55 protein-coding genes and 1 riboswitch (1 of these 56 only partly in view) are annotated in these 54,291 nt (G+C 72.5%); of the genes, 43 read left to right on the plus strand and 12 right to left on the minus strand.

Annotated features, from left to right (window positions below):
- The 3 genes from metK to AC5L30_RS09325 all read left to right on the plus strand — a co-directional run.
- Nucleotides 1-729, plus strand: the 3' portion of a protein-coding gene (metK, locus tag AC5L30_RS09315; RefSeq protein ID WP_354945685.1) for a methionine adenosyltransferase. 465 nt of this gene lie to the left of the window's left edge; the window shows 729 of its 1,194 coding nt (coding positions 466-1,194); its start codon lies off the left edge, out of view; the stop codon is at nucleotides 727-729.
- On the plus strand, nucleotides 726-2,699 hold the full coding sequence (locus tag AC5L30_RS09320; RefSeq protein ID WP_494866575.1) for a primosomal protein N': 1,974 nt from the start codon (nucleotides 726-728) through the stop codon (nucleotides 2,697-2,699). Before metK ends, AC5L30_RS09320 begins: the two co-directional genes overlap by 4 nt.
- A 256-nt stretch (nucleotides 2,700-2,955) precedes the next feature.
- Nucleotides 2,956-3,939, plus strand: coding sequence for an AAA family ATPase (locus AC5L30_RS09325; protein WP_494866487.1), 984 nt, complete (start codon nucleotides 2,956-2,958; stop codon nucleotides 3,937-3,939).
- Nucleotides 3,940-4,019: 80 nt separating this feature from the next.
- On the opposite strand, the gene AC5L30_RS09330 is transcribed toward AC5L30_RS09325, so the two are convergent.
- Nucleotides 4,020-5,300: a chymotrypsin family serine protease gene (locus AC5L30_RS09330; protein ID WP_494866488.1), complete on the minus strand. Its 1,281-nt coding sequence runs from the start codon at nucleotides 5,298-5,300 to the stop codon at nucleotides 4,020-4,022.
- A gap of 238 nt (nucleotides 5,301-5,538) precedes the next feature.
- Between AC5L30_RS09330 and AC5L30_RS09335 the strand changes: the two genes are divergently transcribed.
- The 4 genes from AC5L30_RS09335 (at nucleotide 5,539) to AC5L30_RS09350 (ending at nucleotide 11,040) form a co-directional block, all read left to right on the plus strand.
- The gene (locus tag AC5L30_RS09335; protein ID WP_494866490.1) at nucleotides 5,539-8,031 is read left to right on the plus strand and encodes an ATP-binding protein; all 2,493 of its coding nucleotides are present in this window, start codon (nucleotides 5,539-5,541) and stop codon (nucleotides 8,029-8,031) included.
- A gap of 86 nt (nucleotides 8,032-8,117) precedes the next feature.
- The gene (def, locus tag AC5L30_RS09340; RefSeq protein ID WP_357189739.1) at nucleotides 8,118-8,675 is read left to right on the plus strand and encodes a peptide deformylase; all 558 of its coding nucleotides are present in this window, start codon (nucleotides 8,118-8,120) and stop codon (nucleotides 8,673-8,675) included.
- A 5-nt stretch (nucleotides 8,676-8,680) separates the two neighbouring features.
- Entirely contained in the window at nucleotides 8,681-9,607 is a 927-nt protein-coding gene (fmt, locus tag AC5L30_RS09345) for a methionyl-tRNA formyltransferase (protein ID WP_494866491.1), read from the plus strand.
- Nucleotides 9,562-11,040, plus strand: a complete 1,479-nt coding sequence (locus AC5L30_RS09350) for an RsmB/NOP family class I SAM-dependent RNA methyltransferase (protein ID WP_494866576.1) — start codon at nucleotides 9,562-9,564, stop codon at nucleotides 11,038-11,040. The genes fmt and AC5L30_RS09350 overlap by 46 nt, the downstream gene beginning before the upstream one ends.
- Before the next feature lie 48 nt (nucleotides 11,041-11,088).
- Here the strand turns inward: AC5L30_RS09350 and AC5L30_RS09355 are convergent, their stop codons facing one another.
- Together AC5L30_RS09355 and AC5L30_RS09360 are read right to left on the minus strand one after the other, a co-directional pair.
- Entirely contained in the window at nucleotides 11,089-11,979 is an 891-nt protein-coding gene (locus tag AC5L30_RS09355) for a septum formation family protein (RefSeq protein WP_494866492.1), read from the minus strand.
- 82 nt (nucleotides 11,980-12,061) lie between these two features.
- Nucleotides 12,062-12,952 carry a septum formation family protein gene (locus tag AC5L30_RS09360; protein WP_494866493.1) on the minus strand — a complete coding sequence of 297 codons (891 nt, stop codon included), beginning with the start codon at nucleotides 12,950-12,952 and terminating at the stop codon, nucleotides 12,062-12,064.
- Between the two features lie 254 nt (nucleotides 12,953-13,206).
- Between AC5L30_RS09360 and rpe the strand changes: the two genes are divergently transcribed.
- The 7 genes from rpe to ribH all read left to right on the plus strand — a co-directional run bounded on the left by rpe (nucleotide 13,207) and on the right by ribH (nucleotide 19,423).
- Complete coding sequence (gene rpe / locus AC5L30_RS09365; RefSeq protein ID WP_030335689.1) at nucleotides 13,207-13,887, plus strand: ribulose-phosphate 3-epimerase; 681 nt, start codon at nucleotides 13,207-13,209, stop codon at nucleotides 13,885-13,887.
- A 1-nt stretch (nucleotide 13,888) separates the two neighbouring features.
- On the plus strand, nucleotides 13,889-14,845 hold the full coding sequence (locus tag AC5L30_RS09370) for a response regulator (protein ID WP_494866495.1): 957 nt from the start codon (nucleotides 13,889-13,891) through the stop codon (nucleotides 14,843-14,845).
- A gap of 78 nt (nucleotides 14,846-14,923) precedes the next feature.
- Nucleotides 14,924-15,095: riboswitch (FMN riboswitch) on the plus strand.
- 166 nt (nucleotides 15,096-15,261) lie between these two features.
- A complete protein-coding gene (gene ribD / locus AC5L30_RS09375) occupies nucleotides 15,262-16,323 on the plus strand; it encodes a bifunctional diaminohydroxyphosphoribosylaminopyrimidine deaminase/5-amino-6-(5-phosphoribosylamino)uracil reductase RibD (protein ID WP_494866496.1) in 1,062 nt (353 codons plus the stop codon).
- 1 nt (nucleotide 16,324) lies between these two features.
- Nucleotides 16,325-16,969 carry a riboflavin synthase gene (locus tag AC5L30_RS09380; RefSeq protein WP_494866498.1) on the plus strand — a complete coding sequence of 215 codons (645 nt, stop codon included), beginning with the start codon at nucleotides 16,325-16,327 and terminating at the stop codon, nucleotides 16,967-16,969.
- Entirely contained in the window at nucleotides 16,969-17,658 is a 690-nt protein-coding gene (gene pnuC, locus AC5L30_RS09385; RefSeq protein ID WP_494866500.1) for a nicotinamide riboside transporter PnuC, read from the plus strand. Before AC5L30_RS09380 ends, pnuC begins: the two co-directional genes overlap by 1 nt.
- A complete protein-coding gene (locus tag AC5L30_RS09390; RefSeq protein WP_494866502.1) occupies nucleotides 17,655-18,920 on the plus strand; it encodes a bifunctional 3,4-dihydroxy-2-butanone-4-phosphate synthase/GTP cyclohydrolase II in 1,266 nt (421 codons plus the stop codon). The genes pnuC and AC5L30_RS09390 overlap by 4 nt, the downstream gene beginning before the upstream one ends.
- A 2-nt stretch (nucleotides 18,921-18,922) precedes the next feature.
- A complete protein-coding gene (gene ribH / locus AC5L30_RS09395) occupies nucleotides 18,923-19,423 on the plus strand; it encodes a 6,7-dimethyl-8-ribityllumazine synthase (protein ID WP_030335701.1) in 501 nt (166 codons plus the stop codon).
- Nucleotides 19,424-19,440: 17 nt separating this feature from the next.
- On the opposite strand, the gene AC5L30_RS09400 is transcribed toward ribH, so the two are convergent.
- Genes AC5L30_RS09400 through AC5L30_RS09410 form a run of 3 tightly spaced genes read right to left on the minus strand, consistent with a single transcriptional unit; the run spans nucleotide 19,441 to nucleotide 21,893 of the window.
- Nucleotides 19,441-20,184, minus strand: a complete 744-nt coding sequence (locus AC5L30_RS09400; RefSeq protein WP_494866503.1) for an amino acid ABC transporter ATP-binding protein — start codon at nucleotides 20,182-20,184, stop codon at nucleotides 19,441-19,443.
- 3 nt (nucleotides 20,185-20,187) lie between these two features.
- Nucleotides 20,188-21,033, minus strand: coding sequence for an amino acid ABC transporter permease (locus tag AC5L30_RS09405; RefSeq protein WP_494866505.1), 846 nt, complete (start codon nucleotides 21,031-21,033; stop codon nucleotides 20,188-20,190).
- The gene (locus AC5L30_RS09410) at nucleotides 21,030-21,893 is read right to left on the minus strand and encodes an ABC transporter substrate-binding protein (RefSeq protein WP_494866506.1); all 864 of its coding nucleotides are present in this window, start codon (nucleotides 21,891-21,893) and stop codon (nucleotides 21,030-21,032) included. The genes AC5L30_RS09405 and AC5L30_RS09410 overlap by 4 nt, the downstream gene beginning before the upstream one ends.
- A 133-nt stretch (nucleotides 21,894-22,026) precedes the next feature.
- On the opposite strand from AC5L30_RS09410, the gene AC5L30_RS09415 reads away from it, so the two are divergent.
- The 9 genes from AC5L30_RS09415 (at nucleotide 22,027) to pheT (ending at nucleotide 30,511) form a co-directional block, all read left to right on the plus strand.
- Entirely contained in the window at nucleotides 22,027-22,290 is a 264-nt protein-coding gene (locus AC5L30_RS09415; protein WP_030335709.1) for a phosphoribosyl-ATP diphosphatase, read from the plus strand.
- A 49-nt stretch (nucleotides 22,291-22,339) separates the two neighbouring features.
- A complete protein-coding gene (gene hisG, locus AC5L30_RS09420) occupies nucleotides 22,340-23,185 on the plus strand; it encodes an ATP phosphoribosyltransferase (RefSeq protein WP_494866508.1) in 846 nt (281 codons plus the stop codon).
- Nucleotides 23,186-23,607: 422 nt separating this feature from the next.
- Nucleotides 23,608-24,081, plus strand: coding sequence for a PH domain-containing protein (locus tag AC5L30_RS09425; protein WP_494866510.1), 474 nt, complete (start codon nucleotides 23,608-23,610; stop codon nucleotides 24,079-24,081).
- 372 nt (nucleotides 24,082-24,453) lie between these two features.
- A complete protein-coding gene (gene infC / locus AC5L30_RS09430) occupies nucleotides 24,454-25,104 on the plus strand; it encodes a translation initiation factor IF-3 (protein WP_328655039.1) in 651 nt (216 codons plus the stop codon).
- 20 nt (nucleotides 25,105-25,124) lie between these two features.
- A complete protein-coding gene (rpmI, locus tag AC5L30_RS09435) occupies nucleotides 25,125-25,319 on the plus strand; it encodes a 50S ribosomal protein L35 (protein WP_007458415.1) in 195 nt (64 codons plus the stop codon).
- Between the two features lie 32 nt (nucleotides 25,320-25,351).
- Nucleotides 25,352-25,744 (plus strand): 50S ribosomal protein L20, encoded by a 393-nt coding sequence (gene rplT / locus AC5L30_RS09440; protein WP_030488429.1) that lies wholly within the window; start codon nucleotides 25,352-25,354, stop codon nucleotides 25,742-25,744.
- Between the two features lie 83 nt (nucleotides 25,745-25,827).
- Nucleotides 25,828-26,625, plus strand: coding sequence for a TrmH family RNA methyltransferase (locus AC5L30_RS09445; protein ID WP_494866512.1), 798 nt, complete (start codon nucleotides 25,828-25,830; stop codon nucleotides 26,623-26,625).
- 219 nt (nucleotides 26,626-26,844) lie between these two features.
- The gene (pheS, locus tag AC5L30_RS09450; RefSeq protein WP_494866514.1) at nucleotides 26,845-27,924 is read left to right on the plus strand and encodes a phenylalanine--tRNA ligase subunit alpha; all 1,080 of its coding nucleotides are present in this window, start codon (nucleotides 26,845-26,847) and stop codon (nucleotides 27,922-27,924) included.
- 40 nt (nucleotides 27,925-27,964) lie between these two features.
- Nucleotides 27,965-30,511: a phenylalanine--tRNA ligase subunit beta gene (pheT, locus tag AC5L30_RS09455; protein ID WP_494866515.1), complete on the plus strand. Its 2,547-nt coding sequence runs from the start codon at nucleotides 27,965-27,967 to the stop codon at nucleotides 30,509-30,511.
- Nucleotides 30,512-30,802: 291 nt separating this feature from the next.
- Here pheT and AC5L30_RS09460 read toward each other — a convergent pair whose 3' ends face one another.
- Together AC5L30_RS09460 and AC5L30_RS09465 are read right to left on the minus strand one after the other, a co-directional pair.
- On the minus strand, nucleotides 30,803-31,378 hold the full coding sequence (locus AC5L30_RS09460) for a hypothetical protein (protein ID WP_494866517.1): 576 nt from the start codon (nucleotides 31,376-31,378) through the stop codon (nucleotides 30,803-30,805).
- The gene (locus AC5L30_RS09465) at nucleotides 31,363-32,067 is read right to left on the minus strand and encodes a helix-turn-helix transcriptional regulator (RefSeq protein ID WP_494866519.1); all 705 of its coding nucleotides are present in this window, start codon (nucleotides 32,065-32,067) and stop codon (nucleotides 31,363-31,365) included. Before AC5L30_RS09465 ends, AC5L30_RS09460 begins: the two co-directional genes overlap by 16 nt.
- A 240-nt stretch (nucleotides 32,068-32,307) precedes the next feature.
- Between AC5L30_RS09465 and AC5L30_RS09470 the strand changes: the two genes are divergently transcribed.
- The 9 genes from AC5L30_RS09470 to argH all read left to right on the plus strand — a co-directional run bounded on the left by AC5L30_RS09470 (nucleotide 32,308) and on the right by argH (nucleotide 41,328).
- Nucleotides 32,308-32,631, plus strand: coding sequence for a hypothetical protein (locus tag AC5L30_RS09470; protein WP_494866520.1), 324 nt, complete (start codon nucleotides 32,308-32,310; stop codon nucleotides 32,629-32,631).
- 123 nt (nucleotides 32,632-32,754) lie between these two features.
- A complete protein-coding gene (gene argC / locus AC5L30_RS09475) occupies nucleotides 32,755-33,756 on the plus strand; it encodes an N-acetyl-gamma-glutamyl-phosphate reductase (protein WP_494866522.1) in 1,002 nt (333 codons plus the stop codon).
- 55 nt (nucleotides 33,757-33,811) lie between these two features.
- A complete protein-coding gene (gene argJ / locus AC5L30_RS09480; protein ID WP_494866523.1) occupies nucleotides 33,812-34,984 on the plus strand; it encodes a bifunctional glutamate N-acetyltransferase/amino-acid acetyltransferase ArgJ in 1,173 nt (390 codons plus the stop codon).
- A 55-nt stretch (nucleotides 34,985-35,039) separates the two neighbouring features.
- The gene (argB, locus tag AC5L30_RS09485; RefSeq protein ID WP_494866524.1) at nucleotides 35,040-35,945 is read left to right on the plus strand and encodes an acetylglutamate kinase; all 906 of its coding nucleotides are present in this window, start codon (nucleotides 35,040-35,042) and stop codon (nucleotides 35,943-35,945) included.
- Complete coding sequence (locus AC5L30_RS09490; RefSeq protein WP_494866526.1) at nucleotides 35,942-37,171, plus strand: acetylornithine transaminase; 1,230 nt, start codon at nucleotides 35,942-35,944, stop codon at nucleotides 37,169-37,171. Before argB ends, AC5L30_RS09490 begins: the two co-directional genes overlap by 4 nt.
- Complete coding sequence (gene argF, locus AC5L30_RS09495) at nucleotides 37,168-38,136, plus strand: ornithine carbamoyltransferase (RefSeq protein ID WP_494866527.1); 969 nt, start codon at nucleotides 37,168-37,170, stop codon at nucleotides 38,134-38,136. Before AC5L30_RS09490 ends, argF begins: the two co-directional genes overlap by 4 nt.
- Complete coding sequence (locus AC5L30_RS09500) at nucleotides 38,133-38,648, plus strand: arginine repressor (RefSeq protein ID WP_196922350.1); 516 nt, start codon at nucleotides 38,133-38,135, stop codon at nucleotides 38,646-38,648. Before argF ends, AC5L30_RS09500 begins: the two co-directional genes overlap by 4 nt.
- Nucleotides 38,645-39,850, plus strand: a complete 1,206-nt coding sequence (locus AC5L30_RS09505) for an argininosuccinate synthase (protein ID WP_494866528.1) — start codon at nucleotides 38,645-38,647, stop codon at nucleotides 39,848-39,850. Before AC5L30_RS09500 ends, AC5L30_RS09505 begins: the two co-directional genes overlap by 4 nt.
- Before the next feature lie 14 nt (nucleotides 39,851-39,864).
- Nucleotides 39,865-41,328, plus strand: coding sequence for an argininosuccinate lyase (argH, locus tag AC5L30_RS09510; protein ID WP_238660945.1), 1,464 nt, complete (start codon nucleotides 39,865-39,867; stop codon nucleotides 41,326-41,328).
- Between the two features lie 44 nt (nucleotides 41,329-41,372).
- On the opposite strand, the gene AC5L30_RS09515 is transcribed toward argH, so the two are convergent.
- Nucleotides 41,373-41,726 carry an MmcQ/YjbR family DNA-binding protein gene (locus tag AC5L30_RS09515; RefSeq protein ID WP_494866530.1) on the minus strand — a complete coding sequence of 118 codons (354 nt, stop codon included), beginning with the start codon at nucleotides 41,724-41,726 and terminating at the stop codon, nucleotides 41,373-41,375.
- Nucleotides 41,727-41,797: 71 nt separating this feature from the next.
- Nucleotides 41,798-42,223 carry a DNA-binding protein gene (locus AC5L30_RS09520; protein WP_494866532.1) on the minus strand — a complete coding sequence of 142 codons (426 nt, stop codon included), beginning with the start codon at nucleotides 42,221-42,223 and terminating at the stop codon, nucleotides 41,798-41,800.
- A 101-nt stretch (nucleotides 42,224-42,324) separates the two neighbouring features.
- Between AC5L30_RS09520 and AC5L30_RS09525 the strand changes: the two genes are divergently transcribed.
- The 5 genes from AC5L30_RS09525 (at nucleotide 42,325) to AC5L30_RS09545 (ending at nucleotide 46,356) form a co-directional block, all read left to right on the plus strand.
- On the plus strand, nucleotides 42,325-42,966 hold the full coding sequence (locus tag AC5L30_RS09525; protein WP_494866533.1) for a DNA-3-methyladenine glycosylase: 642 nt from the start codon (nucleotides 42,325-42,327) through the stop codon (nucleotides 42,964-42,966).
- An 88-nt stretch (nucleotides 42,967-43,054) separates the two neighbouring features.
- Nucleotides 43,055-44,140: a WD40/YVTN/BNR-like repeat-containing protein gene (locus AC5L30_RS09530; protein ID WP_494866534.1), complete on the plus strand. Its 1,086-nt coding sequence runs from the start codon at nucleotides 43,055-43,057 to the stop codon at nucleotides 44,138-44,140.
- Between the two features lie 2 nt (nucleotides 44,141-44,142).
- Nucleotides 44,143-44,418, plus strand: coding sequence for a ubiquitin-like small modifier protein 1 (locus tag AC5L30_RS09535; protein WP_494866535.1), 276 nt, complete (start codon nucleotides 44,143-44,145; stop codon nucleotides 44,416-44,418).
- Between the two features lie 163 nt (nucleotides 44,419-44,581).
- Nucleotides 44,582-45,724 (plus strand): LLM class flavin-dependent oxidoreductase, encoded by a 1,143-nt coding sequence (locus tag AC5L30_RS09540; RefSeq protein ID WP_494866536.1) that lies wholly within the window; start codon nucleotides 44,582-44,584, stop codon nucleotides 45,722-45,724.
- Nucleotides 45,721-46,356, plus strand: coding sequence for an FMN reductase (locus tag AC5L30_RS09545; RefSeq protein ID WP_494866538.1), 636 nt, complete (start codon nucleotides 45,721-45,723; stop codon nucleotides 46,354-46,356). Before AC5L30_RS09540 ends, AC5L30_RS09545 begins: the two co-directional genes overlap by 4 nt.
- Here the strand turns inward: AC5L30_RS09545 and AC5L30_RS09550 are convergent.
- Nucleotides 46,349-47,221 carry a universal stress protein gene (locus AC5L30_RS09550; protein ID WP_494866539.1) on the minus strand — a complete coding sequence of 291 codons (873 nt, stop codon included), beginning with the start codon at nucleotides 47,219-47,221 and terminating at the stop codon, nucleotides 46,349-46,351. The genes AC5L30_RS09545 and AC5L30_RS09550 overlap by 8 nt on opposite strands.
- Before the next feature lie 146 nt (nucleotides 47,222-47,367).
- Here AC5L30_RS09550 and AC5L30_RS09555 point away from each other — a divergent pair, with 146 nt between their 5' ends.
- From AC5L30_RS09555 to AC5L30_RS09575, 5 genes are all read left to right on the plus strand, one after another.
- A complete protein-coding gene (locus AC5L30_RS09555; protein WP_494866578.1) occupies nucleotides 47,368-47,862 on the plus strand; it encodes an ArsR/SmtB family transcription factor in 495 nt (164 codons plus the stop codon).
- 50 nt (nucleotides 47,863-47,912) lie between these two features.
- Nucleotides 47,913-49,385: a serine hydrolase domain-containing protein gene (locus tag AC5L30_RS09560; RefSeq protein ID WP_494866541.1), complete on the plus strand. Its 1,473-nt coding sequence runs from the start codon at nucleotides 47,913-47,915 to the stop codon at nucleotides 49,383-49,385.
- Between the two features lie 46 nt (nucleotides 49,386-49,431).
- Nucleotides 49,432-49,932, plus strand: coding sequence for a GNAT family N-acetyltransferase (locus tag AC5L30_RS09565; RefSeq protein WP_494866543.1), 501 nt, complete (start codon nucleotides 49,432-49,434; stop codon nucleotides 49,930-49,932).
- Between the two features lie 9 nt (nucleotides 49,933-49,941).
- Nucleotides 49,942-50,583 (plus strand): hypothetical protein, encoded by a 642-nt coding sequence (locus AC5L30_RS09570; protein ID WP_494866544.1) that lies wholly within the window; start codon nucleotides 49,942-49,944, stop codon nucleotides 50,581-50,583.
- A gap of 151 nt (nucleotides 50,584-50,734) precedes the next feature.
- Complete coding sequence (locus AC5L30_RS09575; protein ID WP_494866545.1) at nucleotides 50,735-52,072, plus strand: hemolysin family protein; 1,338 nt, start codon at nucleotides 50,735-50,737, stop codon at nucleotides 52,070-52,072.
- Nucleotides 52,073-52,094: 22 nt separating this feature from the next.
- Here the strand turns inward: AC5L30_RS09575 and AC5L30_RS09580 are convergent, their stop codons facing one another.
- Nucleotides 52,095-52,484, minus strand: a complete 390-nt coding sequence (locus AC5L30_RS09580) for a PaaI family thioesterase (RefSeq protein WP_494866546.1) — start codon at nucleotides 52,482-52,484, stop codon at nucleotides 52,095-52,097.
- Between the two features lie 100 nt (nucleotides 52,485-52,584).
- Between AC5L30_RS09580 and tyrS the strand changes: the two genes are divergently transcribed.
- Nucleotides 52,585-53,877, plus strand: coding sequence for a tyrosine--tRNA ligase (tyrS, locus tag AC5L30_RS09585; protein WP_494866580.1), 1,293 nt, complete (start codon nucleotides 52,585-52,587; stop codon nucleotides 53,875-53,877).
- Nucleotides 53,878-54,291: the final 414 nt, after the last annotated feature.

Raw genomic sequence — 54,291 nt, forward strand, 5'->3', positions numbered from 1 at the left:
GCCCGCCGCCTCTCCGCGGTGCGCAAGGACGGCACGATCCCGTACCTGCGGCCGGACGGCAAGACCCAGGTCACCATCGAGTACGAGGGGCTGCGCCCGGTCCGGCTGAACACCGTGGTCGTGTCCAGCCAGCACGCCGCCGACATCTCGCTGGACTCGCTGCTCACCCCGGACGTGCGCGACCACGTGATCGCCCCGGAGCTGGAGAGCCTCGGTCTGGACACCGACGGCTACCGGCTGCTGGTCAACCCGACCGGCCGGTTCGAGATCGGCGGCCCGATGGGTGACGCCGGGCTGACCGGTCGCAAGATCATCGTCGACACCTACGGCGGGTACGCCCGCCACGGAGGCGGCGCGTTCTCCGGCAAGGACCCGTCCAAGGTGGACCGCTCGGCGGCGTACGCGATGCGCTGGGTGGCCAAGAACGTGGTCGCCGCCGGTCTGGCCGAGCGGTGCGAGGCGCAGGTCGCCTACGCCATCGGCAAGGCGCACCCGGTGAGCCTCTTCATCGAGACGTTCGGCACCGAGACCGTGCCCGTCTCCTCGATCGAGAAGGCCGTCACCGAGGTGTTCGACCTGCGTCCGGCCGCGATCATCCGGGACCTCAACCTGCTCCGCCCGATCTACCAGCAGACCGCCGCGTACGGCCACTTCGGCCGGGAACTGCCGGACCTGACCTGGGAGAGCACCGACCGGGCCGCCGACCTCAAGTCGGCCGCGGGAGCCTGACCGCCACCAAGCGCAGCGACCGGCGACCCGCGGATGGGTCGCCGGTCGCGCGCGTCTGCGTGGATGTGCCGCTGGCACACCTGGACCGGCCGTTCGACTACCTGGTGCCGGCGGAGCTGGACGAGGTGGCGGTCCCCGGGACCCGGGTGAAGGTGCGCTTCGCCGGGCAGCTCGTCGACGGATGGTTGCTGTCGCGCGCCGACGACTCCGGGCACACCGGCCGCCTCGCGTACCTGGAGAAGGTGGTCTCGCCGGAGCCGGTGCTGGCCCCGGAGGTCGCCCGGCTGGCCCGGGCGGTCGCCGACCGGTACGCGGGCAGCCTCGCCGACGTGCTGCGGCTCGCCGTGCCACCCCGGCACGCCCGGGTGGAGAAGGAGCCCCGCGACGACCAGCCCACCCCGGCGGCCCGCACCGAGGCGGTCGACCCGGGCGGGTGGCGCGACTACCCGACCGGCCCGGCCCTGCTGCGGGCGCTGGCCGACGGACGGGCGCCCCGCGCGGTCTGGTCGGCGCTGCCCGGTGAGGACTGGGCGGCCCGCTACGCCGACGCGGTGGCGGCCACCGTCGCCGGCGGGCGTGGCGCGCTGGTCGTGGTGCCCGACGCGCGTGACCTCGACCGCCTCGACGCCGCGCTCACCACCGTCCTCGGCCCGGGGCGACACGTCAGCCTCTCCGCCGCCCTCGGTCCCGCCCGGCGGTACCGGGCCTTCCTCGCCGCCCGCCGGGGCCAGGTGCCGGTGGTGATCGGTACCCGGGCGGCGATGTTCGCCCCGGTGGCCCGGCTCGGCCTCGTGGCGATCTGGGACGACGGTGACGACCTGCACTCCGAGCCCCGGGCGCCCTACCCGCACGCCCGCGACGTGCTGCTCACCCGGGTGCACCTCGCCGAGGCCGGCGCGCTGGTCGGCGGGTACGCCCGGACGGCCGAGGCGCAGCTGCTGGTGGAGACCGGCTGGGCTCGGGAGGTGGTCGCCGACCGGAGCACCGTGCGGGCGCGGATCCCGGCCATCGCGCCCACCGGGGACGACCCCCAACTGGCCCGTGACCCCGGGGCCGCCACCGCCCGGCTGCCCAGCCTGGCCTGGACGGCTGCCCGCGACGCGCTCCGGCAGGACCTGCCGGTGCTGGTGCAGGTGCCCCGACGCGGCTACCTGCCGTCGATCTCCTGCGCCGAGTGCCGCACCCCGGCCCGCTGCGCGCACTGTGCCGGCCCGCTCGCGCTGCCCTCGGCCGGCGGCACCCCGGCCTGCCGGTGGTGCGCCCGGGTGGCGGCCGCGTACGCCTGCCCGGAGTGCGGTGGGCGGCGGCTGCGGGCCGCGGTGACCGGTGCCCGGCGGACCGCCGAGGAGCTGGGCCGGGCGTTCCCCGGCGTGTCGGTGCGCACCTCGGGGCGCGAGGAGGTGCTGACCGACGTGCCCGGCGGCGCGGCCCTGGTGGTCGCCACCCCAGGCGCCGAGCCGGTCGCCGACGGCGGCTACGGCGCGGTGTTGCTGCTCGACTCGTGGGCCCTGCTGACCCGGGCCGACCTGCGCGCCGGCGAGGAGGCGCTGCGCCGCTGGCTGGCGGCGGCGGCGCTGGCCCGCCCGGCACCGGCCGGTCGGGTGGTGGTGGTCGCCGACGGCGCGCTCGCCCCGGTGCAGGCACTGCTGCGCTGGGACGCCGGCTGGTTCGCCGGTCGGGAGTTGGCCGAGCGCCGCGAGCTGGGATTCCCGCCGGCGGTTCGGATGGCGAGCGTCACCGGAGCGGCCGAGGCGGTGGCGGACCTGCTGGCCGCGGCCCGGCTGCCGGACGACGCCGAGGTGCTCGGGCCGGTGCCGGCCGAGGAGGGCCGGGAGCGGATGTTGGTCCGGGTGCCCCGGGCCCGGGCTGCCGCGCTCGCCGAGGCGTTGCACTCGGCCGCCGGCGTTCGGGCCGCCCGCAAGGCCGCCGATCCGGTTCGTCTCCAGGTCGATCCGCTGAGCCTGTTCTGAGAAGTTTCGGCCGGTGCCGACGGTGGCGGACCTCTCCCGCTGCGGTGGCCCTCGCACACCGCGTCCGGCAAAGCGGTGGCATCCGAGTGGTAGCATCGCCCGTCATGCCAAGGCGTACGACGGGCTCCAGGTCGCGAGGGGGCGTCAGCCGCGCCGAGCTGGAGCCGTCGCGGGATGGCGCGCCGATGGCGGGAACGCGTCCGTCGGGCGCGAGGTCGATGATGTCAATGAGCCGGTGATCAGGGGTGGACCAGTCGTGACCGTTGGACAATCGATCGTCTTCAACGGCGACCTCGGCAGCGGCAAGAGCACCGTGTCGGTCGAGATCGCCAAGCGGCTCGGCATGCGCCGGGTCAGCGTGGGGGACCTCTACCGGGAGATGGCGCAGCAGCGGCAGATGACCGCGCTGCAACTCAACCTGCACGCCGAGCTCGACCAGGCCGTCGACGGCTACGTCGACCAGCTCCAGCGGGACATCGCCGCCTCCGGTGAGCGCCTCATCATGGACTCCCGGCTGGCCTGGCACTTCTTCACCGACGCGCTCAAGGTGCACATGATCACCGAGCCGGGCGAGGCGGCCCGCCGGGTGCTCGCCCGACCGTCCGGGCCGGCGGAGAGCTACGGCTCCCTGGAGGAGGCGAAGGCCAAGCTCCGTGAGCGCAGCGCGAGCGAGCGCAGCCGGTTCATCATCCGTTACGGGGTGGACAAGGCCCGGCTGCGCAACTATGACCTGATCTGCGACACCACCCGGGCGTCCGCCGCCGAGGTGATCGAGCACATCGTGGCCGCGTACGAGGGCACGCTCGGCGCCGAGGTGCTGCGCGACGCACCGCCGCTGCTGCTGCTGGACCCGGCCCGGGTCTACCCGACCGAGGACATCGCCACCCTGCGGGGTCTGTGGGACACCGACTTCGTCGGTGGGGTGGCCGAGGCCGGTGACGAGGCCCTCGAACCGCTGAAGATCGGGTTCACCGGCGAGTACTTCTTCGTCGTCGACGGTCACCGCCGCCTGAGCGCCGCGCTGCAGAACGGGTTCTCCCTGGTCCCCGCCCAGCTGGTCGCCGAGGTCGACGAGCCGGTCGTGGGTGGGATGACGGCGATCGACTACTTCGCCGCCCAGGTGCGCCCCGGCCTGATCTACGACTGGGAGGCGGCTCACAAGATCCAACTGCCGCTGCCCGAGCCCGCCCTGCTCCGCGGCGACGCGGTGCTCGCGGGCGACCCGGGCGCCAGCGTCTGAACCCAGCGCGAGGCCGGGCCGACGCGCGGGGTACGCGCGCCGGCCCGGCCACCGAGTCGTACGGCGGTCGCCGAGACGCCTCAGCCGAGAATGACGCCTGAGGCGCCCACCCCGGCCATGCCGGAGAAGATGTCCTCGTAGTACATCCGCCAGGCGCAGACCCGACCGGTGGTCACGTAGCCGGTACAGGCGACCGCGGTGTTGGTGTCGTCGATGGCGGTGTTGGTGCCGGTCGCCCAGACCTGGAGGTTGTTCGCCGCGTTCACGATCTCCACCGGGCCGCCGCTGTCACCCTGACCGACGGCGTTGGTGCGGGTGGTGTTCTCCGCCTGCACCTGACCGCAGACCGTGCCGAAGTTGCGGACGTTGATGCAGAGGTTGCGGGCCTTCACCTGGATCGAGCACCGGGTGCCGGAGTACGCGCCGGAGGTGCAGACGAAGTTGCCGACCTGGCTGGCCGTCGCGCCGATCACCTGGTTGCTGAACTCGCTGACCACCGCACCGGCGGCATTGGTGCTGTTGTTGAAGACCCGGCCGCCCGAGCTGCCCGCGAGGAGCAGGGTGTCGGTGCCGGTGTTGCGGGTTCCGACGATGCCGATCGTCTGCCCGGTCGGGTCGGTCGCGAGGACGTTGAGGTTGGCGCAGTGCGCGGCGGAGAGCATCCGCGCCACCCCGCCCTGGAAGACCCCGAAGCCGGTCGAGCAGCCACCGCCGGTGGCGGTGTTGCGCCACGCGGCGCCACCCCACCACGGCGCCGTGTCGTCCCATCGGGTCGCGGGGGCGGCGGCGACCCCGGTCTGCACGGTCACCGGTACGCCGGCGAGAGCCGTCGCGCCGAGCAGCCCGTCCTGCGTCCCGACGAGCAGGCCGGCGCCGTCGGCGCGCGGCCCGACCGTGGTGATCTTGTTGCCGGCCGCGGCCCGCAGCCGGTCCGCCGCGACGAAGAGTTCCCGCTGTGTGTACGCGGCGGGCAGCACCTGGGTGGCGACGGTGGCCCGGGCGGTGGCCACCAGGTTGGCGGGTGGCTCGCCCTTCCAGTAGACCTGGAGCTGACGGGTGGTGGGGTCGGCGACGATACCGGCGAAGCCGGAGCTCGCGCTGCGCTGCGCCGCGTTCGTGATCCGGGCGGCGGCGGTGTTCATCCGCTGCTGCAACCGGAGCAGCTCCGACCAGGAGGCGAAGCCGCCGGGCACCGGTGTGCTGTCGACGAAGGATCCGGTGGTGGCGGCCTTGCCGCCCGGTGCGGCGGTGGCCGGGGTGGCGGTCAGGCCCGCGACGAGCAGGGTGAGACCGATCGCGGTGACGGCGACGCGACGCAGCATCGCCACGGGGCGTCGGGTGGTCGGGTGTGGACGGATCATCGGGTACCTCTTCCCCCAGGGTTCGTGGAGCGGGCCGAGCCCGCACCAAGACGGTGGCAGGGGCATCGGCGCCGCGGCGCGGATCCTGGACGGGGCTGGACACCGTTGGACACCGCCGGACGGGGACGATCCGCAGTGGAACTGTCATACATTGGCAGCTGTCTATCGAGTGGCGAGCGGCCGGAATTACCCTGCCCGTGCGTATCCGGGGGGCCGGATGACCGGGGGTGGGGGCCGCATGTCCGAGCAGTGGGTGCCTTCCGGCACCCATCACACGTCACACGGGTCGCCCGGCGCGTTCGAGCTGGCCCGCGCCGGCACCGAGACGCACACACTGCCGGAGCTGGCCGGGTTGCTGCGCCAGTTGCGCCGTCGCGAAGCCCGGCAGCAGGGCGAGACCCTGCTGACGTACCGGCAGCTGGCCGCGAAGACCGGCTGGTCGCGGGGAATCATCGGGGAGTACTTCGCCGGCAACATCCTGCCGCCGCCGGAGCGGTTCGACGCCCTCATCCGACTGCTCGGGGCGACCCCCGCCGAGCAGGGGGTGCTGGCCACCGCGCGGGACCGGGTCGAGGAGCGACGTCGACGCCCGACCCGGGACCACGCGGCCGCCGGGCGAGCGGTCGCGCGGGCCAGAGCCGGCGGCCCGCGCACCGCTGGCACGTCCCCCCGGTTCCCGGTGCCCCGCCAACTGCCCCCGGCGCTGCCCGGGTTCGTCGGACGCGCGACCCAACTCGCGCAGCTCGACGCGGCATGCGCCGGTGCCGTGGCGGCCGGGGACGACGGCATGGCGTCGGTCGCCGTCATGACGTTGTCCGGTACGGCCGGGGTCGGCAAGACGACCCTCGCCGTCAACTGGGCGCACCGGGTCGCCGATCGCTTCCCGGACGGCCAGCTCTACGTCGACCTGCGCGGGTTCGACTCCACCGGCACGGTGGTGACCGCCGTCGAGGCGGTGCGGGGCTTCCTGGAGGCCCTTGAGGTGCCGCCCGAACACATCCCCACCCACCTGCCCGCGCAGGTGGGCCTCTACCGCAGCCTGCTCGCCGGCCGCCGGATGCTGGTGCTGCTGGACAACGCCCGCGACGCCGACCAGGTCCGGCCCCTGCTGGTCGGCAGCCCGAGCTGCCTGGTCCTGGTCACCAGCCGCAACCGGCTCGCCGGCCTGATCGCCACCGGCGGCGCCCGGCCGATCGGCGTCGACCTGCTCAGCACCGCCGAGGCCTGGCAACTGTTGGCCCGACGGCTCGGCGCGGACCGGTTGGCGGCCGAGCCGCAGGCGGTGGACGAGATCATCGAGCGGTGTGCCCGGCTGCCGCTGGCGCTGGCCGTACTCGCCGCGAGAGCCGCGGAGAAGCCGACGTTCCCACTGGCCACCCTCGCGGCCGAATTGCGGGCGGCGCCGCGACCACTCGACTCGTTCGACGGAGGGGACGCCGGCACCGACGTGCAGGCCGTCTTCTCCTGGTCGTACCGGAACCTGACCCCGGCGGCGGCGCATCTGTTCCGACTCTTCGGCTGCCATCCGGGGCCGGACATCGGGTTCGCCGCAGCGGCCAGTCTGGCCGGGCTGCCCCGGGCCCAGGCGCCCCGGCTGCTGGCGGAGCTGGCCCACGCGCACCTCGTCACCGAGCACGCCCCCGGCCGGTTCGGCGCGCACGACCTGCTCCGGGCGTACGCGGCCGAGCAGGCCGAACGTCTCGAACCGGCGCAGGCCCGGCGGGCCGCGATCCGGCGCGGGCTGGACCACTACCTGCACAGCGCCCACGCGGCGGCGCTGCTGCTGCAACCGGGCCGGGACCCGGTCGCCCTCGCCGCCGCCGCACCGGGCGTGGCACCCGAGGAGATCACCGACCTCGAGCAGGCGCTCGCCTGGTTCAGCATCGAGTACCCGGTGCTGCTGGCGGCGGTCGACCACGCGAGGCGGGCCGGGTTCGACGGTCATGCCTGGCAGCTGGCCTGGACACTGGTCGACTTCCTGCAACGCCGGGGACGGTGGCCGGACCTGGCCGTGGCCCAGCGCAACGCCCTGGCCGGGGCGCAGCGGGCCGGTGACCGATCAGGGCAGGCGAACGCCCACCGCGACCTCGCCCGGGTGCTGTCCCGGCTGGGCCGGGTGAAGGAGGCGGCGAGGAACTACCGCCAGGCCCTGGCGATCTTCGCGGAGCTGGCTGACCACACCGGCCAGGCGCGTACCCACCGGGCGTTCGGCGCGATGCTCGACGGGCTCGGCCGGCACGCCGAGTCGCTGGAGCAGAGCGAGCGGGCCCTGGCGCTGTACCGGGCCGCCGGTCACGTCGCCGGCGAGGCCAGCGCCCGCAACGCCGTGGGTTGGGCGCACGCCCAGCTCGGCCAGTACGAGCCGGCGCTCGGGCACTGCCGGGAGGCGTTGACGCTGCTGCGGACGACAGGTGACCGCCACGGTGAGGCGAACACCTGGGACAGCCTCGGCTTCATCCACGCCCGACTGGGTGACCACCGTGCCGCGATCCGCTGTTTCCAGCGGGCGCTCGGGCTGTACCGGCGGGTCAGTGACCGCTACGACGAGGCGGACACCCTGTCCCGGCTCGGCGAGAGCCGGCAGGCGGTGGGGGACGTGACCGGTGCCGCGCGTACCTGGCACCGGGCCCTGGGCATCCTCGACGATCTCGGCCATCCGGACGCCGAGCGGGTGCGTGACCTGTTGGCCGGGGAGTCTGCCGGTGACGCTGGGCACACCGGCCGTGGTTGATCGAGGTGCGCCGCCCGGCGGGTGGCCGGGCACTCCGTAGACTGGTACGGCACCGCTCGTCCCACCCCAAGAAGGAGCCGTCCCGCGTGACCGTCCAGCCCATCCGTCTGTTTGGGGATCCGGTGCTGCGCACGCCGGCCGATCCGGTGGTCGACTTCGACGCCGAGCTACGTCGGCTCGTCGCCGACCTCACCGACACGATGCGTGAGCAGAACGGCGCCGGCCTCGCCGCGCCGCAGCTCGGTGTGAGCCTGCGGGTGTTCACCTTCGACGTCGACGACGTCCTCGGGCACCTGATCAATCCGGTGCTGGAGTTCCCCGACGAGGAGGAGCAGGACGGCCCGGAGGGCTGCCTGTCGATCCCCGGGCTCTACTTCGACACCAAGCGTCGGCAGAACGTCATCGCCAAGGGCTTCAGCTCCTTCGGCGACCCGATGCAGATCGTCGGCACCGGCCTGATGGCGCGCTGCGTGCAGCACGAGACCGACCACCTCGACGGGGTGCTCTTCCTGGACCGACTGGACCCGGAGGGGCGCAAGGAAGCCATGAAGGCGATCCGCCAGGCCGAGTGGTACGACGCGGCGGCCCCGCCCACGGTCAAGCTCAGCCCGCACATCAGCGACCCCTTCGGTCTGGGGCGCTGACCCGGATGCGCGTGATCTTCGCCGGTACGCCGGCCGTCGCCGTTCCCGCCCTGGCCGCCGTCGCCGCCTCCCGACACGAGCTGGTGGCCGTGGTCACCCGGCCCGACGCGCCCGCCGGGCGTGGGCGGGGCCTGTCCCGCTCCCCGGTCGGCGCGTGGGCCGACGAGCACGGCGTCGAGGTGCTCACGCCGACCCGTCCCCGCGACCCGGAGTTCCTCGACCGGCTACGCGAGCTGGAGCCGGACTGCGTGCCGGTGGTCGCCTACGGCGCGCTGGTGCCGCCAGCGGCCCTGGAGATCCCCCGGCACGGCTGGATCAACCTGCACTTCTCCCTGCTGCCCGCGTGGCGTGGCGCCGCGCCCGTGCAGCACGCCGTGCTGCACGGTGACGAGCTGACCGGAGCCAGCGTCTTCCAGCTCGAGGAGGGCCTGGACACCGGCCCGGTCTACGGCACGCTGACCGACGAGATCCGCGCCGCCGACACCTCCGGTGACCTGCTGGAGCGGCTCGCCGATTCCGGCGCCGGGCTGCTGGTGGCGGTGCTCGACGCGATCGCCGACGGCACCGCCCGCGCCGAGCCGCAGCCGGCCGACGGGGTGTCACTGGCGCCGAAGCTGACCGTGGACGACGCGCGGGTGCGCTGGAGCGACCCGGCCTTCGCCGTGGATCGGCGGATCCGGGCCTGCACGCCCGCGCCGGGCGGCTGGACCATGTTCCGCGACGAGCGGGTGAAGCTCGGCCCGGTCGTCCCGGTGCCCGACGGCCCCGAGCTGAAGCCGGGGGAGTTGCTGGTGGAGAAGTCCCGGGTGCTGGCCGGCACGGCGACCGTGCCGGTGCGGCTCGGCGAGGTCCGCGCCGCGGGCAAGCGGGCGATGGGCGCGACCGACTGGGCGCGCGGCGTCCGGGTCGGCACTGGAGAGGACTTCGCGTGACGGCACCGGAGGGAACCCGACCGACGCGCTCCGGCCCGTCGACCGGCCGTGGCGGGGAGCGCCGCCCGGTCCGACCACCGCTGGACCGACCGCGCCGCGCCGCGTACGAGGCGGTGGCGGCGGTGCACCGTGACGACGCGTTCGCCAACCTGGTGCTGCCCATCATCCTGCGGGAGGAGGGGCTGTTCGGCCGGGACGCCGCCTTCGCCACCGAGCTGACCTACGGCACCCTGCGCAACCTGGGCACGTTGGACGCGATCCTGACCGACGCGGCCGGCCGGGACGTGGCCCGGATCGACCCGCCGGTACGCGACGCGCTGCGGCTCGGGGCGTACCAGTTGCTGCACACCCGGGTGCCGGCGCACGCCGCGGTCTCGTCGACGGTGGACCTGGTCCGTTCGGTCGCACCGGGCGCCACCGGCTTCGCCAACGCGGTGCTGCGCGAGGTGTCCAGCCGTGACGCGGACGCCTGGGTGGCGAAGCTCGCCCCACCGATGGAGACCGACCCGGTCGGTCACCTGGCGGTGGCGTACAGCCATCCGCAGTGGATCGTGCGGGCCTTCTCCGAGGCGCTCGGCGGCGATCTGGGTGAGACGGCCCGCCTCCTGATCGAGGACAATGAGCGCCCGCCGGTGCACCTGTGCGCCCGGCCCGGCCTGATCGACCCGGTCGAGCTGGCTGACCAGGTCGGCGGCGCGCCCGGCGCCTTCTCGCCGTACGCCGTCTATCTGCCCGGCGGCTCGCCGGGCGACATCCCGGCCGTGGTCGATGGCCGTGCCCACGTCCAGGACGAGGGCTCCCAGCTGGTGGCCGCGGCGCTCGCCGACGCGCCGCTGGACGGCCCGGACGGGCGCTGGCTGGACCTGTGCGCCGGCCCGGGTGGCAAGGCCGGGTTGCTCGGCGCGCTGGCCGCGCAGCGGGGTGCCCGGGTGACCGCGGTGGAGGTGGCCGAGCACCGGGCCCGACTGGTCTCCCTGGCGACCCGGGACCTGCCGGTGGCCGTGCTGACCATGGACGGCCGTGACGTCGGCGGCGACCCGAAGCTGCCGGAGCAGCACTTCGACCGGGTGCTGGTGGACGCGCCGTGCACCGGGCTGGGCTCGCTGCGTCGTCGGCCGGAGTCGCGGTGGCGTCGCCAGCCGTCCGACCTGCCGCCGCTGACCCGACTGCAACGGGAGCTGCTCGGCGCGGCGCTGCGGGCGGTCCGCCCGGGTGGCCTGGTCGCCTACGTCACCTGCTCGCCGCACACCGTCGAGACGCACGTGACGGTGACCGAGGCGGCCCGCCGCAGCGGGGTTCCGGTGGACTTCGTGGACGCCCGGCCGCTGCTGCCGGCCGGCATGCCCGGTCTCGGCGACGGGCCGACCGTGCAGCTCTGGCCACACCGGCACGGCACCGACGCGATGTTCCTCGCCGTCCTGCGCCGAGGCTGATCCGAGCCACGCGTCCGGCCGGTCACCGACCGGCCGGACGCGGGGCGCTCAGGTGACCGGAAGTCCCTTGGTGCCGGCGTTCTTCATCGAACGGGTCAGGTCCCGGTCGGAGATCCAGAGGAAGCACTGCACGCCCCGGTTGCCGTTGCGCCACTCCTCCTCGTACGGCTGGTAGTAGATCGTGCCGGCGCGGAAGTCGAGCTGGGAGTTGTCCGGGACCTTGGCGTACTTGGCGATCATCGTCTGGCAGGCCCGGTGGGTCCGCTTGGTGCCGCGGGTGAACTCGGCGTAGCTGGTGTCCGGCGCCTGCCAGACGCCGACGAACTCGGCGTGGTGCTTGGCGGTGCAGGAGACCGGCACCATCTCGTCGATGTCGTCCTTGACCAGCTTCGGGTTGAAGCAGCGGTACGCCAGCGGGGCCGCGCCGGACAGCGCGCCCCGGAGGCTGCCGGTGCGCAGGTCCACCGCGGTGTCGTCGATGCTGGCGATCTCGGTGACGTCGCAGCGGTACCAGCGGGCCCCGCCCGACCAGGCCTGCGGCGACGGCAGCACGACGGTCAGGCCGAGCCGCCCGGAACGCCAGTCGGCGCCCACCGCCTTGTTGACCGCCGTGTCGCACCCGGCCTGCGCGGCCCGCATGCCGACCGAGCCGGGCTGCGGGGGAGTGCCGCCCTCGGCGCCCCGGCCGGTGAGGGTGCCGACGTGCATGGTCTCCACCCGGTGCGACTCGGTGCACGCCGTCGGGTTGTAGCCGGTCAGGAAGCCGACCTGCTGGGAGCTCTGGTGGCAGACGTCGGCAGCGGGGACGAACTGCTGTGCCGCGACGGGCGCCGGCCAGTCGTCGATGAGGTCACGGTCGACTCCGGCGGGTGCGCCGCACCCGGCCAGCGTCAGGGCCAGCGCCCCACCCCCGGCGAACGCCGCCAACCACCGTCGCATCCTGACCTCCCGCCGCTGCTGGCCCCCGACCGGACCCAGCCGGTCGGTACCGCCACGGCGCAGCAGCATACGGCACCGATGCTCAGATCGCGGGCAGTCCCTCGGGGCCGGCGCCGCGCATCGAGCGGGTGAGTTTGCGGTCGTCGCTCCACAGGAAACAGCGCACTCCACGGTCGCCCTCCTCCCACTCCCGCTGCGACGGTGGGTAGTAGATGGACCCGGCCCGGTATGGCAGCTCGCTGTTGTTGGGCACCGCCGCGTACTCGGCGATCAGCGCCATGCAGCGCCGGTGCGCCTGCTCGGCGGACTTGGCGAACTCCGCCCAGCTCATGTCCTGCTCCTCGTAGACGCCCACGAACTCGGCGCGGTGCGGCTCGGTGCAGAGCACCGGCGCCATGTAGTTGAGGTTGTCGCCGATCAGCTTGGGGTCGAAGCAGCGGTGCGTCAGGGGCGTGTCGCCGATCAACGCGCCGCGCAGGCTGCCGGTGCGGTTGACCGGGCGGGTGTTGTCGATGCTGCCGGTCTCGCTGAGGTCGCAGCGGAACCAGCGGGCGCCGCCGGCCCAGGCGGGCGCGGACGGCAGCGCGAGGGACAGCGCGAGTCGGGCCGTGTGCCAGTCGCCACCGAGCACCTCCCGGGCCCGCTGGTCGCACTCGGAGCGAGCAGTGCGCAGCGCCGACGATCCCGGTTCAGGTCGGGCCTCGGTCAGCGCGTCGGGCCCGACGAAGGTGCCGACGTGGATGGTCTCGGCCAGGTGGTTACGCGCGCAGTCCACCGTCTCGTACGTGCTGGCCTGCACGACCGTGGTGATCCGTGGCAGACAGGTGTCGGTGGCGGGGGTGAACGGCTTCGGCACCCGCAGTGTCGGCCAGTCGTCGGTGAGATCACCGTCCGCGCCCCGCGCCGGCGCGCAGCCGGCCAGTAGCATCGTCGTGACGCCGGCCAGCACCAGCGCTGGAAGCCACCGTCGCATCGTCCGCCCTCCCGGGAGCTGGCGGCCGGTCACCGCGCCCCGCGGCGAGACCCCGGCGGGCGTGCAGCCTACGGCACCGTCCCGGTTGGAGTGTCGTCGCGTTTCCGTCGATCGGCCAGCCACTGATGTCTGTTCGTCCGGATTCGGGGGTCCGGAGCGTCCAATTCTGCACCACTGGTCACTACTGGGTCACAGCGCGTCTCCGAGGGTGGCGCGATGCGGGTGGCGGGTGGCCACGTTCGTACACTGGCCCCGTGACCGTACCGCCGCCGATCGTCGCGCCGAGCATTCTGGCCGCCGATTTCGCCCGCCTCGCCGAAGAGGTCCGTGCCGTCGAGGACGCCGCGGACTGGTTGCACGTCGACGTGATGGACAACCACTTCGTGCCGAACCTGACCATTGGGCTGCCCGTGGTGCAGAGCCTGCGGGCTGTCACGGCCATGCCCTTCGACGTCCATCTGATGATCGAGGACCCGCGCCGGTGGGCCCCCGGTTACGCCGACGCGGGGGCGTACAACGTCACCTTCCACGCGGAGGCGTCCGACGACCCGGTGGCGCTGGCCAAGGACCTGCGCTCGGCCGGGGCGAAGGCGGGCCTGGCCATCGACCGGGACACCCCGATCGAGCCCTACCTGGATCTGCTGCCCAGCTTCGACACCCTGCTGATCATGACGATCAAGGCAGGCTTCGGTGGGCAGCGGTTCATTCCCCAGCTGCTGGAGAAGGTGCGGACGGCCCGGCGGCACGTGTCGGCGGGGCACCTGGAGCTGCGCATCGAGGTGGACGGCGGGATCGCCGCCGACACCATCGAGCAGGCGGCCGCCGCGGGCGCCGACGCGTTCGTGGCCGGCACCGCCGTGTACGGGGCCGCCGATCCGGCGGAGGCGGTACGGCACCTGCGGGCACTGGCGGAACGCGCGGCTCCCGGGGCCTGAGGTGGAGCCCGAGGTCGACCGCAAGGACATCATTCTCGTCGTCGACGACGATGAGGACATCGCTCGTTTCGTCGAGTTCAACCTGCGGCTGCACGGCTTCGAGGTGATCCACGCCAGTGACGGCCAGGAGGCTCTGGAGGTCATCGAGCGCCAGCGGCCGGACCTGGCGGTGGTCGACCTGATGATGCCCCGGATCGACGGGCTGGAGCTGACCCGGCGACTGCGCGCCGATCCGATGACCTCCGCCCTTCCGGTGATCATGCTGACGGCCAAGGGGATGACCGTCGACAAGGTGCACGGGCTCAGCGCCGGCGCGGACGACTACCTGGTCAAGCCGTTCGACACCGCCGAGCTGGTGGCCCGGGTCTCGTCCACGCTGCGCCGCAACAAGGAGTTCCGGGAGGTCTCCCCGCTGACCGGGCTGCCCGGCAACAGCCGGATCCGCCGGGAGATCAGCGACCGGGTCCGAAACGGCGTGGACTACGCCGTCGGCTACGTCGACATCGACCGGTTCAAGAGCGTCAACGACCGGTACGGCTTCGTGCGCGGCGACGACTTCATCTCCGCGCTGGCCCGCAGCCTGCACCGGGCGGTGGTGGGCGTCGGGCTGCCACCGGCCTTCCTCGGTCACGTCGGTGGCGACGACTTCGTCATCGTCTGCGCGCCGGACCAGGTGCGCCCACTGACGTCCCGGGCGGTCGTCGACTTCGAGAATGCCGCCGACACGCTCTACGACGCGACCGACCGGGAGCGCGGCTTCGTCGAGCTGAAGGACCGACGCGGCAACATCCGTCGCGCGGCCCTGGTCACGCTCTCCATCGGGGTGTCTCTCTCCGACGCCGGCAAGCGGTTCACCGACCCCCTCGAAGCGATCGCGGTGGCCTCGGAGATGAAGACGGTCGCCAAGAGTCAACCCGGCTCGTACGTGGCGGTGGACCGGCGTCGCGGCGTCACCTGAGCGTGATACCGCTGTGAAGTAGCTCGCCAAGGTGGCGGCGAGGCCGGATCGGCGTGTAAGAATTCCCGTGTACCCACCACGCGCTGGCGGGACTCGGTGAAATTCCGAACCGGCGGTGATCCACGGTCCAACCGTGGTCAGCCCGCGACCCGGACGGCTTCGGCCGCCCGGTGGACCTGGTGAAAATCCGGGGCCGACGGTTGGGGGCGGTTCGTCCGCGCCCAGACAGTCCGGATGGGAGACAGCGCGCGGGACGGACGGGTCCGAGCCGGCCGCTGGCTTCAGCGTGCCGTGCCGACCCCCCGGGGCGGCTGTGCCGTTCCCGGAATCCGCCACCGCCTGCCCGTGGCCCCATGGCCACCGCCTCCCTGACCGCCCGCGCGCGGACCGGCGAGTGAGAAGGCAGGGGCAGGGCGATGGCCAGCGTCTCCGTTGATGAGGCGATGCGGCGTGCAATCGAGTTGGCGGCGCGCGGGCTCGGCACCACCAGCCCCAACCCGGTGGTCGGGTGCGTGCTGCTCGACGAGGACGGCGAGGTCGTGGGCGAGGGCTTCCACGCGTACGCTGGCGGTCCGCACGCCGAGATCGTCGCCCTGGCACAGGCCGGGCGGCGGGCCAAGGGCGGCACCGCGGTCGTCACTCTGGAACCCTGCGATCACACCGGCCGCACCGGCCCCTGTAGTTCCGCGCTCGTCCAGGCGGGGGTGGGCCGGGTGGTTATCGCCGTGCCCGATCCCAACCCGGTCGCTTCCGGGGGCGCGGCCACCCTGCGCGCCGCCGGGGTCCGGGTCGATCTGGGGGTACGCGGCGAGGAGGCCGAGGCCGGCAACGTCGCGTGGTTGACCTCGATGCGCCGGGGCTGGCCGTACGTGATCTGGAAGTACGCCGCCACGCTCGACGGGCGCTCCGCCGCGGCCGACGGCAGCAGCATGTGGATCACCTCGGAGGCGGCCCGGATCGACGTGCACGCGCTGCGCGGCACGGTCGACGCGGTCATCGCCGGGGTGGGCACCGTGCTCGCCGACGACCCCCGGTTGACCGCCCGCAACCTGCGCGACGGCAGCCTGGCCATCCGGCAGCCGCTGCGGGTGGTGGTGGACAGCTCGGGGCGTACCCCGGCTGATGCCCGGGTCCGCGACGGCGCGGCGCGGACGTGGATCGCGACCGCCGACGAGGTCGGCGCCGACCCGGGCGGCCGGGTCGACCTGCCGGCGCTGCTCGCGGCGCTGCACCAGCGCGGGGTCCGCGCGGTGCTGCTGGAGGGCGGCCCCCGGCTGGCCGGCGCGTTCCTGGGGGCCGGCCTGGTCGACAAGATCGTCGGGTACGTCGCGCCGCGGTTGCTCGGCGCCGGCCCGACCGCTCTGGTCGACGCGGGAGTGACCACCATCGCCGAGGCCATCGATGTGGAGTTCGTCGACGTTACGCAGATCGGTCCGGATATCCGGATCACCGCTTTGCCCCGCAAACGGGAGGGCTGAGATGTTCACTGGCATTATCGAGGAATTGGGCGAGATCGTCCGGGTAGCGCCGACGGCGGGTGATTCGGCGCTGCTCGGCGTACGCGGCCCGCTGGTCACCTCCGACGCCCGGCACGGCGACTCGATCGCCGTCAACGGTGTCTGCCTGACCGTCGTGGAGGTCGCCGACGGCGTCTTCACCGCCGACGTGATGGGCGAGACGCTGCGCCGGTCCGCGCTGGGCGCGCTGCGCCCCGGCGACCCGGTCAACCTGGAGCGGGCCGCCGCGCTCGGTAGCCGGCTCGGCGGGCACCTGGTGCAGGGCCACGTCGACGGCGTCGGTGAACTGATCTCCCGGGAGCCGGCCGAGCAGTGGGAGACCGTCCGGTTCCGACTGCCCGCCGCCCTGTCCCGGTACGTGGTGGAGAAGGGCTCGATCACCATCGACGGTGTCTCGTTGACCGTGGCCGCCGTCGGCATGGACGAGTTCGCCGTCGGCCTGATCCCGACCACGCTCAAGCTGACCACGCTCGGCGCGAAGGGCGTCGGCGACCCGGTCAACCTGGAGGTCGACGTGCTGGCCAAGTACGTCGAGCGGCTGCTCGGCGACCGGCTCACCGACGCCGACGCGCGCGGGCTGGCCGCGAACCCGGGCGGGGTGGCCTGATGGGCCCGCTCAGCTGGCTGCTCGACGCCCAGGTGCAGATCGCCGGTTCGCCGGTGCTGGCCCGGGAGATCGTCGGCAACGCGTTCGGGCTGGTCTCGGCGCTGCTCGGACTGCGCCGGCTGCTCTGGGCGTGGCCGGTCGGCATGATCGGTAACGCCCTGCTCCTCACCGTCTTCCTCGGCGGGGTGTTCGCCACCCCGCAGGAGCACGACCTGTACGGGCAGGCCGGCCGGCAGGTGTTCTTCTTCGCGGTCAGCGTCTACGGCTGGTGGCGCTGGCAGCGCAACCGTCGCGCCGACGCCGGGCAGGCGGCGGTCGTCCCGCGCTGGGCCACCGGACGGGAGCGACTGATGCTGCTGGTGGCCGCCGTGATCGGCACCGCCGCGGCGTACCCGGTGCTCAAGGCGCTGGGCTCGTGGGGCCCGCTGCCCGACGCCTGGATCCTCACCGGCAGCCTGCTGGCCACCTACGGCATGGCCCGTGGCTGGGTGGAGTTCTGGCTGCTCTGGATCGCGGTGGACGCGGTCGGCGTGCCGCTGCTGCTGCGCGGCGGGTTCTACCCGTCGGCCGTCATGTACCTGATCTACGGCGCCCTCTGCGTCTGGGGCTTCGCCGCCTGGTGGCGCACCTCGCGCGCCGCCCGACCGGCGACCGTCCGTACGCCCATCTACACGGAGGCTGTCGCATGACCAGCTTTGGGGATATCGAGCAGGCGATCGCGGACATCGCGGCCGGCCGGCCGGTCGTCGTGGTCGACGACGCGGACCGGGAGAACGAGGGCGACCTGATCTTCGCGGCCGAGTTGGCCACGCCGGAGCTGATGGCGTTCATGGTGCGCTACACCTCCGGATACGTCTGCGTGGCGCTGACCGAGAGCGAAGCCGACCGGCTCGACCTGCCGCCGATGCACCACACCAACCAGGACCGGCGCGGCACCGCGTACACGGTGACCGTGGACGCCCGCGAGGGGGTCAGCACCGGCATCTCGGCGGCCGACCGTGCGCACACCAGCCGGCTGCTCGCCGCCGCGGCGACCGACCCGACCGACCTGGCCCGCCCCGGGCACGTGGTGCCGCTGCGCGCTCGCGAGGGCGGGGTGCTGCGCCGGCCGGGGCACACCGAGGCGGGCATCGACCTGACCCGGCTGGCCGGGCTGCGTCCGGCCGGCGTGCTCTGCGAGCTGGTCAACGACGACGGCACCATGATGCGACTGCCGGATTTGGAGAAGTTCTCCGCCGAGCACGGTCTCACGCTGGTCACCATCGCCGACCTGATCGCCTACCGGCGGCGCACCGAGAAGCAGGTCGAGCTGGTCGCCGACGCCCGGATGCCCACGCGGCACGGGGTGTTCCGGGCGCTCGGCTACCGTGCCGAGCACGACCCGGCCGAGCACGTCGCGATGGTGCTGGGTGATCTCGGTGACGGCCAGGATGTGCTGGTCCGGGTGCACTCCGAGTGCCTGACCGGGGACGTGTTCGGCTCGCTGCGCTGCGACTGCGGGCCGCAGCTGGACGCCGCGCTGGCTCGGGTCGGGCAGGAGGGCCGGGGCGTGGTGCTCTACGTCCGTGGGCACGAGGGCCGCGGCATCGGGCTGCTGCACAAGCTGCAGGCGTACCAGTTGCAGGACCTGGGCCGCGACACCGTCGACGCCAACCTCGACCTGGGCCTGCCGGCCGACGCCCGCGACTACGGCACCGGCGCGCAGATCCTCTACGACCTGGGCGTGCGTTCGATGCGGCTGCTGACCAACAACCCGGCCAAGCGGGCCGGGCTGGAGGGGTACGGATTGACCATCACCGGCCGCGAGGGGCTGCCGGTCGGCGCGCACCCGGAGAACATGCGCTACCTGCGCACCAAGCGGGACCGGATGGGTCACCTGCTGGACGAGTTGGACGAGGTGTCCGAGGCGCCGCTGGGGCGTCCGGTCGCCAACGACGAGATCGGAGCATGACGATGGCGGGTTTCGGTGAGCCGGGAGTCGAGGCGGTCGACGCCGCGGGGCTGACCGTCGGGGTCGTTGCCGCCCGTTGGCACGGCGAGCTGACCGACCACATGCTGGAGCGTGCGGTGGCCGCCGCCGAGGCGTGCGGCGCCCGTTCCGTGGTTGCCCGGGTCGCCGGCTCGGTCGAGCTGCCGGTGGTCGCGCAGGCCCTCGCCCGCCGCTGCGACGTGGTGGTCGCGCTCGGCGTGGTGGTCCGCGGGGCCACCGCCCACTTCGACTACGTCTGCCGCTCGGTCACCGACGGGCTGACCCGGGTGGCGCTGGACGAGGGCAAGCCGGTGGCGCACGGAGTGTTGACCGTGGAGACCATCGAGCAGGCCCGCGACCGCGCCGGTCTGCCCGGCTCGGCGGAGGACAAGGGCTGGGCCGCCACCGTCGCGGCGCTCGACGCGGCGCTGGCCGTACGGACCGTGGCGGCGGGCAACGCCCAGCGGGTCGGCTTCGGCGGCTGACCCTCCGCCGCCCTCGCTCAGAGCCGACCGGCCTCGATGATCCGGCGCAGGAACTGCCGGGTACGGGGCTGCGTCGGCTCGCCGAGCACCTGCTCGGGCGGGCCGCTCTCGACGACCCGCCCGGCGTCGAGGAAGCACACCTCGTCGGCGACCTCCCGGGCGAAGCCCATCTCGTGGGTGGCGAGCACCATGGTCATGCCGTCGGCCTTCAGGTCGCGGATCATCGCCAGGACCTCGCCGACCAGCTCCGGGTCCAGCGCGGAGGTGACCTCGTCGAGCAGCATCAGTCGAGGTGAGTTGGCCAGCGCCCGGACGATTGCCACCCGCTGCTGCTGCCCGCCGGAGAGTCGGTCCGGGTAGGCGTCCGCCTTGGCGCCCAGGCCCACCCGGTCGAGCAGCTCCCGGGCCTGCGCCTCGGCCTCCGCCCGACCCCGCCGGTGTACCCGGCGCGGCGCGAGGGTGATGTTGTCCAGCACGCTCAGGTGCGGAAAGAGGTTGTACGCCTGGAACACCATGCCGATCCGCCGCCGGACCCGGTCCGGGTCCACGCGGGGATCGGAGATGTCCTCCCCGTCCAACTCGATGGTGCCGTCGTCGAGGTCGTCCAGCAGGTTGACGCAGCGCAGCAGGGTCGACTTGCCGGACCCGGACGCGCCGATCAGAGCCACCACCTGGTGCTCGGCGACGGTCAGATCGAGCTGGTCGAGCACGGCGTGACCGCCGAACTCCTTGCGCAGGCCCCGACAGCGCAACAACGCCATGGCTCAGCCTCCCGACTGTCGACGGGCCGCGCGCAGCGTCACCCAGTCGGTGACCGCGATCAGCGGGATCGCGAGCAGCACGAAGAGCACCCCCGCCACGACGTACGGCGTGTAGTTGAAGGTCTGGGCGGTGGCGATCTGGGCGGCGCGGACCGCGTCGATCGGCCCGGCCAGCGAGACCAGCCCGACGTCCTTCTGCAACGCCACCACGTCGTTGAGCAGGGGAGGCGCCACCCGGCGGACGGCCTGCGGCAGGACCACGTGCCGCATCGTCTGCCGGTAGGTCAGGCCCAACGAGCGGGCCGCGGCGAGTTGGCTGGAGTGCACCGACTCGATGCCGGCCCGGAACACCTCGGCGAGGTAGCCGCCGTAGGTGAGGACCAACGCGATCCCACCCAGCACCAGCACCGGCGGCATGCCCTGCAACCGCAGCCCCGGCACGCCGAGGGTGAGCAGGTAGAGCACGATGATCAGCGGTAGGCCGCGGAAGGTGTAGGTGTAGCCGGTGGCCAGCGCGCGGACCGGGAAGAAGACCGGCCCGCGCAGCGTCCGCAGCACGGCGATCACCAGCCCGAGCAGCAGCGCGCCGATCGCACAGCACACCAGCAGCCGTACGTTGAGCCAGAGCCCGCTCAGCACTGTCGGCAGCGCGTCCCGGGCGATCTCCGGATCCAGGAACGACTGCCGGACCCGGTCCCAGCCCGGGGCCCCGGTCACCGCGATCACCAGCAGTGTGCCGAGCGCCGCCGTGGAGGACGCCGCGACGAGCACGCTGTAGACGGTCTGCCGACGCCGGTACGCCGACCGCCGCAGCTGCGCCTCGGACGGCACATGATCCAGAAGCGTCACCGCAGCTCGGCCGCCCCCGCCACCTGGGCGAGCCACTTCTGCTCCAGCTGCTTCAGCGTGCCCGCCGCGGTGAGCTGACCGACCGCCCCGCTCACGCAGGAGGTCAGTGGCGAGTTCTTGTCCAGCAGCAACCCGAACGCCTCGGGCGTACCGACCTGCGGCACCTGCCCGACGATCGTCGCGTCGGTGATCTCCGCGCCGGTGATGTAGAAGGCGGTCGGGAGGTCCACCACCAGACCGTCCAGCTGCCCGTTCTGCAGCGCCTTCTTCGCGTCGTCGTTGCTGTTGTAGACCTGCGGCGTGGCGGTTGGCTTGATCACGTCGGTGATCGCCTGGTAGCTGGTGGTGCCCACCTGCGCACCGAGCCGAGCGTCGTGGAGTTCGGCCAGCGACTTCCGGCCGGCGATCTTCGAGGACTTCAACGCGATGACGGTCTGCCGCACCAGGTAGTACGGCGCGGAGAAGTCGACCGCCTGCTTGCGCTCCTCGGTGATGGAGAACTGGTTGATGTCGAAGTCGAAGTCCTTCGGCCCCGGCGCGATCGCGGTGTCGAACTTGACCCGGGTCCAGGTGACGTCGGCGCGGGCGTAGCCGAGCTTCTCGGCCACCGCGTACGCCACGGCGGACTCGAAGCCCTCGCCGCTGTCCGGCTTGTCATCGGAGAACCACGGCTCGTACGCGGGCTGGTCGGTGGCGATGGTCAGCTTGCCCGGCGTACGCGTGGGCAGGCTGTCCTTGGCGCAGGACGGCGCCGCGGTGACGGTGGGGGTGGGGTTCTCGTCCTGTGGCGCGCATCCGGCGGTGGCTACGACGACGGCGCCGGCGAAGGTGAGCGCGAAAAGACGTGAGCTGCTGGCCATGGCGGACAGCGTAGAGCTCCATGGGCATCGATCGACAATTGTCCCACCATGTTGATAGGGAATTGTCCGCTTACTGGATTCCGGCGGACCCGGACGCGGGGCGCCGCCCGGGTGGCTGGAAGAATCGTTCCTCGTGAAGACGTTCGAGGAGTTGTTCGCCGAGCTGCAGGCCAAGGCCGCCGCCGGCACCCCGGGCTCGGGCACCGTCGCCGCGCTGGACAAGGGCGTGCACTTCATCGGCAAGAAGGTCGTCGAGGAGGCGGCCGAGTCGTGGATGGCCGCCGAGCACGAGGGGCCGGAGCGCACCGCCGAGGAGATCTCCCAGCTGCTCTACCAGGTCCAGGTGCTGATGCTCGCCAGCGGTCTCGAGCTCAAGGACGTCTACCGACATCTGTGAGTGCCTCCACCCCTGTTGATCGCCAACCGGACCGAAGGAGCACTCCGTCATGCTGCGTGTCGCCATTCCCAACAAGGGCACCCTGGCCGAACCGGCCGCCCAGATGCTGCGCGAGGCGGGCTACCGCCAGCGCACCGACCCCAAGGACCTCGTCTGCCGGGACGAGTCCAACGACGTCGAATTCTTCTACCTGCGCCCGAAGGACATCGCCACCTACGTCGGCTCCGGTGACCTCGACCTCGGGATCACCGGTCGGGACCTGCTGATCGACTCGGCCGCGCCGGCCGAGGAGGTCGTCGACCTCGCCTTCGGTCGGGCCACCTTCCGCTTCGCCGCCCGCCCCGACGACATCGCCTCCGTGCAGGAGCTGGGCGGTCACCGGATCGCCACCGCGTACCCGGGGCTGGTCGAGCGGCACCTCGGCGAGGTGGGGGTCAAGGCCGACGTGATCCGCCTCGACGGCGCCGTGGAGAACGCCGTACGCCTCGGCGTCGCCGACGTGATCGCGGACGTGGTGGAGACCGGCGCGACCCTGCGTCAGGCGGGCCTGGTGGTCTTCGGCGAGCCGCTACTGCGCTCGTCGGCGGTGCTGGTCCGGCGGGCTGGCGCACCGGCGCAACCGCAGGCCGAGCAGTTGCTGCGCCGCCTGCACGGGGTGCTGGTGGCGCGCCGCTACGTGATGCTCGCCTACGACGTGCCGGCCGGTCTGCTGGACCGGGCCAGCGGGCTCACCCCGGGCATCGAGTCGCCCACCGTGTCGCCGCTGCACCGCGAGGGCTGGGTGGCGGTGCAGGCGATGGTGCTCCGCGACGACGTGCACCGCATCATGGACGAGCTGTACGAGCTGGGTGCCCGCGCCATCCTCGTCACCAACATCCATGCCTGCCGCCTCTGACTGTTCCCGCCCGCCCGCCCGCCCGCTCGCCCGCGAGCCCGCCCCGGCGCTTGATCAACTCGGGTTCGCTGAAACGGGGGTGTCCGCACGCCATGGACACCCCCGTTTCATGAATCCCGAGTGGATCTATCGAGTCGGCGCGGGCTTGAGGCGCGGAACCTCCGACGGCCGTGGACCGGGGCAGGTCGCGCTCGACCGTTGTGGCCGGGGCGCTGTGCCGCGGGCTTGGGGCGGGGGACCTCCCGACGGCCGTGCCTGGACCGCGAAGATCGCGCTCGATCATTGACGTAGTGGCCTCGATCTCGACGGAGGCCACTACATCCTGGATCGAGCACGATCTTGACGTGGTGGGCGGTGGGTGGTGGGTGGTGGCTCGGCGGGTGGTGCGTTTGCTGGGCGAGTGCGGATGGCAGACTGGTGGGGTGAGTGAAACCGAGCTGGTCCGCCTGAAGCCCCGCCGCATTCGCGTGGTCTGCTGGTCGGCGGCAGCTGCCCTGGTGGTGGTGTTCGGTCTGGTCGCCACGTCGCTGAGCGGCCCGACCGGCGATGGTTACGGCAGCTTCCAGCGCGGCGACCAGATCGCCATGATCGGCCTGGGCGTCTTCGGCGCGCTGGGCTTCCTGCTGTTCACCCGTCCCCGGGTGGAAGCGGACGCGCGGGGCATCCGGGTGCGTAACGTCGTCAGCTCCTACGAGCTGCCCTGGGAGGTCGTCCGGGGCGTCCGCTTCGACCGGGGCGCGCCGTGGGCCAGCCTGGAGCTGCACGACGACGACCTGCTGCCGATGGTTGCCTTGCAGGCCGCCGACAAGGAGTCGGCCGTCGACGGGGTCCGCGCGCTGCGCCGGCTGCACGACGCCCACCAGGCCCGCCTCGCCGAACGCGCCGTCGGCCACTGACCGGCGAAACCGCCCACCGCCGGCCTCCGGCGGCACCGCCCACGACGTAGGTCGTACCCGGTTTGGGGGTGGCCGGGGCGTCGGTGTAGTGTTATCGAGTCGACCAGGCTGTCTCCGCGTGCGAGCAGACAGCCTTGAAAGCGGAGCGCCTGCTCCCACCCGAGTCGCCGCTACGGTGGCCGGGTCCGGTCACCGGTTCTGGGCATGTCCCGGCGCCGGATGCGCGATCCTTGTGATCGTGCTGACCGGTCGAGCGGGCCCTGGCATGCGCCAGGGCCTTCTGCTTTTCGAGTTGGTTCCCTCCTGGGAGCCGCAGGGGTCGGCGACAGAGCAGAAACGACTCGAGGAGGCCCCATCAGCGTCGAACCACGCGTGAACGAGCAGATCCGGGCACGTGAGGTCCGACTGGTCGGCCCAGAGGGTGAGCAGGTGGGCATCGTCCCGCTGGAGCGCGCTCTTCAGCTGGCCGCGGACGTCGATCTGGACCTGGTCGAGGTTGCGCCGATGGCGCGCCCGCCGGTGTGCAAGCTCATGGACTTCGGCAAGTTCAAGTACGAGAGCGCACTCAAGGCGCGCGAAGCGCGGCGTAATCAGCAGCAGACCGTCATCAAGGAAATGAAGCTTCGGCCGAAGATCGACCCGCACGACTACGAGACCAAGAAGGGTCACGTGGTGCGGTTCCTCAAGGCGGGCGACAAGGTCAAGGTGACGATCATGTTCCGCGGTCGCGAGCAGAGCCGCCCGGAGCTGGGTTACCGGCTCCTGCGCCGGCTCGAGTCCGAGATCACGGAACTGGGATACGTCGAGGCCGCTCCGAAGCAGGACGGTCGAAACATGATCATGGTTCTCGCCCCGCATCGGGCCGTCAAGGCCTCCGCGGTCGCCGCTACGGCGTCTCGCGGCGGACCTCGGGACCGGGCGGCGGACGAGTCCGCCGCTCCGGAAGCCGATGAGACCGCGGCGGTCAGCGAGACCGCAGCAGCCGGTGACACCGGCCTCGCCGCCGACACCAGCGGCGAGTAACAGGGGAGAAGACGTTCCACATGCCGAAGATGAAGAGCCACACGGGTATGGGTAAGCGGGTCAAGGTGACCGGCAAGGGCAAGATCGTTGCCCAGCAGGCCGGCCTCCGCCACAACCTGGAGAAGAAGCCCTCCACCCAGACCCGCCGGCTGACCGGCACGGTCGTGCTGGCCAAGGCCGACGTCAAGCGCATCAAGAAGCTGCTCGGCCGCTGACGCGCGCCACCTTTACGTAATGAGGAGTTGAGATGGCACGCGTCAAGCGGGCTGTAAACGCCCAGAAGAAGCGTCGTACCCTGCTGGAGTCCGCGAGTGGTTACCGCGGTCAGCGCTCCCGCCTGTACCGCAAGGCCAAGGAGCAGGTGCTGCACTCGATGCAGTACGCCTACCGGGACCGTCGTGACCGCAAGGGCGACTTCCGGCAGCTGTGGATTCAGCGGATCAACGCGGGCGCCCGGGCCAACGGGATGACCTACAACCGTCTGATCCAGGGCCTGCGCCTGGCCGGCATCGAGGTCGACCGTAAGATCCTGGCCGACATGGCCGTCAACGACGCCGCCTCTTTCGCGGCGATCGTCGAGCTGGCCCGGGCCGCGGTCACGGCCGAGGGCACCGGCGGCGCGGCGGCTCAGGCCGCCTGATCCCCACGCACCAGAGCGAGGCGTCTCCCGTGTCGGCACCGCCGTCCGGGGGGCGCCTCAATCGTGTCGGAGGAACGCACATCATGGCCTTCACCCCGCGTACCCCCAGGGTTGTCGCCGCCCGCCGGCTGCAACGCCGCCGGGACCGCGACGCCACCGGCCGATTCCTGGCCGAGGGCCCGCAGGCGGTCCGCGAGGCCCTCGCGCGGCCGGGGGTGGTCACCGAGTTGTTCGGTACGACCACCGCGCTCGACCGTCATCCGGAGTTGGCCGCCACGGCGGCCCGCGCCGACGTGCCGGTCTCCGAGGTGACCGACGACGCCATCGCGGCGCTGGCCGAGACCGTCGCCCCGCAGGGCCTCGTCGCTGTCTGCCGGCACCTGGACGTGTCGCTGGAGCAGGCCCTCGCGGGTGCGCCCCGGCTGGTGGCGGTGCTCGCCGAGATCCGCGACCCGGGCAACGCCGGCACGGTGCTGCGCACCGCCGACGCGGCCGGTGCGGGTGCGGTGATCTTCGCCGGAGAGGCCGTCGACCCGTACAACGGCAAGTGTGTGCGGGCCTCGGCCGGCAGTCTGTTCCACGTCGACGTGGTGCGCGCCGCCGACCCGGTCGCGGTGGTCGACGCGCTGCGCGCCGCCGGGCTGTCGATCTTCGCCACCACCGGGTACGGCGACAGCGACCTGGACGACCTGACCGACTACGGTCGGCTCGTCGGGCCCACCGCCTGGTTGTTCGGCTCGGAGGCGCACGGTCTGCCCGAGGAGTTGACCGCCGCCGCCGACGCCCGGGTGCGGGTGCCGTTGTACGGGCGCGCGGAGAGCCTCAACCTGGCTGCCGCCGCGGCGGTCTGCCTGTACGCTTCAGCGAGAGCGCAGCGCTGAGGGTGATTGCCGCCGGCGCGACTGACAGCAGGGGAGAGCGTCCGTCCATGAACGCGACACGGCGTTCGTTTAGCCAGCCCGCCGGTGTCGGCGGGCGGCGGGCCTGACCTGCTCCCTGCGCAACTCCTACCGGCGGGCTGCGGCACAGCCGCGCGTCCGTAGACTCGCCTAGCCGCCCCGGTGAGGGCTGGCGCCGCCGTGAGGGAGTGCCCGTACGCCATGAGCTACCGCAACGATCCGTACGACCCGAAGCAGGTTGCCCTGCTCGACCCCGCCGCCCTGGCCGAGGCCGTCGCGGACGCCACGAAGGCGTTCGAGGCCGCCGCCGACCCGGACGCGCTGACCGCGCTGCGCCCGGTGCACCTGGGTGACCGGTCACCGGTCTCCCTCGCGCGCCGGGAGATCGGCGCGCTGCCGCCAGCCGCGAAGTCCGACGCCGGCAAGCGGGTCAACGAGGCCCGCCGGGCGATCGAGTCCGCGTACGCCGAGCGCGCCGAGGTGGTGGAGCGCGAGCAGGCCGAGCGGGTGCTGGTCGAGGAGCGGGTGGATGTCACCCTGCCCTACGACCGGCGGCCGCGGGGCGCCCGGCACCCGTTGAGCACCCTGATGGAGTCGATCAGCGACCTCTTCGTCGGGATGGGCTACGAGGTGGCCGAGGGGCCCGAGGTCGACCTGGAGTGGGTCAACTTCGACGCGTTGAACATCCCCGCCGACCACCCGGCGCGCGGGTTGATGGACACCTTCCACATCGCATCCGCCGATGGCTCTGCGGGCTCGGGCCTTGTTCTACGGACGCACACCTCGACGGTGCAGACCCGTACGATGCTCAGCCGCAAGCCGCCGATCTACGTGATCGTGCCGGGCCGCGTCTACCGCACCGACGAGATCGACGCCACCCACAGCCCGGTGTTCCACCAGGCCGAGGGTCTGGTGGTCGACAAGGGCATCACCATGGCGCACCTGCGGGGCACGCTGGACCACTTCGCCCGGGCGATGTTCGGCCCGGAGGCGAAGACCCGGTGGCGGCCGCACTACTTCCCGTTCACCGAGCCGTCGGCGGAGTTCGACGTGTGGTTCCCGGAGCACCGCGACGGCCCGCAGTGGGTCGAGTGGGGTGGCTGCGGCATGGTCAACCCGCGGGTGCTGCGCGCCTGCGGCGTCGACCCGGAGGTCTACTCCGGATTCGCCTTCGGCATGGGCATCGACCGGACCCTGATGGTCCGGCACGGGGTCAGCGACATCCGCCATCTCTTCGAGGGCGACGTGCGGTTCAGCCGCGCGCTCGGGACCGGGGCGTAGGCGATGCGGGTACGAGACACGGGAACGGTGGTCTGAAGTCATGCGAGTTTCTGTCAGTTGGCTGCGGGAGTACGTCGACCTCCCCGCCGACCTGCCCACCGGTGACCTGGAGCAGGCCCTGGTCGACCTCGGCGTCGAGGTCGAGTCCGTGGTGGACCTGGCCGAGACGGTCACCGGCCAACTGGTCGTCGGTGAGGTCCGCGAGATCGAGGAGCTCACCGGCTTCAAGAAGCCGATCCGGTTCTGCCGGGTCGACGTGGGCGCCGCCAACGGCACCGGCGAGCCGCAGGAGATCGTCTGCGGGGCCCGTAACTTCGCCCCGGGCGACCGGGTGGTGGTGATCCTGCCCGGCGGTGTGCTGCCCGGCGGCTTCGCCATCGGCGCCCGCAAGACGTACGGGCACAACTCGGCGGGCATGATCTGCTCGGCCAAGGAACTGGGCCTGGGCGACGACCACTCCGGCATCATCGTGCTGGGGCCGGACGTGACGGCCAAGCCGGGCGACGACGCGCGCCCGGTGGTCGGCCTCGACGACGTCGTGCTCGATCTGGAGATCACCCCCGACCGGGGGTACGCGCTGAGCCTGCGCGGCCTGGCCCGGGAGCTGTCGCACGCGTTCGACGTGCCGCTGCGCGACCCGGCCCTGACGCCGGCGCCGGGCGGCACCGAGACGCCGGCGTACCCGGTGGAGGTCCGCGACACGGTCGGCTGCGACCGGTACACGGCCCGCCTGGTCCGTGGGGTCGACCCGACCGCGCCCACGCCGTCCTGGATGCAGCAGCGGCTCGTCACCGCGGGCATCCGCAGCATCTCGCTGCCCGTCGACATCACCAACTACGTGATGCTGGAGCTGGGCCAGCCGATGCACGCCTTCGACGCCGACCGGATCGCCGGGCCGCTGGTGGTCCGTCGCGCCGACGCGGGGGAGAAGCTGACCACCCTCGACGGGGTCAACCGGGTGCTCACCGCCGACGACATGGTGATCTGCGACGACACTGGCCCGATCTCCCTCGCCGCGGTGATGGGCGGCGAGACCAGCGAGGTCGTCGCCGGCACCACCACCGTGCTCTTCGAGGCGGCACACTGGGACCCGGCGATGGTCGGGCGCACGGCCCGCCGGCACAAGCTGTTCAGCGAGGCCGCGAAGCGCTGGGAGCGGGGCGTCGACCCGGCCGTGGCGCTGGTCGCGTTGGAGCGTGCCGTGCGGCTGCTCACCGAGCACGGCGGGGGCACGCCGAGCGCCGAGATCCTGGACATCGACCACGTTCGGCCGCGTACCCCGATCAGCCTTCCGGCGGACCTGCCGACCCGGCGGGTCGGCGTCGAGTACCCGCCGGCGCGGGTGGTGGCCCTGCTGGAGCGGGTCGGCTGCACGGTCGCGCAGGGCGCGGACCGGTTGTCCGAGGACCCGGGCGCGGTGGGCGTGGCCAGCGGTGTCGGGACGGTGCTGAGCGTCACCCCGCCGACCTGGCGGCCCGACCTGACCGACCCGGCCGACCTGGTGGAGGAGGTGGTCCGCCTCGACGGGTACGACAAGGTTCCCCCGGTGCTGCCGACCGCGCCGCCGGGCCGTGGCCTGACTCCGCGCCAGCGTCGCCGCCGGGCCGTGGCCGGGTCGCTGGCGGAGCGAGGGTACGTGGAGGTGCTCGCGCACCCGTTCGTGTCGCCGGAGTTGGCCGATCAGCTCGGCCTGCCGGCCGACGACCCGCGTCGGCCCGCGGTGCGGCTGGCCAACCCACTGTCCGAGGAGGAGCCGCTGCTGCGCACCACGCTGCTCGGCCCGCTGCTCGGCATCCTCAAGCGCAACCTCGGCCGGGGTCACCGCGACCTCGCCCTCTACGAGATCGGTGCGGTCTTCCACCCGCGCGTCGGCGCCGGCAGCCCGCCGGCGATGGGCGTGGACCGGCGCCCCACCGACGCGGAGTTCGCCGCCGCCGACGCGGTGGTGCCGGAGCAGCCGGTGCACGTCGCGGTGGTGCTCGCCGGCGACCTGGACCCGGCCGGCTGGTGGGGTCCGGGTCGACCGGCCGGCTGGGCGGACGCGATCGAGGCGGCCCGTGACGTGCTGGCCGCCGCCGGGATCCCGGACGAGCGGGTGGAGGTGCGCGCCGCCGAGTACGCCCCGTGGCACCCGGGCCGCTGCGCCGAGCTGCGGGTCGACGGCTCGGTCGTCGGACACGCCGGCGAGCTGCACCCGGTGGTGGTCGCGGCGTTGGAGCTGCCCCGCCGCACCAGCGCGATGGAGCTGAACCTCGACACGCTGCCGGCGACCCCGGTGACGCCCGCGCCGACGGTCTCCGGCTTCCCGCCAGCGCTGATCGACGTGGCACTGGTGGTGGACGACTCGGTGCCGGCGGAGCAGGTGCGCCGGGCGCTGGAGGCGGGCGCCGGTGAGCTGCTGGAGGACGTGCGGCTGTTCGACGTGTACTCCGGCGCGCAGCTCGGCGCCGGCCGCCGCTCGCTGGCGTACAAGCTCACCTTCCGGGCACCGGACCGGACGCTCACCGTCGAGGAGGCGGTCGCGGCACGGGACGCGGCGGTCGCCGTCGCGGCGGAGCGCCTCGGCGCCACCCTGCGCGGCGCGTAACGGAGTCACCGCCGCCCCCACTCCGCGATCTCTTGATCTACGGGTTCGGGGATCATGTCCCTGGCGGCGCACCAACGATCAAGGCCCTGACCTGGTGGTTCACATCGGGTCAGGGCCTTTTCGTGTTCCCCGGGTGCTGGCGTCGAGTTCCGGCATCAGCGAGGACTGGTTCGACCGGTATTAGCCGATGGATGCCAGCGAGTGCGCCCCAGGGCAGCTGAGTGAGCCGATCACGACGTGGTCGTGGCTGGTGTTGGCGGCGGCGAGACCTAGGCTGGCGACGAGTCGTCGTCAGTCGCTCACGTCCCGAATGGCGCTTGCGAGGCTGGCAAGTTTCTCATCGGCGCGGCGGCGGCGGTGCCTCACCCACTGCTTACCTTCAGCCGCGATCCCCTCCAGGACGTGCAGGGTGTGGCTGAGTCCGGACGCGTCCTGTGACAGCTCGATGATCTTTGTCGGGTCGTCTTCATGTGGGTCGGTCTCGCCATCTGGCACGCTCACCTGCACCGAAACCGGGTCGCCGTTGAAGAGTGTCAGCTTGAAGGTCTGCTGCTGTCCGGCGACCCCTTCGATTCGTACGGCGGCGACGGCGTCGAAGCGGTAGTTGAGGCGCTGGGTGATCCGGCTCGTGGCCGGCTCGAAGTCCAGTTCGATGTCGATTTGCCGCACACCATCCTGGGTGAGCAGGAAGAGCAGGAGTTGATACCGGGAGTATCGCCAGGGGCCACGGGGATAGCGGGCCCGCTTGCAGGCGCGGCCGGGTGCCTCGATGAATGCGTGCGCGATGACCTGGCTGGGATGCAGTTGGAATTGCCTCATGGCCTGGTCGACCAGGACCTTGCGGTCGTGTTCTAGCCAGGCCGCCATCTCGGCGTCGGAGGGGCTGTCGGCCAGCTTCGCCTGCCACTTGCGGTACGCCGCCCATTGGGTTGCTTGGTGCCGTAGAGGGCGAGGTAGCTCTTGCGGAGCAACGCGTTGGCCTCGGCGACTGGGTCTCGCGTTTCCTGGGATGCGCTGATCGCTTGGTCGAAATAGGCGGCGCTGGCGACGTGGTCGCGCCGTTGCGAGGCGTCCCAGACGAGTTGACCCATCAGCGTCGCGGACTCGGCGACTGCTGCCGCCAGCTCGCGCTGGACCGGCCCGTTGCTGGCGTGCTGGCGAAGGAAGATCGCCTGACCGTGTAGTTGCCCGGCCTCGGCGAGTAGGAGCGTCGAGGGCGTCTGGTCGTAGCGCTCGTCGAGGCGACGCACGCGTTCCCTCAGGTACGCCACAGCGATCAGGTCGACGCGGCCGGGGTTGCGCAGGACGTAGCCGAGACGCTCGTCGGGTGGTGACGGTGCCTGGCCGACGTCGGCCAGGAGGTCGGCCAGTTCATCGATCGACAGCTTGAGGACCGTGGCGAGACGCGGCCGGTGCCAGGGCTGCGGGTCAGTCTCCGCCCGTTCCCACCGCACGATGGTGGAGCGGTCGACGCCGAGGGCTTCGGCGAGGCGTTCCTGGCTCAGGCCGATCGTCTTGCGACGCTGGGCAAGTCGGTGCCGACGCCTATCCGCCACCTACCGACTCCCTTCGCCGCCATCCGTCACGGTCCATTCATCCAGCTCACACCGTGTGACGCAATGGGGATGCGTCAGTTCTGCGCTGTTGCCGCGCTGGGCACCAGCGACCGCCGGGACTTGTGTAGACGCATGGCCGGAACGGGTGAGAGCACAACCCGCTGTGCATGGCATGGCGACTACGTGAGCTCCCGCCCTGCCGCTGCCACTCCAAGCCCGACCTACTGAGTGGGGAAAGAAGTGAGCGCCCAGGAGCGAGACCGGCCCCGAGAGCACACCGCGCTGCGCCCGATCTGGCTCTGCCGTGCCTGCGGCCAACCCTGGCCCTGTGGGCGGGCGAAGCTCGCCCTCGTCACCGAGTACGACGGCAACCCGGTCAGCCTGTTCCTCTACCTGGCCAGTCTGCTCCATGACGCCATCGACGACCTACACAAGCTCAACCCGACCACTACCGGGTGCGCCAGTGACATGTTCGATCGGTTCCTTGGCTGGCCGGCCCGACACACCCGCTCCTACCGGACGACTGAGATCGCCTCTCCGCGGCCCGGGGAGCCAGAAGCATGATCGCCGGGCTGGGGGCACATTGCCATGCAGTTGATCTATTCATTACCATGCACTGCGCTGCATGAACTTGCACTCGTGAGTCGTCCTTGTTAATCTTCGCTGCATAGTCATGCGGAGGTGAGTATGGGGATCCGAGTCGCGGTCGCCGGAGCGAGCGGGTACGCCGGGGGTGAGCTGCTGCGCCTGATCGCCGGGCACCCGGAGTTCGACCTGGTCGCCGCCACCGCGCACAGCCAGGCCGGGCACCGCGTCGACGTGGTGCACCCGCAGCTCACCGGGCTCGACCTGGTGCTCGGCGAGACCGACCCGAGCACTCTGGCCGACGTGGACCTGGTCTTCCTGGCCCTGCCGCACGGCCAGTCGGCGGCCCTCGCGGCCCAACTGCCGGCCGAGGTGCGGATCGTCGACCTGGGCGCCGACCACCGGCTGGCCGACCCGTACGCCTGGGCGCAGTACTACGGCGGCACGCACGCCGGGCAGTGGACCTACGGCCTGCCCGAACTGCCCGGCCAACGGGAGCTGATCGCCGGCTCCACCCGGGTGGCGAACACCGGCTGCTACGCCGCCGCGATCACCCTGGCGCTCGCACCGTTGATCGCCGACGGGGCGGCCAGCCCTGCCGACGTGGTGGTGGTCGCCGCCTCCGGCACCTCCGGCGCCGGCCGGGCGGCCAAGCCGCACCTGTTGGCCAGCGAGGTGATGGGCGACCTGTCGCCGTACCGGGTGGGAACCCACCAGCACGTCCCCGAGATCAAGCAGGCCACCGGCGCGACCGGCCTGTCGTTCACCCCGGTCCTGGCGCCGATGCCGCGCGGCATCCTGGCCACGGTCACCGCGGCGCCGGCGCGCGGCGTCGACCCGCAGGACGTGCTGGCGCGGGCGTACGCGGACGCGCCGTTCGTGCACGTGCTGCCGGAGGGCCGCTGGCCGCACACCGCCGCCACCCTGGGCTCCAACTCGTGTCACCTGCAGGCCACCGTCGACGTCGACTCCGGCCGTCTGATCGTGCTCAGCGCGTTGGACAACCTGGGCAAGGGCGCCGCCGGTCAGGCCGTCCAGAACGCCAACCTGATGCTCGGCCTGCCGGAGACGACGGGCCTGTCGGTCTGGGGAGTCACCCCGTGAGCGCGAGGAGTGCAGCGCAGCGGAGCCCCGTAGTCGCGAACGAAAGGCAGGCGCCGTGAGTGTCACCACCCCTCGGGGGTTCCGGGCGGCCGGGGTGGCCGCCGGCCTCAAGGCCAGCGGCGGCGCGGACGTCGCCCTGGTGGTCAACGACGGCCCGGACGCCGGCGTGGCCGGTGTCTTCACCACCAACCGGGTCAAGGCCGCGCCGGTGCTCTGGACCCAGCAGGTCGTGCAGGGCGGTGTGGTCCGCGCCGTGGTGCTCAACTCCGGTGGCGCCAACGCCTGCACCGGCCCGGCCGGCTTCCAGGACACGCACGCCACCGCCGAACACACCGCCGCCGCGCTGACCTCGGTCAGCCCACGGTTGATCCTCGGCGCCGGTGAGGTCGCGGTCTGCTCGACCGGCCTGATCGGTGAGCGGCTGCCGATGCCGAAGCTGCTGCCGGGCGTCCGCTCGGCGATCCGTGGGCTGTCCCGCGACGGTGGTCCGGCCGCCGCCGAGGCGATCATGACCACGGACACCCGGCCGAAGACGACGGTGGCCCGGGGGAGCGGCTGGACGGTCGGTGGCATGGCCAAGGGCGCCGGAATGCTCGCGCCGGGGATGGCCACCATGCTCTGCGTGCTGACCACCGACGCGGTGGCCGGGCCGGCGACGCTGGACGAGGCGTTGCGGGCGGCCACCCGGGTCAGCTTCGACCGGGTCGACTCCGACGGCTGCATGTCCACCAACGACACCGTGCTGCTGCTGGCCAGCGGCGCGAGCGGTATCGAGCCGACGCCGGCCGAGTTGGCCGCCGCCGTCACCGCGGCCTGCCACGACCTGGCCCAGCAGTTGGTGGCCGACGCCGAGGGCGCCACCAAGCAGATCGCCATCGACGTGGTCGGCGCGGCGGACGAGGACGAGGCGGTAGAGGTGGGCCGTACGGTGGCCCGCAACAACCTGGTGAAGACGGCGCTGTTCGGCAACGACCCCAACTGGGGCCGGATCCTCGCCGCCGTCGGCACCACCGCCGCCGCGTTCGAGCCGGACGAGGTGGACGTGGCGGTCAACGGGGTGTGGGTGTGCCGGGGCGGGGCCGCCGCCGAGGACCGCTCGAAGGTCGACCTGACCGGCCGGGACGTGACCATCCGGATCGACCTGCACGCGGGTACGTCGGCCGCCACGATCTGGACCAACGATCTGTCCCACGCGTACGTGCACGAGAACTCGGCGTACTCAACGTGAGCGCGAGGAACGCAGCGCAGCGGAGTCCCGCAGTCGCGAACGAAAGGCCGGCGCGGTGAGTCTCAGCAGCGATTTGGCTCGCGCCCAGGTCAAGGCGGAGACGCTGATCGAGGCGTTGCCCTGGTTGGCGCGTTTCTCCGGCTCGACGGTGGTGGTCAAGTACGGCGGCAACGCGATGACCGATCCGGAGTTGCAGCGGGCGTTCGCGTCCGACATGGTCTTCCTGCGCTACGCGGGCCTGAAGCCCGTCGTGGTGCACGGTGGCGGTCCGCAGATCTCCGCCATGCTGGGTCGGCTCGGCATCACCAGCGAGTTCCGGGGTGGTCTGCGGGTGACCACCGCCGAGGCGATGGACGTGGTCCGGATGGTGCTGGTCGGTCAGGTGGGCCGGGAGCTGGTGGGTCTGATCAACTCGCATGGTCCGTACGCGGTCGGCCTCTCCGGTGAGGACGCTCGGCTGTTCACCGCGGTGCGCCGTCCGGCGTACGTGGACGGGGTGCCGGTCGATGTCGGCCAGGTCGGGGACGTCGAGTCGGTGGACGTGTCCGCGGTGACCGACCTGATCGAGGCCGGTCGGATCCCGGTGATCTCCACGGTGGCGCCGGACGTGGAGGGGGTGCTGCACAACCTCAACGCGGACACCGCCGCCGCGGCGCTGGCCATCGCCCTGCGGGCCCGCAAGCTCGTGGTGCTCACCGACGTGGCCGGCCTGTACGCCGACTGGCCGGACACCACCAGCCTGGTCTCCGAGATCGCCGCGGACGACCTGGCCAAGCTGCTGCCCAGCCTTGAGTCGGGAATGGTGCCGAAGATGGAGGCCTGCCTGCGGGCGGTGCGTGGGGGAGTGCCCGCCGCGCACGTCGTCGACGGTCGGGTGGCGCACTCCACGTTGCTGGAGGTGTTCACCTCGGAAGGGTTCGGAACGATGGTGGTGCCGGGAGACGGGACGGACGCGACATGAGCACGTTGGCGCAGCGGTGGAAGCAGTCCATGATGGACAACTACGGCACGCCGCCGTTGGCGTTGGTCTCCGGCGCCGGTGCCGTGGTGGTCGACGACGCCGGCCGGGAGTACCTCGACCTGGTGGGCGGCATCGCGGTCAACGCCCTCGGCCACGCCCATCCGGCCGTGGTGGCGGCGGTGTCGAAGCAGGTCGCGACCCTCGGGCACGTCTCCAACCTCTATGTGGCCGAGCCGCCGGTCGCCCTCGCCGAGTTGCTGTTGGCGCTCGCCGGTCGACCCGGTCGGGTTTTCTTCGCCAACTCGGGCGCGGAGGCGAACGAGGCGGCGTTCAAGCTCTCCCGGCGTACCGGCCGCACCCACGTGGTGGCCACCAGGGGCGGCTTCCACGGCCGCACCATGGGCGCTCTCGCGCTGACCGGCCAACCGGCCAAGGCCGACCCGTTCCGGCCGCTGCCCGGTGAGGTGACCCACGTCGACTACGGCGATGTCGCCGCCCTGGAGGAGGCCGTCTCTGACGCCACCGCCATGGTGATCCTGGAACCCATTCAGGGTGAGAACGGTGTGCTCGTCCCGCCGGCCGGCTACCTCGCCGCGGCCCGGCGCATCACCGCCCGGCACGGCGCGCTGCTGGTCCTCGACGAGGTGCAGACCGGCGTCGGGCGCACCGGGCACTGGTTCGCGCACCAGGCCGAGGGCGTGGAGCCGGACGTCATCACCCTGGCCAAGGGGCTGGGTGGCGGGCTGCCCATCGGTGCCACGCTGGCTTTCGGCCCCGCCGCGGACCTGCTCACCCCCGGCTCGCACGGCACCACGTTCGGCGGCAACCCGGTCAGCTGCGCGGCGGCGCTCGCCGTGGTGGCGACCATCGCCAACGAGGGCCTGCTCGACAACGTCAAGCGGGTCGGTGAGCGGCTGCGTCACGGCATCGAGGCGCTGGGCCACCCGCTGATCGCCGGGGTACGCGGCGCCGGTCTGCTGCTCGGCGTGGCGCTCACCGCGCCGGTGGCGTCGGTGCTGGCCGAGGCGCTGCGGGAAGCCGGCTTCCTGGTCAATCCGGTGCAACCGGGTACCATCCGGCTGGCTCCGCCGCTGATCCTCACCGCCGCCCAGGCGGACACCTTCCTCGCGGCGCTGCCCGCCGCTCTGGACGCGACCGCCCCGGCGGCCGCCGGGGCGCAGACCGCGCCATCCACAGTGACCACCACGACGGGGACGACTCGATGACCCGGCACTTCCTGCGCGACGACGATCTCTCGCCCGCCGAACAGTCCACGGTCCTCGACCTGGCCGCGCGGATGAAGGCGGACCGGTTCGGCCACCGGCCGCTGGTCGGGCCCCGCTCGGTGGCGGTGCTCTTCGACAAGCAGAGCCTGCGGACCAGGATCTCGTTCGACGCCGGGATCGCCGAGCTGGGCGGGCACCCCCTCGTGGTGGACACGCAGGTCACCCACTTCGGCCGCGGTGAGTCCCTCGCGGACGCGGGGCGGGTGCTGTCCCGCTACGTCGCGGCGATCGTGCTGCGTACCCACGGTGACGAGCGGATCGCCGAGGTGGCGGCGGGGGCCAGTGTGCCGGTGGTCAACGCGCTCACCGACGGGTTCCACCCGTGCCAGCTGCTGGCCGACCTGCTCACCGTCCGGGAGCGGTGTGGTGGCACGGCCGGGCGCACCCTGGCGTACGTGGGGGACGGCGCGAACAACATGGCGCAGTCGTACCTGCTGGCCGGGGCGACGGCCGGGATGCACGTCCGGATCGCCGGCCCGGCCGGGTTCGCGCCGGACGCGGTCGTGGTGGAACAGGCGGCGCGGATCGCCGCGGACACCGGCGGTTCGGTGCGGGTGTTGACCGACCCGGCCCAGGCGGTCCGCAACGCGGACGTGCTGGCCACCGACACCTGGACGTCGATGGGGCAGGAGTCCGACGGGTTGGACCGGATCACCCCGTTCCTGCCGTACCAGGTCAACAAGGAACTGCTCGGCCAGGCCGCACCGGACGCGATCGTGCTGCACTGCCTGCCCGCACACCGCGGCGAGGAGATCACCGACGAGGTGCTCGACGGCCCGCAGAGCGCGGTCTTCGACCAGGCGGAGAACCGGCTGCACGTGCAGAAGGCGCTGTTGACGTTCCTGCTGGGAACCGCGACGGGCGGCGCCGCGACCGGCGACACCGTCACCGGGGGGCTGCGATGACCGCGCCGCTGACTCGCGCGGCCCGGCACGCCCGGATCGTGGAGCTGATCCGCGACCGGGCGATCCGGTCGCAAACCGAGCTGGCCGACCTGCTCGCCGCCGACGGCGTGGGCGTCACCCAGGCCACCCTCTCGCGGGACCTGGAGGAGTTGGGCGCGGTCAAGGTGCGCGGCGGCGACGGCCCGGCCGTCTACCTGATCCCCGAGGACGGGCAGCGCCCGTTGCGCGACGCCGAGGCCGCGCCGGCCCGGCTGGTACGGCTGCTGCGCGAACTGCTCAACGGGGTCGACTCCAGCGGCAACATCGCCGTGCTGCGGACACCGCCGGGCGCAGCCCAGTACCTGGCCAGCGCGTTGGACCGGGCGGGCCTGCCCGAGATCGTCGGCACCATCGCCGGCGACGACACCATCCTCGTCGTGGCCCGTGAGGCTGTCGGCGGGGCCGCACTCGGAGACAAGCTCGCCGGCTGGGCCCGCCGGGACGACACCGTTGAAGGGAACACCACGTCATGACCGAGCGGGTCGTGCTCGCGTACTCCGGGGGGTTGGACACCTCCGTCGCCATTCCGTACCTGGCCGAGCAGACCGGCGCCGAGGTGATCGCGGTCGCGGTCGACGTCGGGCAGGGCGGCGAGGATCTCGACGCCATCCGCCAACGCGCCCTGGACTGCGGCGCCGCCGAGTCCGAGGTGGTGGACGCGCGCGACGAGTTCGCCGCCGACTACTGCCTGCCGGCCATCCGGGCCAACGCCCTCTACATGGACCGCTACCCCCTGGTGTCGGCGCTGTCCCGGCCGCTGATCGTCAAGCACCTGGTGGCCGCTGCGCGCAAGCACGGCGGCACGATCGTGTCGCACGGCTGCACCGGCAAGGGCAACGACCAGGTCCGGTTCGAGGTGGGCCTGAACGCGCTCGCCCCCGACCTGAAGATCATCGCGCCGGCCCGGGACTTCGCCTGGACCCGGGACAAGGCCATCGCCTTCGCCGAGGAGAAGGGGCTGCCGATCGACGTGTCGGCCAAGTCGCCGTACTCCATCGACCAGAACCTGTGGGGACGCGCGGTGGAGACCGGCTTCCTGGAGGACATCTGGAACGCCCCCGTCGAGGACCTCTACTCGTACACCTCCGACCCGACCCAGGACCGCGACCCCGACGAGGTCGTGATCACCTTCGACGGCGGCGTGCCGGTGGCGATCGACGGTGAGACGGTCACCCCGTACCAGGCGATCCTGGAGCTGAACCGACGTGCCGGCGCTCAGGGCGTGGGCCGGCTCGACATGGTCGAGGACCGCCTGGTCGGCATCAAGAGCCGCGAGGTGTACGAGGCGCCCGGCGCGATCGCGTTGATCACCGCCCACCAGGAGTTGGAGGCGGTGACCGTCGAGCGGGACCTGGCCCGGTTCAAGAAGGGCGTCGACCAGCGCTGGGGTGAGCTCGTCTACGACGGGCTGTGGTTCTCGCCGCTGAAGGACTCGCTGGACGCGTTCATCGACGACGCGCAGCGGCACGTGGGCGGCGAGGTGCGGATGATCCTGCACGGCGGCCGGGCCACGGTGACCGGCCGGCGCTCCGAGGCGAGCCTCTACGACTTCGGGATGGCCACCTACGACACCGGCGACACCTTCGACCAGTCGCTGGCCAAGGGCTTCGTGCAGCTGTGGGGGCTGCCGAGTCGGATGGCCGCCGCTCGGAACGCCCGGCTGGGAGGCCACTGACCATGGGGACCACAATGGGCGACGTGGACGACAAGAGCCTGACCGAGAACAGTGCCGCCACCAACCGGACGAGCCTCTGGGGTGGCCGGTTCGCGGGCGGCCCCGCCGAGGCGCTCGCCCGACTGTCGGTGAGCGTGCAGTTCGACTGGCGCCTGGCCCCGTACGACATCGCCGGTTCCCGGGCGCACGCCCGGGTCCTCGCCGGCGCCGGCCTGCTCGATCCGGAGGAGTTGGGCCGGATGCTGGCCGCGCTGGACGACCTGGAGGCCGCCTGCGCCTCCGGATCGTTCCGCCCCACCATCGACGACGAGGACGTGCACACCGCGCTGGAGCGCGGTCTGCTGGAACGCCTCGGCAGCCTCGGTGGCAAGCTGCGCGCCGGCCGGTCCCGCAACGACCAGGTCGCCACCGATCTGCGGCTCTACCTGCGCGACCACGCCCGGGGCGTGGCCAGTCGCCTGGTGGAGCTGGCGGAGGCGCTGGTCGAGCAGGCCGAGCGGCACATCGACACCGCCGCGCCGGGCATGACCCACCTCCAGCACGCCCAGCCGGTCACCTTCGGGCACTGGCTGCTCGCCCACGTGCAGCCGCTGCTGCGCGACCTGGAGCGGCTGCGCGACTGGGACCACCGGGCGGCGATCAGCCCACTCGGCGCGGGCGCCCTGGCCGGTTCCGGGCTCCCGCTGGACCCGGTGGCGGTGGCCAAGGAGCTGGGCTTCCGTACGTCGTTCGCCAACTCGATGGACGCCGTCGCGGACCGGGACTTCGTGGCCGAGTTCCTCTTCACCACCGCCCTGATCGGGGTGCACCTGTCCCGCCTCGGCGAGGAGGTGGTGCTCTGGACCTCGCACGAGTTCGGCTGGGTGGAGTTGGACGACTCGTTCGCCACCGGCTCGTCGATCATGCCGCAGAAGAAGAACGCGGACATCGCCGAGCTGGCCCGGGGCAAGTCCGGGCGGCTGGTCGGCGGCCTGATGACCGTGCTCACCATGCTCAAGGGCCTGCCGATGACCTACGACCGGGACATGCAGGAGGACAAGGAGCCGGCCTTCGACGCGGTCGACACCCTGGAGCTGCTGCTTCCGGCCCTGGCGGGAATGATCTCCACGATGACGGTTCGGGTGGACCGCCTCGTCGCCGCCGCCCCGGTCGGCTTCTCCCTCGCCACCGAGGTGGCCGACTGGCTGGTCCGACGCAACGTGCCGTTCCGCGACGCGCATGAGATCACCGGCCAGTTGGTGGCGCTCTGCGCCGCTCGGGAGTGCGAGCTGAACGACGTCTCCGACGAGGACCTGGCCGCGATCAGCGGGCATCTCGACCCGTCGGTGCGTGACGTGCTCTCGGTCCGTTCGGCTCTCGCGGCCCGGACCACCCCCGGTTCCACCGGCCCCGGCCCGGTCGCCGACCAGCTCGCCGCCGCGGCGGACCGGCTGGCCAGCTGGCGGGAGTGGGCCGCCGAACGGGTCGTCCCGCGCTGAGCTGTGCCGTGGCGTCGGCGCTGGCCGCCGGCGCCGCGGCCGGTTCAGGCCGTCGGGCGCTCCCGCTTGGGGAGCTTGGCCACCACCATGTCGTACGACGAGTCGACCGCCTCGGTCAGCTCGTCGTCGTCGATCCCGCCGTCCAGGCGCAGCGTGTTCCACCCGGACCGGCCGATGTAGGCCATCACGCTGGCGTCGTCCGGGTGCCGGTGCAGCCACTCGTCGGCCACCTCCCGGGTCGGCCCGCACTTGATGCCGACCGTCGGTTTGCCCCCGTCGCTGCCGAGGAACGCGAAGATCCGGCCGCCCACCTTCACCACCTCGTCGCCCTCCCACGGTTGGTCCAGCCACGCTCCCGGCTTGGCCAGGCAGTACGCCAGCATCTCCGCGCGCTCCATGGGTGCCTCCTCGTCGTGCGCACAGTGTGCCCGCCCGGCCGCCGTCGTAGGCGCGGCGTGCCGATCGGTCGTCAGGGGGTCTGCTCGGCCGAGCGGGCGGCCACCCGCTCGTAGCGCTGTCGGGCCGCCTGCGCGCTGCCCAGCCCCAGCCCGTACGCGATCGCCTGCCAGGTGAGCCCCCGGTCGCGGGCCAGCGTCAGCAGGCCGGCCTCCAGGGCGTCCAACTCGGCGCGGACGTGTGGCAGCAGGGTCAGCGCGGCGGTGAGGTCGCCGGCGTCGATCGGCTCCTCGGCGGGCTCACGCTCGGCCCCGCCTGCCGCCAGGGCGGTGACCAGGGCGACCGCCTCCCACGGGTCGAGCACGTACGGGTGGGCCCAACGGCCCCGCCGGGTCTCGGTGCCGGCGTGCCGCTCGCTGATCCGCTGCAACGCCTCGTACGTCCGGTGGGCGCGGGCCCGGCCCGGGTCGGGCGCGGTGAAGATGTCCTCGGTCGTCATACCCCGAGCACACCTCATCAACAAAATATTGTCAACAGTTTGTTCAAGTCTCCCTCGTGCCGGACGGATGCCGGGGCGGCGGGATGGGTACCGTCGGGGACATGGCTCTGTCCTCCGGTAATCGCACCACCGACGCCGACCTGGCGGCACTGGCGGACCTGCTCGCCGGTCCACTGCTGCCGGGGGCGCGCGGGCTGCTGGGCTGCCGGTTGCACGCCGGCGGGGTCACCGTCCGGATCACCGAGGTCGAGGCGTACGCGGGAAGCGGCGGCGATCCCGCCTCGCACGCCCATCGGGGCCGCACCCCGCGCAACGCCGTGATGTTCGGCCCCGCCGGGCACGCCTACGTCTACTTCACCTACGGGATGCACTGGTGCATGAACGTGGTCACCGGCGTCGAGGGGGAGGCTTCCGCCGTGCTGCTGCGCGCCGGCGAGGTGGTCGACGGCCTGGCCACGGCACGGGAGCGCCGACCGGCCGTCCGGCGGGACGTGGACCTGGCCCGCGGGCCGGCCCGGCTCTGCTCCGCGCTCGGCATCGACCGCGAGGCGTACGGGGCGTACCTGCTCGGCGACGGCCCGGTCCGGCTGCGGCCCCCGGCCCGACCGGTGCCGCCGGAGACGGTGGTGGTGGGTCCCCGGGTCGGGGTGACCGGCGCGCACGACCTGCCCTGGCGGTTCTGGCTGGATGGCGATCCCACGGTCAGCGCGTACCGCCGGCACGTGCCTCGCATCCGGCGCTGAGCGCCCCGTGCGGCGTGTGGGCGGCGAAGCCTGTCGGGGGGTGTGGCCATAATCACCGGACCTGCTCACCGACGGTTCGGAGGACGTCATGGCAACACTGCTCGCGATCGGCACAGCCAAGGGATTGTTCCTCGCCACCAGCACCGACGAGCGGCGCAGTTGGGAGATCACCGGTCCGCACTTTCCGATGACCGGTGTCTACGCGGTCGCCGTCGACACCCGTCATTCCACCCCGCGGCTGCTCGCCGGCATGACCAGCTCACACTTCGGCCCCAGCGTCGCCACCAGCGATGATCTCGGCGCCTCCTGGGACGAGCCCGACCAGGCGCCGGTCGCGTTCCCGGCCGACACCGGCGTCTCCCTCGGGCGGGTCTGGCAGCTGATGCCGGCCGGCCCCGACGAACCGGACGTCATCTGGGCCGGCACCGAGCCCTCGGCGTTGTTCAAGTCCACCGACGGTGGTCGCAGCTTCGAGCTGGTCCGTTCCCTCTGGGACCATCCGCACCGCCCGCAGTGGGAGGCCGGCTTCGGTGGTCAGGCCGTGCACACCGTGCTGCCCCACCCGCGTGACCCGGCTCGGCTGCTGGTCGCCATGTCCACCGGTGGGGTCTACCGCTCGGAGGACGCCGGGGCGAGTTGGGCGCCGGGCAACACCGGCATCCGCGCCTACTTCATGCCCGACGAGTGGCCGGAGTTCGGCCAGTGCGTGCACAAGGTCGCCCGGGACGCCGGCAACCCCGAACGGCTGTACGCGCAGAACCACCACGGTGTCTACCGCTCCGATGACGACGGCCGCACCTGGTCCTCGATCGCCGACGGGCTGCCCAGCGACTTCGGCTTCCCGATGGTGACCCACCCCGGGCGTGGCGGCATGGTGTGGACCTTCCCGTTGGTGGCCGACGGCGAGCGGTTCCCGACCGACCATCGCTGTCGGGTGTTCCGTTCCGCCGACGCCGGCGGCAAGTGGGAGCCGCTGTCGGTCGGGCTGCCCGAGGGCCCGTTCTATCCGGCGGTGCTGCGGGACGCGATGTGCGCCGACGACGCCACCCCCGGTGGGGTCTACTTCGGCACCCGCTCCGGTTCGGTCTTCGCCAGCCGCGACGAGGGCGACTCCTGGTCGACGGTCGCGGCGCACCTGCCCGACGTGCTCTGCGTTCGCGCCGCGGAGGTCTGAGCGTGGTCACCGTGCTGCTGCCCGGCCCGCTGCGGGGCGAGGCCGGGGGCGCGAGCCGGCTGAACGTTACCGCCACCGGGACGCTGCGGGCGGTCCTCGACGAGATGGCGGTCGCGCATCCCCGGCTGGCCCGGCGCATCCGTGACGAGCGCGGCGAGCTGCGCCGCTACGTCAACGTCTTCGTGGACGGGGAAGACTGCCGGCACTCCGGCGGTCTGGCCACCCCGGTCAAGGACGGCGCCGAGGTGCAGGTGTTGCCGTCGGTGGCGGGCGGCTGAGTCAGCCCGCATCGAGGGGAGTGTTCGACCCGATGTCCGGTTGTGGAGGGTGACCGGTGCCACTGCGAGGTGTCCCGCCGACGGAATAGTTGCGTCGTCAAATAAGTTGAGAGCTGCGTCCGGGTACCACGACGGCACCCGGTTGACACGCGAGGAGCTGGTCATGCAGTTCGGAATCTTCACCGTCGGTGACGTCACGGTCGATCCGACCACCGGTCGGGAGCCGACCGAGCATGAGCGGATCAAGGCGATGGTCACGATCGCGTTGAAGGCCGAAGAGGTCGGTCTGGACGTCTTCGCCACCGGCGAGCACCACAACCCGCCGTTCGTGCCGTCGTCACCGACGACCATGCTCGGCTACATCGCGGCGCGCACCGAGCGGCTGCTGCTCTCCACCGCCACCACGCTGATCACCACCAACGACCCGGTGAAGATCGCCGAGGACTACGCGATGCTCCAGCACCTGTCCGACGGCCGGGTGGATCTCATGATGGGCCGCGGCAACACCGGCCCGGTCTACCCGTGGTTCGGCAAGGACATCCGGGCCGGCATTCCCCTCGCGATCGAGAACTACGACCTGCTGCACCGGCTGTGGCGCGAGGACGTGGTCGACTGGAAGGGCAAGTACCGCACCCCGTTGCAGTCGTTCACCTCGACGCCGCGCCCGCTCGACGGCGTGCCCCCGTTCGTCTGGCACGGCTCGATCCGCAGCCCGGAGATCGCCGAGCAGGCCGCGTACTACGGTGACGGCTTCTTCGCCAACCACATCTTCTGGCCCAAGGAGCACACCCAGCGGATGGTCGGGCTCTACCGCCAGCGGTACGCGCACTACGGTCACGGCTCCGCCGACCAGGCCATCGTCGGCCTCGGCGGGCAGGTGTTCATGCGCCGCAACTCGCAGGACGCGGTCCGGGAGTTCCGGCCGTACTTCGACAACGCCCCGGTCTACGGGCACGGGCCGTCGCTGGAGGAGTTCACCCGGGAGACCCCGCTGACCGTGGGCAGCCCGCAGCAGGTCATCGACCGCACGCTCGGCTTCCGGGAGTACGTCGGTGACTACCAGCGGCAGCTGTTCTTGATGGACCACGCGGGGTTGCCGCTGAAGACCGTGCTGGAGCAGCTCGACCTGCTCGGCGAGGAGGTCGTGCCGGTGCTGCGCAAGGAGTTCGCCGCGCTGCGCCCGGCGCACGTGCCGGCGGCGCCGACGCACGCCTCGCTGGTGGCCGCGGCGGGCGGCGCCAAGGACAGCACCGTGCACGCCGTCGACGACGTGACGGGCAAGGCGCCGGAGGGGGCGACCCGATGACCCGCCGCACCCTGGCCGTGGTCTCGGCGGGGCTGAGCCAGCCCTCGTCGACCCGGCTGCTCGCCGACCAGCTCGCCGCGGCCACCCGCGACGAGTTGGTCCGGCGCGGCTCCGAAGTGGAGCTGCACGTCGTCGACCTGCGCGAGTACGCCCACGACGTGGTGAACAACATGCTCACCGGGTTTGCGCCAGCAGCGCTGCGCGAGGTCATCGACGCGGTGACCGGGGCGGACGGCGTCATCGCCGTCACGCCGATCTTCAGCGCCTCGTACAACGGGCTGTTCAAGTCCTTCTTCGACGTGTTGGATTCCGAGTCGCTGATCGACCGGCCGGTGCTGATCGGCGCCACCGGCGGCACCGCCCGGCACTCGCTGGCACTGGAGCACGCCGTCCGCCCGATGTTCGCCTACCTCCGGTCGGTGGTGGTCCCTACCGCCGTCTTCGCCGCTCCGGAGGACTGGTCCGACGGCACCGCCGACGGCGCGTTGCGCGCTCGGATCCGGCGCGCCGCCGGGGAGTTGGCCGACCAGATCGAGCGCCGGCCACCGGCCACCGGGCCGGCCGACCCGTTCGCCCTCACCACCGACTTCCTGCAGATGCTCGGCCGAGGTGACGACGCGCCGGTCAGCTGACCGGGTGGGCGACCAGCACCGGGCAGTGCGCGTGCTGGATCGCCGCCTGACTGACCGACCCGAGCAGCAGACCGGTGAACCCGGCCCGGCCCCGGGTGCCCACGACCAGCAGCGACGCCGTGCCGCTGGCCTCGATGAGCCCCTGGGCCGCGCCGGCCGCCCGGACCGGATGTTCGCGCACCACCAGGTCGGGGTGCTCGGCGCGCACCAGGGCCGAGGCATCAGCCAGGAGTCGCACCGCCTCGGCCTGGTACGCGGCCTGCGACTCCTCGATCTCCTCCGGCACCGTCCGGTCCCCGTCCGGAGGACCGACGTGCACCAGCACCAGCGGTACGTCGCGCAGCGCCGCCTCGTCGGCGCCCGAGCGGATGGCGAGCCGGGACGGTTCGGACCCGTCGACGCCGACCAGCACCGGGCCGTCCACCGGGATCGGCTGCTCGTCCGGGCGGACCACCAGCACCGGGCAGTGCGCGTGCGCGGCCACCTGCGCGCCGACCGAGCCGAGCAGCAGCCCGGTGAAGCCGCCCAGGCCACGGCTGCCCACCACGACCAGCTCCGCCCGGCGGGACTCCTCGATCATGGTGATGCCGGGACCGCCGGCGACCTGACGCACCTCGACGACGAGGCCGGGCCACCGGCCGGTCAGCTCGGTCGCCGTGCGCTCCAACATGTGCTGCGCCTCCTCGGGGGGCACCGGCACCCCGAGGTCGTACGGGTTGAGCGGCACGCCGTAGCCGGACGGGTGCAGGTAACCGTGCACCAGGAGCAGCGGTCGGGACCGCAGCAGCGCGGCCCGCGCCGCGTGTTCGGCGGCGACGAGGCTGGACGGCGATCCGTCCACGCCCACCACGACAGGTCGGTTCATCGGCGCTCCCTGGGTCGGTCAGGTCATTGTCGACCGCTCGGCCGTGCCGGCGGGGCCGGACGCGCCGGCCCCGCCGTTCCCGGCCGCCCGCCGACCCGGCGCTTGCACGTAATTACGTATGTTCGTAATATCGACGTGTGAACACCATGGAAGATCGGCTCGCCGCGCTGGAGGCACAGGTTGCCGCGTTGAGCGCACGCCTCGCCGCCGCACCACCGACACCGTCCGCGCCCGAGGACACCTTCTGGGCCCTCGACGGACTCAAACAGCGCCTGCCACCCGACGGGTCGGGCGCGGTGCTCTACACCGGCACCGTCCGCGTCGCCGGCCAGCACTACGACTGGCAGTACGGCCGCACCGTCGACGACCTGCTCGCCGCCGACTGGACGGAGCTGGCCAGCACCCTCTCCGCGTTGGCCCACCCGGTGCGGCTGCGGCTGCTGCGGGAGATCCTCGGCGGCCGGCAGAGCACCAGCGAACTGGCCGAGATCGACGAGTTGGGCACCACCGGCCAACTGCATCACCACCTGCGCCAGATCACCGCCGCCGGTTGGCTGCGCAGCGCCGGCCGAGGGCGGTACGCGGTCCCGGCCGAACGCGTGGTGCCGCTGCTGGCCATCCTCACCGCCGCCGGCCGCTGACCAGACGCGGCTCGGCCACTCATCCGACCAACCCCACGGAGGAGCCAACCATGCGCCGGGCGACCGTCACCGCCCTCGTCGTCGCACTGATCGCCGGTCTGGTCGGGGTGGCGCTGATGCCCCGAGCGCCCCGACTCGGCGCGCAGACCACCGGCGATCGCGACCTGGCCGCTGCCGCACGGTCGGCCGCGCCCGACCCGTCGGGGCATCGTGGGCTCGCCGTCGCCCTGATCGAGAACGGCCGGATCCGCACCGCCGGCCTGGGCGACCGGGACCCCGCCGGCCGACCCGTCGAGCCCGGCACCCCGTTCGAGATCGGCTCGGTCACCAAGGCGCTCACCGGCATGCTCCTCGCCGACCAGGTCGCCGCCGGCGTCGTCGGCCCGGACGACCGGCTCGGCGCCACCTGGCCCGAGGTGACCGGCCCCGCCCGCGACGTCACGCTCGCCGAACTCGCCAGCCACCGCGCCGGCCTGCCCCGGCTCGCCCCCGGCTCCCCGGTGGGGTGGGCACGCATCCTCTGGTCCAACGCCTCCGGCGGCAACCCCTACGCCGGGCAGGGCGTCGACACCATCCGTGGCGCCGCCGACCGGGTCAGTCCCGACGACGAGCGCGGCGCGGTCCACTACTCCAACCTCGGGCCGTCCGTGCTCGGCCACGCGCTCGCCGCGAAGGCCGGCGTCGCGTACCCCGAGCTGCTGCGGGCACGGTTGCTCGGGCCGCTCGGCATGACGGCCACCGTCGTCGCCACCCGCGACGACGACCTGCCGGCCGGTCGCGCCGAGGGCAGCCGGGCCGGCGGCCGGCCGCTCGACCCGTGGGCGGGGGCCGGGTACGCCCCGGCCGGCGTCGGCCTCTGGTCGACGGCCGAGGACCTGGGCAGGTTGCTCGCCGCGACCCTCGCCGGCACCGCGCCCGGCGCCGACGCCACCACCGCCCGCTTCCGCGAAAACGACGACACCCGCATCGGGTACGGCTGGTTCACCACCCGACACGGCGACCACGAGGTGGTCTGGCACAACGGCGCGACCGGCGGGTTCCGGTCCTACGTCGGTCTCGAGCGAGCCACCGGCCGGGCGGTGGCGGTGCTCGGCAACACCGACAGGGGCGTCGAGCCGATCGGCCTGCGGCTGCTCGGGGTGCCGCAGAACAAGGCCGACTCGGCGGCGTCAGTGGTGCTGCCGTGGATCGGCGCCGGCCTCGCGGTGGCCTTCACCTTCATCGGCGGCCTCTCCCTGCTCGGCACCGCCCGCCGCCGCCAACTGGACCAGGTGACAGTGCTGGCGGCGACGGTCTGGGCGTTCGCCTATCTGGGGTTGGGGCACCGGTTGGGAGACTGGTCGGTGGTGCCGGCCTGGCTGTGGCCGCTCGGGGCCGGTCTGTCGGCGTCGGGGGTGGCCCTGGCGGCGACCCGGTGGCGTGCCCTGCCGGTGGTCGACGCGCGGGTGCCCTGGCGTCGGCTGCTGTCGGTCGCGAGTTCCCTGGTGGCCGCCGTGCTGGCGGTCGTGGCCGTCGCCGGCTGAGTCCGCGCCGCCGCTCCCCGTCACCCCGGTTGCGTACCCTCGCCCGATGACCTCCGATGTGCTGCTGCGCCCGGTCCGTGAGGACGACCTCGTCGAGTTCTTCCTGCACCAGCAGGACCCGGAGGCCAACCGGATGGCCGCGTTCGGTCCCAAGGACCCGTCCGACCGTCGGGAGTTCGCCGCGCACTGGGCCCGGGTGCTCACCAACCCGGCGAACCTGGTCCGCACCGTCGAGGCCGACGGCGAGGTGGTCGGCTACGTGAGCGCCTTCCCGGCCGAAGGGAAGACCGAGGTCAGCTACTGGATCGACCCGGCGCGCTGGGGTCGGGGCCACGCCACGGCGGCCCTGGCCGCCCTGCTGCGCGAGCTCCCCCGGCCGGTGCACGCCCGCGCCGCCAAGGACAACGCCGCCTCCCTCGCGGTGCTCCGCAAGTGCGGGTTCGTGATGGTCGGTGAAGACTCGGGGTACGCCAACGGCCGCGGCGAAGACGTCGAGGAGTGGCTGCTGGAGCTGCCCGCCGACGGCCCTGACCTGGGCGGGCACTAGTCTCGCGGCGTGAACTGGTTGGATCTCGTCGGCTGGGCCGGCTCCGCGGTGCTGGTCTGGTCGTTGCTGCAGTCGCGCGTCCTGCGGTTGCGGGCGCTCAACCTCGTCGGCAGCGTCGTGCTGATCGGCTACAACGCCGCGATCGAGGTCTGGCCGATGGTCGGGCTCAACGTCGTGCTCGCGGCGATCAACATCTGGTACCTGCGCGGGATGCTCGTCACCCGGCACGACGAGAAGACCTACCAGGTGGTGGAGGTTGGTGTCGGCGACCAGTTCCTCGCGCACACGCTGCGGGTGCACGCCGCCGACATCGCCCGGTTCAACCCCGACTTCCACTGGGATCCCGACCCGTCGGGGCGCTCGGCGTTCCTCGTGGTCACGGCCGACGAGGTGGTCGGGGTGGTGCTGTCGCACGCCGAGGCACCCGGGGTCGCCCAGATCGACCTGGACTACGTGACCCCGAAGTTTCGTGACTTCACCCCGGGCGAGTTCGTCTACCGGCGCAGCCACCTGTTCACCGAACGTGGCTTCCACCGGGTGGTCAGCCCGCCCCGGATGGTCGCCCCCTACTACCACCGGCTGGGCTTCCGCCCGGAGGGCGACTCGTACGTCCTCGACCTGCCGGCGTCACCGACGCCCCAGTCGACGTAGCGTCACCTCGCCCGATTCGGCGTAGCGTCGCCGGGGCAGGATTCGGCCGGTGCGGGACGGGGCAAAGACACGCCTACGCCGGGCGGGCTCGCCGACCGGCGGGTGCCGCGCGTAGCGGCCGGTGCCACCACCACGAGGGAGCGAACCGGGCGTGCAGAGCTACGGGAGCCAACTGGCCCTGGTCGGAGTCCTGGTCGTGATCAACGCGCTCTTCGCGGGCAGCGAGATGGCGTTGGTGTCGCTGCGAGACAGCCAGATCCAGCGGCTGGAGCGCACCAGCCGGGCCGGGCGGGTGCTGGCCCGGCTCGCCAAGGACCCGAACCGTTTCCTGGCCACCATCCAGATCGGCATCACCCTCGCCGGTTTCCTGGCCTCCGCCGCCGCGGCGGTCTCGCTGGCCAAACCCCTGGTGCCGCTGCTCGGGATGTTCGGCGGCGCCGCCGAGACGGTGGCGATCGTGGCGGTCACCCTCGCACTGACCTTCGTCACCCTGGTCTTCGGCGAGCTGGCACCCAAACGGATCGCCATGCAGTCCGCCGAGCGGTGGGCGCTGCTGGTGGCCCGCCCGCTCGACCTGCTCGCCAGCCTCACCCGGCCGGCCGTCTGGGCGCTCGGCGCCACCAGCGACGTGGTGGTCCGCCTGGTCGGGCTCAACCCCAAGCACCAGCCGGAGGAGATCGGCCCGGACGAGCTGCGCGACATCGTCGCCGGCAACCACGGCTTCACCAAGGAGCAGCGCACCATCATCGCGGGCGCCGTGGAGATCGCCGACCGGCGGTTGCGGGCTGTCCTCGTACCCCGGTTGCAGGTCTTCACGCTCGACAGCGGGACAACCGCGGAGGCCGCGCGGCTCGTGCTGGCCGCCACCGGGCACTCCCGGGCTCCGGTCGTGCGCCACGGCGGCCTGGACGACACGGCCGGAGTGATCCACCTGCGTGACCTGGTGGGGGTGCCCGACGACCGGCCGGTCGACGAGATCGCCCGACCGCCGATGCTGCTGCCCGACTCGCTACCGGTGGTGGACGCGCTGCGCCAGTTCAAGGCCGAGCGTCAGCACATCGCGCTCGTCGTGGACGAGCGCGGCGCCGTCGACGGCATCGTGACGCTGGAGGACATCCTGGAGGAGATCGTCGGCGAGATCTACGACGAGACCGACCGGGATGTGCGCTCGGTGCGGCGCGACCCCGACGGCGCGCTGCTGCTACCCGGCACCTTCCCGGTGCACGACCTTCCGGACATCGGCGTCGAGCTGCCGTCGCGGCCGGATGGCGACTACACCACCGTCGCCGGGCTGGTGCTGGCCCGGCTCGGGCACATCCCCACCGTCGCCGGTGAGGACGTCACGCTGGACGGCTGGGTGCTGGTCGTGGCCGGCATCGACCACCGGGCGATCACCGAGGTACGGCTCAGCCGCGTACCCGATGAAGCCGACGGTGACGCCGACACCGACCAGGCCGCGGAGCCGGTGCTGGACGAGGCCCGCAGTTGACCTGTGCGGCGAGTGCCGTCGCTCAGGCGGGCGAGAGGTTCTGCAACCGGACCTGACCACGGGCGACCAGCCGCTGGTCGGCGTCGGTGATCTCCACCTGCCAGAGCTGCTGGCTGCGGCCCCGGTGCACCGGGGTACCGACGGCGGTCAGCTCCCCGTCCCGGACGGCGCGCAGGAAGTCGGTCTGGTTGGACACCCCGACCACCGTGCCCCGGTCGGCCAGCCAGAGGGAGCCACCCACGCTGGCCGCGGTCTCCACGACCGAGCAGTACACCCCGCCGTGCTGAATGCCGAACGGCTGGTGCAGCTCCGGGCGGACCTGCCAGCTGATGACCACCCGGTCGCCGCTCGCCTCCTCGAACGTGAGGCCGAGCAGGGCGACGAAACCGCCCGTCAGATCCGGAATCTCCATGGCACAGACCTCCTCGATCAACGGGGCGCAAGCCTAGCCGGGGCGAGTTCCGGCAAACCCGGTACGGGTCGGTGCCGGCGATGGGGGAGAATCGGTGACCGTGACCGACAGCAGCACTCCGCCGCCCGGGCGGGACTCCCTGACCGACGACCTGCTCTGGCGTGGCCTGATACAGGACTCGACCGGAATCGACGAGCTGCGCGAGCTGCTCGACGGTGGGAAGTCCGCCACGTACTACGTGGGCTTCGACCCCACCGCGGCGAGCCTGCACGTCGGCTCGCTCATGCAGGTCACCATGGCCCGCCGGCTGCAACTCGCCGGTCACCGCCCGTTGCTGCTGGTCGGCGGGGCGACCGGGCAGATCGGTGACCCGAAGGAGAGCGCCGAGCGGACCCTCAACCCGCCCGACGTGATCGCCGGATGGGTCGAGCGCATCCGCGACCAGTTGGCGCCCTTCGTGTCGTACACCGGCGAGAACGCGGCCCAGTTGGTCAACAACCTGGAGTGGACCGGCGAGATGTCGGTGGTCGAGTTCCTCCGGGACGTGGGCAAGCACTTCCCGGTGAACAAGATGCTCGCGCGGGAGGTGGTGCGGGCCCGCCTGGAGACCGGCATCAGCTTCACCGAGTTCAGCTACCAGCTGCTGCAGGCCAACGACTTCTTCGAGCTGCACCGCCGGCACGGCTGTCAGCTCCAGTTCGGCGGCTCCGACCAGTGGGGCAACATCACCGCCGGCGTCGACTACGTCCGCCGGCGGGGCGCGGGGCCGGTGCAGGCGTTCACCACGCCCCTGGTCACCAAGGCCGACGGCACGAAGTTCGGCAAGACCGAGGGCGGTGCCGTCTGGCTGGATCCCACGATGACCAGCCCGTACGCCTTCTACCAGTTCTGGCTCAACGTGGACGACCGGGAGGTCGACCGCTACCTGCGGTACTTCAGCTTCCGGACCCGGGATGAGTTGGAAGAGTTGGCGAAGGCGACCGCCGAACGGCCGGCGGCCCGCCTGGCGCAGCGAGCGCTCGCCGAGGAGCTGACCATCCTGGTGCACGGCGCCGACGAGACCCGACAGGCGATCGCCGCCAGCCAGGCGCTGTTCGGCCGCGGATCGTTGGACGACCTGGCACCGGAGACGCTGCGGGCGGCTCTGATCGAGGCGGGCCTGGTGCGTCTCTCCGGCGAATTGCCGGATGTGGCGGGTTTGCTGCGGGACTCCGGGCTGGTGAGTGGTCTCAAGGAGGCCCGTCGGGTGATCGCCGAGGGCGGCGCCTACGTCAACAACAACCGGGTGACCGAGGTGGACGCCGGAGTATCGGCGGCCGACCTGCTGCACGGGCGATACCTGGTGCTGCGCCGCGGCAAGCGCTCGTTCGCGGGCGTTGAGCTGGGCGAATAGTCGTCTGTCGACGGTGTGACGGGGGACGCGTCCGGCGGATTTGACGATCATCCCGCCGGACGCGTAACTTTCTCTCTGCCAGCGCGGAACGGACGAAACAGGCGAAAGCCTGAGACGGCCGGAGCGCGGGAATGACCGCCGGGTCGGAGGGGTTGAACCCCTCAGGACCGGTACCGGGTGGTGCCCCCAAGGTTCGCCGCGAGGCGGATTTGGTGCGGCGGAACCGACCGGGTAAAGTTAGCGACCGGCAGGGCACCGGGCGAGCTAGCGGGAGACCGCAGCGGCCGGCCTGCCAAATCCGTGACGAGAGCGGCGCAAGCCGGTCGAGACATGGTGCCCGCATTCTTCGGGTGAAGCACGACGAACCGCGAAATATCGGTTTGACACGGCGGAAACGAGCGGGTAACGTGGTAA

The sequence above is a fragment of the Micromonospora sp. BQ32 genome (assembly GCF_059358895.1).

Coding starts and splice junctions, on each gene's coding strand:
- AC5L30_RS09330 (WP_494866488.1), bottom strand. CDS start 5,300: ATGATCCGTCCACACCCGACCACCCGACGCCCCGTGGCGATGCTGCGT.
- AC5L30_RS09335 (WP_494866490.1), top strand. CDS start 5,539: ATGTCCGAGCAGTGGGTGCCTTCCGGCACCCATCACACGTCACACGGG.
- fmt (WP_494866491.1), top strand. CDS start 8,681: ATGCGCGTGATCTTCGCCGGTACGCCGGCCGTCGCCGTTCCCGCCCTG.
- AC5L30_RS09355 (WP_494866492.1), bottom strand. CDS start 11,979: ATGCGACGGTGGTTGGCGGCGTTCGCCGGGGGTGGGGCGCTGGCCCTG.
- AC5L30_RS09360 (WP_494866493.1), bottom strand. CDS start 12,952: ATGCGACGGTGGCTTCCAGCGCTGGTGCTGGCCGGCGTCACGACGATG.
- ribD (WP_494866496.1), top strand. CDS start 15,262: ATGGCCAGCGTCTCCGTTGATGAGGCGATGCGGCGTGCAATCGAGTTG.
- AC5L30_RS09380 (WP_494866498.1), top strand. CDS start 16,325: ATGTTCACTGGCATTATCGAGGAATTGGGCGAGATCGTCCGGGTAGCG.
- pnuC (WP_494866500.1), top strand. CDS start 16,969: ATGGGCCCGCTCAGCTGGCTGCTCGACGCCCAGGTGCAGATCGCCGGT.
- AC5L30_RS09390 (WP_494866502.1), top strand. CDS start 17,655: ATGACCAGCTTTGGGGATATCGAGCAGGCGATCGCGGACATCGCGGCC.
- ribH (WP_030335701.1), top strand. CDS start 18,923: ATGGCGGGTTTCGGTGAGCCGGGAGTCGAGGCGGTCGACGCCGCGGGG.
- AC5L30_RS09400 (WP_494866503.1), bottom strand. CDS start 20,184: ATGGCGTTGTTGCGCTGTCGGGGCCTGCGCAAGGAGTTCGGCGGTCAC.
- AC5L30_RS09410 (WP_494866506.1), bottom strand. CDS start 21,893: ATGGCCAGCAGCTCACGTCTTTTCGCGCTCACCTTCGCCGGCGCCGTC.
- hisG (WP_494866508.1), top strand. CDS start 22,340: ATGCTGCGTGTCGCCATTCCCAACAAGGGCACCCTGGCCGAACCGGCC.
- rpmI (WP_007458415.1), top strand. CDS start 25,125: ATGCCGAAGATGAAGAGCCACACGGGTATGGGTAAGCGGGTCAAGGTG.
- rplT (WP_030488429.1), top strand. CDS start 25,352: ATGGCACGCGTCAAGCGGGCTGTAAACGCCCAGAAGAAGCGTCGTACC.
- AC5L30_RS09445 (WP_494866512.1), top strand. CDS start 25,828: ATGGCCTTCACCCCGCGTACCCCCAGGGTTGTCGCCGCCCGCCGGCTG.
- pheS (WP_494866514.1), top strand. CDS start 26,845: ATGAGCTACCGCAACGATCCGTACGACCCGAAGCAGGTTGCCCTGCTC.
- pheT (WP_494866515.1), top strand. CDS start 27,965: ATGCGAGTTTCTGTCAGTTGGCTGCGGGAGTACGTCGACCTCCCCGCC.
- AC5L30_RS09460 (WP_494866517.1), bottom strand. CDS start 31,378: ATGGCGGCCTGGCTAGAACACGACCGCAAGGTCCTGGTCGACCAGGCC.
- argC (WP_494866522.1), top strand. CDS start 32,755: ATGGGGATCCGAGTCGCGGTCGCCGGAGCGAGCGGGTACGCCGGGGGT.
- AC5L30_RS09490 (WP_494866526.1), top strand. CDS start 35,942: ATGAGCACGTTGGCGCAGCGGTGGAAGCAGTCCATGATGGACAACTAC.
- argF (WP_494866527.1), top strand. CDS start 37,168: ATGACCCGGCACTTCCTGCGCGACGACGATCTCTCGCCCGCCGAACAG.
- AC5L30_RS09500 (WP_196922350.1), top strand. CDS start 38,133: ATGACCGCGCCGCTGACTCGCGCGGCCCGGCACGCCCGGATCGTGGAG.
- AC5L30_RS09505 (WP_494866528.1), top strand. CDS start 38,645: ATGACCGAGCGGGTCGTGCTCGCGTACTCCGGGGGGTTGGACACCTCC.
- argH (WP_238660945.1), top strand. CDS start 39,865: ATGGGCGACGTGGACGACAAGAGCCTGACCGAGAACAGTGCCGCCACC.
- AC5L30_RS09515 (WP_494866530.1), bottom strand. CDS start 41,726: ATGGAGCGCGCGGAGATGCTGGCGTACTGCCTGGCCAAGCCGGGAGCG.
- AC5L30_RS09520 (WP_494866532.1), bottom strand. CDS start 42,223: ATGACGACCGAGGACATCTTCACCGCGCCCGACCCGGGCCGGGCCCGC.
- AC5L30_RS09525 (WP_494866533.1), top strand. CDS start 42,325: ATGGCTCTGTCCTCCGGTAATCGCACCACCGACGCCGACCTGGCGGCA.
- AC5L30_RS09530 (WP_494866534.1), top strand. CDS start 43,055: ATGGCAACACTGCTCGCGATCGGCACAGCCAAGGGATTGTTCCTCGCC.
- AC5L30_RS09540 (WP_494866536.1), top strand. CDS start 44,582: ATGCAGTTCGGAATCTTCACCGTCGGTGACGTCACGGTCGATCCGACC.
- AC5L30_RS09545 (WP_494866538.1), top strand. CDS start 45,721: ATGACCCGCCGCACCCTGGCCGTGGTCTCGGCGGGGCTGAGCCAGCCC.
- AC5L30_RS09550 (WP_494866539.1), bottom strand. CDS start 47,221: ATGAACCGACCTGTCGTGGTGGGCGTGGACGGATCGCCGTCCAGCCTC.
- AC5L30_RS09555 (WP_494866578.1), top strand. CDS start 47,368: ATGGAAGATCGGCTCGCCGCGCTGGAGGCACAGGTTGCCGCGTTGAGC.
- AC5L30_RS09560 (WP_494866541.1), top strand. CDS start 47,913: ATGCGCCGGGCGACCGTCACCGCCCTCGTCGTCGCACTGATCGCCGGT.
- AC5L30_RS09565 (WP_494866543.1), top strand. CDS start 49,432: ATGACCTCCGATGTGCTGCTGCGCCCGGTCCGTGAGGACGACCTCGTC.
- AC5L30_RS09580 (WP_494866546.1), bottom strand. CDS start 52,484: ATGGAGATTCCGGATCTGACGGGCGGTTTCGTCGCCCTGCTCGGCCTC.